Source organism: Salmonella sp. SAL04162 (assembly GCF_046551535.1).
In the GTDB taxonomy this organism is placed as follows: domain Bacteria; phylum Pseudomonadota; class Gammaproteobacteria; order Enterobacterales; family Enterobacteriaceae; genus Salmonella; species Salmonella enterica.
This window is the reverse complement of the sequence record NZ_JBGDVX010000009.1, coordinates 173,015-226,560: the sequence shown is the minus strand read 5'-3', so window position 1 is coordinate 226,560 and position 53,546 is coordinate 173,015. Positions and strand designations below refer to the sequence as shown.

General features: G+C 53.2%; 47 protein-coding genes and 1 rRNA gene (1 of these 48 cut by a window edge). 16 read left to right on the top strand and 32 right to left on the bottom strand.

Annotated elements, in window-relative coordinates:
- Window positions 1-260 (bottom strand): 16S ribosomal RNA (locus ACLJRH_RS18465); the annotation flags it as partial.
- A 368-nt stretch (window positions 261-628) separates the two neighbouring features.
- Window positions 629-1,195, bottom strand: coding sequence for a D-glycero-beta-D-manno-heptose 1,7-bisphosphate 7-phosphatase (gene gmhB, locus ACLJRH_RS18460; RefSeq protein ID WP_023137345.1), 567 nt, complete (start codon window positions 1,193-1,195; stop codon window positions 629-631).
- 189 nt (window positions 1,196-1,384) lie between these two features.
- Here gmhB and metN point away from each other — a divergent pair, with 189 nt between their 5' ends.
- The 6 genes from metN (at window position 1,385) to proS (ending at window position 6,972) form a co-directional block, all read left to right on the top strand.
- Window positions 1,385-2,416 (top strand): methionine ABC transporter ATP-binding protein MetN, encoded by a 1,032-nt coding sequence (gene metN, locus ACLJRH_RS18455; RefSeq protein ID WP_000594021.1) that lies wholly within the window; start codon window positions 1,385-1,387, stop codon window positions 2,414-2,416.
- The gene (locus ACLJRH_RS18450; protein ID WP_001287486.1) at window positions 2,409-3,062 is read left to right on the top strand and encodes a methionine ABC transporter permease MetI; all 654 of its coding nucleotides are present in this window, start codon (window positions 2,409-2,411) and stop codon (window positions 3,060-3,062) included. Before metN ends, ACLJRH_RS18450 begins: the two co-directional genes overlap by 8 nt.
- Before the next feature lie 38 nt (window positions 3,063-3,100).
- Complete coding sequence (gene metQ, locus ACLJRH_RS18445) at window positions 3,101-3,916, top strand: methionine ABC transporter substrate-binding lipoprotein MetQ (protein WP_000874215.1); 816 nt, start codon at window positions 3,101-3,103, stop codon at window positions 3,914-3,916.
- 118 nt (window positions 3,917-4,034) lie between these two features.
- Window positions 4,035-4,439: an Rcs stress response system protein RcsF gene (gene rcsF / locus ACLJRH_RS18440; RefSeq protein WP_001202315.1), complete on the top strand. Its 405-nt coding sequence runs from the start codon at window positions 4,035-4,037 to the stop codon at window positions 4,437-4,439.
- On the top strand, window positions 4,436-5,143 hold the full coding sequence (gene tsaA / locus ACLJRH_RS18435) for a tRNA (N6-threonylcarbamoyladenosine(37)-N6)-methyltransferase TrmO (RefSeq protein ID WP_000093989.1): 708 nt from the start codon (window positions 4,436-4,438) through the stop codon (window positions 5,141-5,143). The genes rcsF and tsaA overlap by 4 nt, the downstream gene beginning before the upstream one ends.
- Before the next feature lie 110 nt (window positions 5,144-5,253).
- Entirely contained in the window at window positions 5,254-6,972 is a 1,719-nt protein-coding gene (proS, locus tag ACLJRH_RS18430) for a proline--tRNA ligase (RefSeq protein WP_023137346.1), read from the top strand.
- A gap of 73 nt (window positions 6,973-7,045) precedes the next feature.
- Here the strand turns inward: proS and nlpE are convergent, their stop codons facing one another.
- From nlpE to ACLJRH_RS18415, 3 genes are read right to left on the bottom strand one after another with little or no spacing between them, the layout of a single operon-like run.
- Window positions 7,046-7,747 carry an envelope stress response activation lipoprotein NlpE gene (gene nlpE, locus ACLJRH_RS18425; RefSeq protein ID WP_000252576.1) on the bottom strand — a complete coding sequence of 234 codons (702 nt, stop codon included), beginning with the start codon at window positions 7,745-7,747 and terminating at the stop codon, window positions 7,046-7,048.
- 31 nt (window positions 7,748-7,778) lie between these two features.
- Window positions 7,779-8,201, bottom strand: a complete 423-nt coding sequence (arfB, locus tag ACLJRH_RS18420) for an alternative ribosome rescue aminoacyl-tRNA hydrolase ArfB (protein ID WP_000560527.1) — start codon at window positions 8,199-8,201, stop codon at window positions 7,779-7,781.
- Window positions 8,198-8,743, bottom strand: coding sequence for a YaeQ family protein (locus tag ACLJRH_RS18415; RefSeq protein WP_001185319.1), 546 nt, complete (start codon window positions 8,741-8,743; stop codon window positions 8,198-8,200). The genes arfB and ACLJRH_RS18415 overlap by 4 nt, the downstream gene beginning before the upstream one ends.
- A 197-nt stretch (window positions 8,744-8,940) precedes the next feature.
- Between ACLJRH_RS18415 and ACLJRH_RS18410 the strand changes: the two genes are divergently transcribed.
- Both ACLJRH_RS18410 and rof read left to right on the top strand, forming a co-directional pair.
- A complete protein-coding gene (locus ACLJRH_RS18410; protein WP_001518678.1) occupies window positions 8,941-9,141 on the top strand; it encodes a YaeP family protein in 201 nt (66 codons plus the stop codon).
- Window positions 9,128-9,388 (top strand): Rho-binding antiterminator, encoded by a 261-nt coding sequence (gene rof, locus ACLJRH_RS18405; RefSeq protein WP_000062330.1) that lies wholly within the window; start codon window positions 9,128-9,130, stop codon window positions 9,386-9,388. The genes ACLJRH_RS18410 and rof overlap by 14 nt, the downstream gene beginning before the upstream one ends.
- A gap of 83 nt (window positions 9,389-9,471) precedes the next feature.
- Here rof and tilS read toward each other — a convergent pair whose 3' ends face one another.
- The 21 genes from tilS to rpsB all read right to left on the bottom strand — a co-directional run bounded on the left by tilS (window position 9,472) and on the right by rpsB (window position 35,155).
- Window positions 9,472-10,764, bottom strand: coding sequence for a tRNA lysidine(34) synthetase TilS (tilS, locus tag ACLJRH_RS18400; protein ID WP_023137348.1), 1,293 nt, complete (start codon window positions 10,762-10,764; stop codon window positions 9,472-9,474).
- A gap of 62 nt (window positions 10,765-10,826) precedes the next feature.
- On the bottom strand, window positions 10,827-11,216 hold the full coding sequence (locus ACLJRH_RS18395; RefSeq protein WP_000901088.1) for a VOC family protein: 390 nt from the start codon (window positions 11,214-11,216) through the stop codon (window positions 10,827-10,829).
- Between the two features lie 55 nt (window positions 11,217-11,271).
- The gene (gene ldcC / locus ACLJRH_RS18390) at window positions 11,272-13,413 is read right to left on the bottom strand and encodes a lysine decarboxylase LdcC (RefSeq protein WP_001021044.1); all 2,142 of its coding nucleotides are present in this window, start codon (window positions 13,411-13,413) and stop codon (window positions 11,272-11,274) included.
- A gap of 75 nt (window positions 13,414-13,488) precedes the next feature.
- On the bottom strand, window positions 13,489-15,252 hold the full coding sequence (locus ACLJRH_RS18385; RefSeq protein ID WP_023137351.1) for a chitinase: 1,764 nt from the start codon (window positions 15,250-15,252) through the stop codon (window positions 13,489-13,491).
- Between the two features lie 178 nt (window positions 15,253-15,430).
- Entirely contained in the window at window positions 15,431-16,390 is a 960-nt protein-coding gene (accA, locus tag ACLJRH_RS18380; protein WP_000055753.1) for an acetyl-CoA carboxylase carboxyl transferase subunit alpha, read from the bottom strand.
- A gap of 12 nt (window positions 16,391-16,402) precedes the next feature.
- Window positions 16,403-19,885, bottom strand: a complete 3,483-nt coding sequence (gene dnaE / locus ACLJRH_RS18375) for a DNA polymerase III subunit alpha (RefSeq protein WP_023207369.1) — start codon at window positions 19,883-19,885, stop codon at window positions 16,403-16,405.
- A gap of 23 nt (window positions 19,886-19,908) precedes the next feature.
- A complete protein-coding gene (gene rnhB, locus ACLJRH_RS18370) occupies window positions 19,909-20,505 on the bottom strand; it encodes a ribonuclease HII (protein ID WP_000569411.1) in 597 nt (198 codons plus the stop codon).
- The gene (lpxB, locus tag ACLJRH_RS18365; RefSeq protein WP_000741216.1) at window positions 20,502-21,650 is read right to left on the bottom strand and encodes a lipid-A-disaccharide synthase; all 1,149 of its coding nucleotides are present in this window, start codon (window positions 21,648-21,650) and stop codon (window positions 20,502-20,504) included. Before lpxB ends, rnhB begins: the two co-directional genes overlap by 4 nt.
- Window positions 21,650-22,438 carry an acyl-ACP--UDP-N-acetylglucosamine O-acyltransferase gene (gene lpxA / locus ACLJRH_RS18360; protein WP_000565950.1) on the bottom strand — a complete coding sequence of 263 codons (789 nt, stop codon included), beginning with the start codon at window positions 22,436-22,438 and terminating at the stop codon, window positions 21,650-21,652. The genes lpxB and lpxA overlap by 1 nt, the downstream gene beginning before the upstream one ends.
- Before the next feature lie 3 nt (window positions 22,439-22,441).
- Entirely contained in the window at window positions 22,442-22,897 is a 456-nt protein-coding gene (gene fabZ / locus ACLJRH_RS18355; RefSeq protein WP_000210741.1) for a 3-hydroxyacyl-ACP dehydratase FabZ, read from the bottom strand.
- A gap of 105 nt (window positions 22,898-23,002) precedes the next feature.
- Window positions 23,003-24,028 (bottom strand): UDP-3-O-(3-hydroxymyristoyl)glucosamine N-acyltransferase, encoded by a 1,026-nt coding sequence (gene lpxD / locus ACLJRH_RS18350; RefSeq protein WP_001139265.1) that lies wholly within the window; start codon window positions 24,026-24,028, stop codon window positions 23,003-23,005.
- A gap of 3 nt (window positions 24,029-24,031) precedes the next feature.
- On the bottom strand, window positions 24,032-24,517 hold the full coding sequence (skp, locus tag ACLJRH_RS18345; protein ID WP_000758966.1) for a molecular chaperone Skp: 486 nt from the start codon (window positions 24,515-24,517) through the stop codon (window positions 24,032-24,034).
- Window positions 24,518-24,639: 122 nt separating this feature from the next.
- Entirely contained in the window at window positions 24,640-27,072 is a 2,433-nt protein-coding gene (bamA, locus tag ACLJRH_RS18340) for an outer membrane protein assembly factor BamA (RefSeq protein ID WP_001240936.1), read from the bottom strand.
- Window positions 27,073-27,103: 31 nt separating this feature from the next.
- Window positions 27,104-28,456: a sigma E protease regulator RseP gene (gene rseP, locus ACLJRH_RS18335; protein ID WP_000949017.1), complete on the bottom strand. Its 1,353-nt coding sequence runs from the start codon at window positions 28,454-28,456 to the stop codon at window positions 27,104-27,106.
- Between the two features lie 11 nt (window positions 28,457-28,467).
- A complete protein-coding gene (gene cdsA, locus ACLJRH_RS18330) occupies window positions 28,468-29,325 on the bottom strand; it encodes a phosphatidate cytidylyltransferase (RefSeq protein ID WP_000922425.1) in 858 nt (285 codons plus the stop codon).
- Between the two features lie 12 nt (window positions 29,326-29,337).
- On the bottom strand, window positions 29,338-30,096 hold the full coding sequence (ispU, locus tag ACLJRH_RS18325) for a (2E,6E)-farnesyl-diphosphate-specific ditrans,polycis-undecaprenyl-diphosphate synthase (RefSeq protein WP_000947413.1): 759 nt from the start codon (window positions 30,094-30,096) through the stop codon (window positions 29,338-29,340).
- A 312-nt stretch (window positions 30,097-30,408) separates the two neighbouring features.
- Complete coding sequence (ispC, locus tag ACLJRH_RS18320) at window positions 30,409-31,605, bottom strand: 1-deoxy-D-xylulose-5-phosphate reductoisomerase (protein ID WP_000811899.1); 1,197 nt, start codon at window positions 31,603-31,605, stop codon at window positions 30,409-30,411.
- Window positions 31,606-31,746: 141 nt separating this feature from the next.
- Complete coding sequence (gene frr / locus ACLJRH_RS18315) at window positions 31,747-32,304, bottom strand: ribosome recycling factor (RefSeq protein ID WP_000622423.1); 558 nt, start codon at window positions 32,302-32,304, stop codon at window positions 31,747-31,749.
- A gap of 146 nt (window positions 32,305-32,450) precedes the next feature.
- Complete coding sequence (gene pyrH, locus ACLJRH_RS18310) at window positions 32,451-33,176, bottom strand: UMP kinase (RefSeq protein WP_000224567.1); 726 nt, start codon at window positions 33,174-33,176, stop codon at window positions 32,451-32,453.
- Between the two features lie 144 nt (window positions 33,177-33,320).
- On the bottom strand, window positions 33,321-34,172 hold the full coding sequence (tsf, locus tag ACLJRH_RS18305) for a translation elongation factor Ts (RefSeq protein ID WP_000808106.1): 852 nt from the start codon (window positions 34,170-34,172) through the stop codon (window positions 33,321-33,323).
- A gap of 257 nt (window positions 34,173-34,429) precedes the next feature.
- On the bottom strand, window positions 34,430-35,155 hold the full coding sequence (gene rpsB / locus ACLJRH_RS18300; protein WP_000246886.1) for a 30S ribosomal protein S2: 726 nt from the start codon (window positions 35,153-35,155) through the stop codon (window positions 34,430-34,432).
- 450 nt (window positions 35,156-35,605) lie between these two features.
- On the opposite strand from rpsB, the gene map reads away from it, so the two are divergent.
- The 3 genes from map to dapD all read left to right on the top strand — a co-directional run bounded on the left by map (window position 35,606) and on the right by dapD (window position 40,164).
- On the top strand, window positions 35,606-36,400 hold the full coding sequence (gene map, locus ACLJRH_RS18295; RefSeq protein ID WP_001018214.1) for a type I methionyl aminopeptidase: 795 nt from the start codon (window positions 35,606-35,608) through the stop codon (window positions 36,398-36,400).
- A gap of 237 nt (window positions 36,401-36,637) precedes the next feature.
- Window positions 36,638-39,310, top strand: a complete 2,673-nt coding sequence (glnD, locus tag ACLJRH_RS18290; protein WP_023137353.1) for a bifunctional uridylyltransferase/uridylyl-removing protein GlnD — start codon at window positions 36,638-36,640, stop codon at window positions 39,308-39,310.
- A gap of 29 nt (window positions 39,311-39,339) precedes the next feature.
- On the top strand, window positions 39,340-40,164 hold the full coding sequence (dapD, locus tag ACLJRH_RS18285; protein WP_001186676.1) for a 2,3,4,5-tetrahydropyridine-2,6-dicarboxylate N-succinyltransferase: 825 nt from the start codon (window positions 39,340-39,342) through the stop codon (window positions 40,162-40,164).
- Between the two features lie 36 nt (window positions 40,165-40,200).
- Here dapD and ACLJRH_RS18280 read toward each other — a convergent pair whose 3' ends face one another.
- On the bottom strand, window positions 40,201-41,502 hold the full coding sequence (locus tag ACLJRH_RS18280) for an MFS transporter (RefSeq protein ID WP_000017175.1): 1,302 nt from the start codon (window positions 41,500-41,502) through the stop codon (window positions 40,201-40,203).
- Window positions 41,503-41,748: 246 nt separating this feature from the next.
- Here ACLJRH_RS18280 and ACLJRH_RS18275 point away from each other — a divergent pair, with 246 nt between their 5' ends.
- Window positions 41,749-42,135, top strand: a complete 387-nt coding sequence (locus tag ACLJRH_RS18275; protein WP_000272193.1) for a DUF3461 family protein — start codon at window positions 41,749-41,751, stop codon at window positions 42,133-42,135.
- A gap of 185 nt (window positions 42,136-42,320) precedes the next feature.
- Window positions 42,321-45,290, top strand: a complete 2,970-nt coding sequence (locus tag ACLJRH_RS18270; RefSeq protein WP_023137354.1) for a putative mucin/carbohydrate-binding domain-containing protein — start codon at window positions 42,321-42,323, stop codon at window positions 45,288-45,290.
- Between the two features lie 120 nt (window positions 45,291-45,410).
- Here ACLJRH_RS18270 and cdaR read toward each other — a convergent pair whose 3' ends face one another.
- From cdaR to dgt, 3 genes are all read right to left on the bottom strand, one after another.
- On the bottom strand, window positions 45,411-46,568 hold the full coding sequence (gene cdaR / locus ACLJRH_RS18265) for a DNA-binding transcriptional regulator CdaR (RefSeq protein ID WP_000929420.1): 1,158 nt from the start codon (window positions 46,566-46,568) through the stop codon (window positions 45,411-45,413).
- 152 nt (window positions 46,569-46,720) lie between these two features.
- The gene (gene degP, locus ACLJRH_RS18260) at window positions 46,721-48,148 is read right to left on the bottom strand and encodes a serine endoprotease DegP (RefSeq protein ID WP_000753958.1); all 1,428 of its coding nucleotides are present in this window, start codon (window positions 48,146-48,148) and stop codon (window positions 46,721-46,723) included.
- A gap of 129 nt (window positions 48,149-48,277) precedes the next feature.
- Window positions 48,278-49,795: a dGTPase gene (gene dgt, locus ACLJRH_RS18255; protein ID WP_000146450.1), complete on the bottom strand. Its 1,518-nt coding sequence runs from the start codon at window positions 49,793-49,795 to the stop codon at window positions 48,278-48,280.
- An 84-nt stretch (window positions 49,796-49,879) separates the two neighbouring features.
- On the opposite strand from dgt, the gene mtnN reads away from it, so the two are divergent.
- Genes mtnN through ACLJRH_RS18240 form a run of 3 tightly spaced genes read left to right on the top strand, consistent with a single transcriptional unit; the run spans window position 49,880 to window position 52,031 of the window.
- Window positions 49,880-50,578 carry a 5'-methylthioadenosine/S-adenosylhomocysteine nucleosidase gene (gene mtnN, locus ACLJRH_RS18250; protein ID WP_000689822.1) on the top strand — a complete coding sequence of 233 codons (699 nt, stop codon included), beginning with the start codon at window positions 49,880-49,882 and terminating at the stop codon, window positions 50,576-50,578.
- Complete coding sequence (btuF, locus tag ACLJRH_RS18245; RefSeq protein WP_001118843.1) at window positions 50,571-51,371, top strand: vitamin B12 ABC transporter substrate-binding protein BtuF; 801 nt, start codon at window positions 50,571-50,573, stop codon at window positions 51,369-51,371. The genes mtnN and btuF overlap by 8 nt, the downstream gene beginning before the upstream one ends.
- A gap of 36 nt (window positions 51,372-51,407) precedes the next feature.
- Window positions 51,408-52,031: a TRIC cation channel family protein gene (locus ACLJRH_RS18240; protein ID WP_000964234.1), complete on the top strand. Its 624-nt coding sequence runs from the start codon at window positions 51,408-51,410 to the stop codon at window positions 52,029-52,031.
- Between the two features lie 100 nt (window positions 52,032-52,131).
- Here the strand turns inward: ACLJRH_RS18240 and erpA are convergent, their stop codons facing one another.
- A complete protein-coding gene (gene erpA, locus ACLJRH_RS18235; RefSeq protein WP_001278668.1) occupies window positions 52,132-52,476 on the bottom strand; it encodes an iron-sulfur cluster insertion protein ErpA in 345 nt (114 codons plus the stop codon).
- Between the two features lie 81 nt (window positions 52,477-52,557).
- Window positions 52,558-53,546: the 3' portion of a H(+)/Cl(-) exchange transporter ClcA gene (gene clcA, locus ACLJRH_RS18230; protein WP_001527117.1), read on the bottom strand. Its footprint extends 433 nt past the window's final position; only the last 989 of its 1,422 coding nucleotides appear in the window; the start codon falls outside the window, past its right edge; its stop codon occupies window positions 52,558-52,560.

Genomic DNA, 53,546 nt, shown 5'->3' with positions numbered 1-53,546 from the left:
CCTCACCAACAAGCTAATCCCATCTGGGCACATCTGATGGCAAGAGGCCCGAAGGTCCCCCTCTTTGGTCTTGCGACGTTATGCGGTATTAGCCACCGTTTCCAGTAGTTATCCCCCTCCATCAGGCAGTTTCCCAGACATTACTCACCCGTCCGCCACTCGTCAGCAAAGCAGCAAGCTGCTTCCTGTTACCGTTCGACTTGCATGTGTTAGGCCTGCCGCCAGCGTTCAATCTGAGCCATGATCAAACTCTTCAATTTAAAAGTTTGATGCTCAAAGAATTAAACTTCGTAATGAATTACGTGTTCACTCTTGAGACTTGGTATTCATTTTTCGTCCGAGGACGTTAAGAATCCGTATCTTCGAGTGCCCACACAGATTGTCTGATAAATTGTTAAAGAGCAGTGCGACGCGGCTTTCGCTCACCGTCGCGAGGTGGCGTATATTACGCTTTCCTCTTTCAGAGTCAACCCTGAATTTCAGGATTTTTCTCTTCAACCGACCGGCTGTTTGTGTGAAGTGATTCACATCCGCCGTGTCGATGGAGGCGCATTATAGGGAGTCGGTTCAGGAAGACAAGCGGAAAAATGCATTTTTGTTTTAACCGCTCATCTTTTATCCATAACGCTTATTTTTGCTGCTTTTTTATCGCCGATGGCAGGTCGGCAAGGCTGTTTAACACCAAGTCCGCCGCGTTTTCTGCTTCTGCCGTGACCGGTTTGCCCGTACGCACCAGCACTTTTGTCCCGACATTTGCCGCCGCTGCCGCCTGCATATCTTCCAGCTTGTCTCCCACCATATAAGAAGCCGCCATATCGATATGCAGGAAATCACGCGCCGAGATAAGCATTCCTGGATGCGGCTTGCGGCAATCACATACCTGGCGGAACTCTTCTATACTGCCCTGCGGATGGTGAGGACAATAATAGATGCCGTCCAAATCGACATCGCGATCCGCCAACGACCAGTCCATCCATTCGGTTAAGGTTTCAAACTGCGCCTCAGTGAATTTGCCGCGCGCGATTCCGGACTGGTTCGTCACCACCACCAACGCATAGCCCATTTTTTTTAGCTCGCGCATCGCGTCAATAACACCGTCTATAAACTCAAATGCATCGATTTCATGTACGTAGCCGTGATCCACATTAATGGTGCCGTCACGGTCGAGAAAAATTGCGGGTACAGACTTTGCCACCTTTTATAGCTCCTGAGTAAAGCAAGTGGCGCTAGTATCGCATGTTTCAGCAGGCAAGAAAGTGCTCATCGTATAAAGCCTGATTGATTTAGACGTCTGGATGCCTTAACATCCATTCTGTTGACGGCGTTGACCGTATTAGACAGACGAAAATGCCACGGCTAACTTAATTACGATAATAAATAACCAATGATTAAACTTTCGAATATTACCAAAGTGTTCCAGCAGGGGACGCGCACCATTCAGGCGCTAAATAATGTCAGCCTGCACGTCCCTGCCGGGCAGATTTATGGCGTCATTGGCGCCTCCGGCGCCGGTAAAAGTACGCTTATCCGCTGCGTTAACTTACTTGAACGCCCAACCGAAGGCAGCGTTCAGGTCGGCGGTCAGGAGCTGACAACGCTTTCAGAGTCTGAGTTGACCAAAGCTCGCCGTCAAATCGGCATGATTTTCCAACATTTTAACCTGCTCTCTTCCCGTACCGTGTTTGGCAACGTCGCGTTGCCGCTGGAACTGGATAATACACCAAAGGAAGAGATCAAACGCCGTGTCACAGAGCTGCTGGATTTAGTCGGTCTTGGCGACAAGCACGACAGCTATCCGGCAAATCTTTCCGGCGGTCAGAAACAGCGTGTCGCGATTGCCCGCGCGTTAGCCAGTAATCCAAAAGTGTTGCTGTGCGATGAAGCCACCAGCGCGCTTGATCCCGCGACGACCCGTTCGATTCTGGAATTGCTGAAAGATATCAACCGTCGTCTGGGGTTGACGATTCTGCTTATCACTCATGAAATGGATGTCGTGAAACGTATCTGCGACTGTGTTGCCGTCATCAGTAATGGCGAGCTTATTGAGCAGGATACGGTCAGCGAAGTCTTCTCGCACCCTAAAACGCCGCTGGCGCAGAAGTTTATTCAGTCCACTCTGCACCTGGACATTCCGGAAGATTACCAGGCGCGTTTGAAAGCGTCGCCGGAAACTGACAGCGTGCCGATGCTGCGCATGGAGTTCACCGGGCAGTCTGTGGATGCCCCGCTGCTTTCTGAAACCGCGCGTCGTTTCAACGTGAACAATAATATTATCAGCGCGCAGATGGATTACGCGGGCGGTGTGAAGTTCGGCATTATGCTAACGGAAATGCACGGCACACAAGAAGAGACGCAAGCCGCAATTGCCTGGCTGCAGGATCACCATGTGAAAGTAGAGGTACTGGGTTATGTCTGAGGCAATGATGTGGTTACTGGTTCGTGGCGTTTGGGAAACGTTGGCGATGACCTTTGTCTCCGGTTTCTTCGGTTTCGTGATTGGCCTGCCGGTTGGCGTATTGCTGTATGTTACGCGCCCGGGGCAGATTATGGAGAACGCCAGGCTGTATCGCTCCCTCTCTGCGGTGGTCAATATTTTCCGCTCGATTCCCTTTATCATCCTGCTGGTGTGGATGATTCCTTTTACCCGAATAATTGTCGGCACCTCCATTGGTTTGCAGGCCGCGATTGTACCGCTGACCGTCGGCGCCGCGCCTTTTATCGCCCGTATGGTGGAAAATGCGTTGTTAGAGATCCCTGCCGGGCTGATTGAGGCCTCGCGAGCGATGGGCGCCACGCCGCTGCAAATTGTACGTAAAATCCTTTTACCGGAAGCGCTGCCTGGTCTGGTGAATGCGGCAACCATTACACTGATCACCCTGGTCGGTTACTCCGCAATGGGCGGCGCCGTCGGCGCAGGCGGCCTCGGTCAAATCGGCTATCAGTACGGTTATATTGGATACAATGCTACCGTGATGAATACGGTGCTGGTATTACTTGTCGTTCTGGTTTATTTAATTCAGTTATCCGGCGATCGCATCGTCAGGGCTGTCACGCATAAGTAACGTTAAACACAACACAAATACTCATTAAGGAAATAAGCATGGCGTTCAAATTCAAAACCTTTGCGGCAGTGGGTGCTCTGATTGGTTCTCTGGCACTTGCGGGTTGCGGTCAGGATGAAAAAGATCCGAACCATATTAAAGTCGGCGTAATCGTTGGCGCAGAGCAGCAAGTTGCCGAAGTCGCGCAGAAAGTCGCGAAAGAAAAATACGGCCTGGACGTGGAATTGGTGACCTTTAATGATTATGTTCTGCCTAATGAAGCGCTGAGCAAAGGCGATATCGATGCCAATGCCTTCCAGCACAAACCGTATCTGGATCAGCAAATCAAAGATCGCGGCTACAAACTGGTTTCCGTTGGTAAGACTTTTGTCTATCCCATTGCAGGATATTCCAAAAAAATCAAATCTCTGGATGAGCTCAAGGACGGTTCCCAGGTCGCTGTGCCTAACGACCCGACCAACCTTGGTCGTTCCCTGTTGCTGCTGCAAAAAGTAGGGCTGATTAAACTGAAAGACGGCGTCGGTCTGCTTCCTACCTCGCTGGATATCGTGGAAAACCCGAAAAATCTGAAAATTGTTGAGCTGGAAGCGCCGCAGTTGCCGCGTTCGCTGGATGACGCGCAGATCGCGTTAGCGGTCATCAATACGACTTACGCCAGCCAGATTGGCCTGACGCCAGCGAAAGACGGTATCTTCGTTGAAGATAAAGATTCTCCGTACGTTAACCTGATCGTGACGCGTGAAGATAACAAAGACGCCGAGAATGTGAAAAAATTCGTTCAGGCTTACCAGTCTGATGAAGTGTACGAAGCCGCAAATAAAGTTTTTAATGGCGGTGCGGTGAAAGGCTGGTAAGTTTTAGGCTGATTCCACAATCTGTAATATTATTCAGGACGGGCTATTGCCCGTCTTGTCATTTATGCAAGCTCCTGATTCAATATCTGGCAATTAGAACATTCATTGAGGAAATATTATGCGTGCTTTACCGATCTGTTTATTGGCACTCATGCTGGGCGGTTGTTCCATGCTAAGCAGATCCCCTGTTGAACCCGTTCAAAGCACCGCAACCCCGCCAAAAGCGGAGCCGGAGAAACCTAAAGCGCCGCGTGCCGCTCCCGTCAGGATTTACACCAATGCTGAAGACTTAGTCGGCAAACCTTTCCGCGATCTTGGCGAGGTTAGCGGCGAATCCTGCCAGGCGACAAATCAAGACTCTCCGCCTAACATTCCAACTGCGCGCAAGCGTATGCAGATTAATGCATCTAAAATGAAAGCCAACGCCGTCCTGCTGCACAGCTGTGAAATTACCAGCGGCACGCCAGGCTGCTATCGTCAGGCGGTTTGTATCGGGTCCGCCCTGAATATTTCGGCGAAATGAGCAGCTTTCAGTTTGAACAAATCGGCGTTATTCGCTCCCCCTATAAAGAAAAATTCGCCGTTCCGCGCCAGCCCGGTCTGGTCAAAAGCGCCTGCGGCGAACTGCATCTGATAGCGCCTTACAACCAGGCCGATGCCGTTCGCGGCCTGGAGGCGTTCAGCCATTTGTGGGTGCTTTTCGTTTTTCATCAGACGATGGACGGCGGCTGGCGGCCAACAGTTCGTCCGCCCCGTCTTGGCGGTAACGCCAGAATGGGCGTTTTTGCCACGCGCTCCACGTTCCGCCCCAATCCGATTGGCATGTCGCTCGTTGCGCTAAAAGGTATCGAGTGCCGGAAAGAGAGCGTAATTCTGAAATTAGGCAGTCTGGATCTGGTGGATGGCACGCCGGTGGTGGATATCAAACCGTATTTACCGTTTGCCGAGGCCTTACCGGACGCCGCCGCCAGCTATGCGCAACAGGCGCCGATAGCTGAAATGCCCGTGAGTTTTACCGCTGAGGTGGCTCAACAGCTTACGACGCTGGAAAGGCGTTATCCGCAGCTACGGACATTTATTTGCGATGTGCTGGCGCAAGATCCTCGCCCGGCTTATCGTAAGGGTGAAGAGACGGGCAAAACCTATGCCGTCTGGCTGCATGATTTTAACGTGCGCTGGCGTGTGGTTAGCACTGGATTTGAAGTGTTTGCGCTGGAACCACGGTAATTTCACTCCCTTCTCTTTTGACATCTCTTGCACGCTGGTAAACTAAATCACTTTTTTTGTATCAGGCTCACATTGAGCCTGTTCGATCGTTCAACTGGAACCGTAACAACATGCGTACTAGCCAATACCTGCTCTCCACTCTGAAGGAGACACCTGCCGACGCCGAGGTTATCAGCCACCAGCTGATGCTGCGCGCCGGGATGATCCGCAAGCTCGCCTCCGGGTTATATACCTGGCTGCCGACCGGCCTGCGCGTCCTGAAAAAAGTCGAAAACATCGTGCGTGAAGAGATGAACAACGCCGGTGCTATCGAGGTGTCGATGCCAGTCGTTCAGCCAGCCGACCTGTGGCAAGAGAGTGGTCGTTGGGAACAGTACGGTCCGGAACTGCTGCGTTTTGTCGACCGTGGCGAGCGTCCGTTCGTACTCGGCCCGACCCACGAAGAAGTTATCACCGATCTGGTGCGTAATGAACTCAGCTCTTATAAGCAGTTGCCGCTGAACTTCTTCCAAATCCAGACCAAATTCCGTGATGAAGTGCGTCCGCGCTTTGGCGTGATGCGTTCGCGCGAATTCCTGATGAAAGATGCTTACTCTTTCCACACCTCTCAGGAGTCGTTGCAGGAAACCTATGACGCCATGTACGCCGCGTATAGCCGTATCTTCAGCCGTATGGGGCTGGATTTCCGCGCGGTACAGGCCGATACCGGTTCTATCGGCGGCAACGCCTCGCATGAATTCCAGGTGCTGGCGCAAAGCGGCGAAGACGATATCGTTTTCTCTGATGTTTCTGATTACGCGGCTAACATTGAACTGGCAGAAGCTATCGCGCCGCAAACGCCGCGCGCAGCGGCGACGCAGGAAATGACTCTGGTCGATACGCCAAATGCCAAAACCATCGTGGAGCTGGTGGAACAGTTCAACCTGCCAATTGAAAAAACGGTAAAAACGCTGCTGGTGAAAGCGGCGAAAGACAGCAAGTCTCCGCTGGTGGCTCTGCTGGTTCGCGGCGATCATGAACTGAATGAAGTTAAAGCGGAAAAACTGCCGCACGTTGCCAGCCCGCTGACCTTCGCTACCGAAGAAGAGATTCGCGCCGTAATTAATGCCGGCCCTGGCTCCCTCGGCCCGGTCAATATGCCGATTCCGGTCATCATCGATCGTACCGTTGCCGCCATGAGCGATTTTGCCGCTGGCGCCAACATCGACGGTAAACACTACTTTGGTATTAACTGGGATCGCGATGTGGCGACGCCTGTTGTTGCCGACATCCGTAACGTAGTCGCCGGCGATCCGAGTCCGGATGGTCAGGGAACGTTGCTTATCAAACGCGGTATCGAAGTGGGTCACATCTTCCAGTTAGGTACCAAGTACTCAGAAGCGCTGAAAGCCTCCGTTCAGGGTGAAGATGGCCGTAACCAGATCCTGACAATGGGCTGCTATGGTATCGGCGTAACACGTGTCGTTGCCGCGGCTATCGAGCAGAACTTTGACGAGCGCGGCATTGTATGGCCTGACGCCATTGCGCCTTTCCAGGTCGCTATTCTGCCGATGAATATGCACAAATCCTTCCGTGTGCAGGAGCTGGCGGAAAAGCTGTACAGCGAATTGCGCGCGCAGGGCATTGAAGTGCTGATGGACGACCGTAAAGAGCGCCCGGGCGTGATGTTTGCCGATATGGAGCTGATTGGTATTCCACATACTATCGTGATTGGCGATCGCAACCTGGATAACGACGATATTGAGTATAAATACCGTCGCAGCGGTGAAAAATCGCTGATTAAAACCGGCGATATCGTTGATTATCTGGTCAAGGCGATTAAAGGCTAAACGACATTTTGTTGGGATTGCCCGGCGCCACCCGGCAGATATGTAAAGGCCTCGCATCCTGCGAGGCCTTTTATTAGTGAGTGCAATCTTTACCCGGCGCAAACTTCGCGTTTTTATCGGCTATTAGCATTTTTACCGGCTCGCCCGTGTCCGGGTTCGCGGCAAACACAAAATGCCCTTCTACCGTCAGCAGCACCGGTTTTTCCGCTTCACCTTTCGCCGTCAGATAGCCGCGCTCAAGCTGGGCGTTACTGGCGACCGGCAGCCGTTTTCCGGTCGCACAATCGGTAAAGGTCGCCGCATCGGCCCTGTATACATACATACCACGCAACGGCATTGGCGTTACCGGCAGGCTGGCGGTAACAGGCACAAGAGTATAATTAAGCTGCGAAGCCACCGGATTGCCTTCTCTGTCGAGCATCTCCAGCGCATTGCCTTTCGCGCGATAATACGATTTCTCGCCATTGCTGTCGGTTAACACCAGTTTATCCGCCGTCCGCGCCCAGGTACCGTATGACGCAAAAGAGGAAGGTTCTTCGCGCACGCCCTGATAGCGCTCGTTCATCACCCATGTGCCGTCTTTTTCCAGAAACAGTGACGTTTCAATACCTTCACAATCCGCACAGGGCAGCACGCCGCGCCAGCTTTGCTGCATGGGTTTTAATTCCGCCGCCTGCGCAGGTTGCAGGGCGTCAACTTCCGCACGGTTATTACACCCTATCAATGCAAATAGCGTACAGGCTGCCGCTACTGACAATATTGCTGTTCTCACCATAAAATCCTTATGAAATTGCTATTCCTGCCCGTCAATCCAGTGGACGACGAACTTTGCCGCGAAGCGCCTTTACAGAAGATTTTTGCGCCTTTGAGGACAAGCGGCGCTCTTTCGAGGCACGCGTCGGACGGGTTGCGCGACGGCTTTTCTGCTCCGCGGTTAATTCTTTTATGACGGCAACCAGCCTGGCGATAGCCGCTTCCCGGTTGAGCTCCTGGCTCCGGAACTCCTGCGCCTTAATGATAATGACGCCATCATCACTTATCAGATGGTGGCTGGCCGTCAGCAAACGCTGTTTATAATACTCTGGCAGGCCAGAGGCCCGAATGTCAAAGCGCAAATGAATCGCGCTAGAGGTCTTATTTACGTGCTGACCACCCGCGCCCTGCGCGCGAATGGCCGTAATTTCCAGCTCATTATCGGCTATGGAGACCGTCCGGGAGATGGCAATCATGAGGGCTGTTGCCAGGCGGTTAGCTGTATTTCCAGATTATTCCGAGCATCAGAAAGCCAGATTGCGCCGTCCTGAATCGTCGCCTGTAGCGTCATGGTACGATCGGCAAATTCACTGAGTTGCGCCAGTTGCCCGTCATCCAGATACCAGACGGACAGGTTAGCGAACTGCGCGCACTTGCTTTGATGCTGCTGCCACCAGATTTGCGCCGCCCGGGAGTTATAAGCAAAGAGCGCGACGTCGCTCGCCTGAGTACAGGCTTTCTTAATACGGCGCTCATCCGGCAGCCCCAGCTCTATCCAGAGATCGATGCCCAGATGATCGTTGCGCAGCCAGGCCTCCGGCTCATCTTCCGCGCTGAGCCCGCGTGTAAACTGCAACCGTTCATCAGCATATTTTATCCATGCCAACAGGCGCAGCATCATGCGCTCCTGCGTTTCAGAAGGGTGACGCGCCAGCGTCAATGCCGCATCCAGAAACCGGTTGCGATCAAGGTCAGCCACATTGACGACGGCTTTATAAATTGTCGCTTTAAGCGCCATGAGAAAACTCCTTTCGAATCAGGCGCCCATTGTAGCGAAAACCGCGCTAAAAGGCTGTTAACGAATCTTTTACCCACTCGCGTCAGGCGCTGATATTGCGCAAATGAGTATGGTATAGTCACCTTGCTAAACAAGATTTAACTTCGTAGGCTTAGACTTGCATCCACGGTTAAGTCAGAATGCTGACAGGAGGGCATGTGGAAAAATATTGTGAGTTAGTACGCAAGCGGTATGCGGAAATCGCCAGCGGAGACTTAGGGTATGTCCCGGATGCGCTGGGTTGTGTATTGAAAGTGCTTAATGAAGTGGCGGCAGATAGCGCCCTTTCAGAGTCGGTCAGGGAAAAGGCAGCTTATGCTGCCGCGAACTTACTGGTGAGCGATTATGTCAATGAATGAAACGTATCAACCCATTAATTGCGATGACTACGATAGTCTTGAGCTTGCCTGCATGCATCATTTAATACTGACGCTAACGTTAAAAGATGGCGAGGTTTTGCAGGCAAAAGCGAACGATTTGATCTTACGTAAAAACGTAGAGTATCTGCTTGCCGAGGTTTCCGGCGAGTCTTGTGAACTTCGTCTCGATAAAATCGCCAGTTTCAGCCACCCGGAAATTGGTACCGTGGTAGTTAGCGAATCCTGAGTATTTTGTTGCCGGATGGTGGTGCAAGCACCTTATCCGGCCTACGTTCCATGCGATACGTAGGCCTGATAAGCGCAGCGCCATCAGGCATGCCAAACCAGACTCACCCCTTCTTTATCTTCTGCTGCTCCCTCACGCGTCACAAAAACACCCGCAGCCGCAATCAGCGTTTCGCCGTAAAACAACAGCGGCGTGGTGTCTCGTCGCCAGGGCGGGATCCCCTGCTCCTGCCAGATTTTCTTTAATTTACGTCCACCGTGACGTCCCACAATGTGTAGCAACCCTGGCGCCTTAAACCGAATGCTGACGGATTCTTCCTCTCGCGGTCGGCGCAGTTCGCCGCCAGGAACGAGCTGTACCGTCCCTAAGCCGGCAGGCAGCGCCAGCGGTGTTTGCCAAAAGGGCCAGGCGACCGTCGTTTCGTGTTGTCCGGCCACGGATTTAATCCACCACAGTTGCGACTGATAACGGCGAATCTCGTGATCGCCAAAGCGTAAACAGGGAGAGGCATCGTCGCGCGCCAGCGCCACCTCCTGCCAGATACGTTCCAGCGCGTCGCGAGAGGGCATCGGCGCATTACGCATCGCCAGCCAGCGACGCAAAATCGCCGCCCGCCGGACATCGCTCATCGACATTAATGGAGAGAGCCGCAATGTTCCCTCCGCCGTGATACAGTCCGTAAGATCGCCGGCCAGAAGTTCGTCCAGCAGCCTTTCTTGCTCGGCGCAGAGCGTCGCGCTACGGGCTACCGCCGCAGGAAAATGCGGCCAGCGCTGCTGCAACAGCGGAAGCGCGCGCAGGCGTAAAAAATTGCGATCGTAGGCGTCATCCTGATTGCTTTCATCTTCGATCCAGCATAAGCCATGCCGCACAGCCCACTGTTCCAGCGTCTTCCGCGTTTCTCTCAACAGCGGGCGAAGAAGCAGAGTTCCGGCAAAAGGCGAGCGTTCTCCCATCGCGGAAAGTCCGGCCGGACCGCTGCCGCGCTTTAACGCCAGCAGGAATGTTTCACATTGATCGTCAAGGTGCTGCGCGGTTGCCAGCACTTCGCCAGGCAATAGCGTCTGTGCGAACGCCCGGTAGCGCGCTTCACGCGCATGGGCCTCGATACCCAGGCCATTATCCGCCAGCGTCACCCGCTCCACTACCAGCGGAACCTGCCAGCGTTCGCATACGGTTTCGCAATGCCGCACCCAGCTATCAGCATGAGGGCTTAAACCGTGATGAATATGGATAGCACGCAGCGTGACGTGAGGATGGCGTTCTCGCCACAACACCAGTTGATGCAGAAGCACCGTAGAATCCAGGCCGCCGCTAAAGGCAGCCAGAATACGGCGAGAAGAGAGTAACGAGGTATTCAACGTGAGAGTGGTCATGATCCATGCTTATAGTGACTTAGCCCGGCAACGTTACCTGGCGAGCGTCTTAATGACAAGCCTTACTGCTCATACAGCTCAAGCGGTAAACCGTCCGGATCGTTGAAAAAAGTAAAGCGCTTCCCGGTATACGGATCGATGCGTATCGGTTCGCACTTAACCTGATGCTTTTCCAGATGCGCAACGGCGTTTTCCACATTTTCCACGCTGAAAGCCAGATGGCGCAGGCCGCAGGCTTCAGGTCGGCTTGGACGCGCCGGAGGGAAGGGAAAAGAGAAAAGCTCAATTACATACTGCCCGTTTAGCGCCAAATCGCCCTTCCACGAGTCACGCTCTTCCCGCCAGACTTCGCTTAGCAGATCGAACCCCAGAATATCGCAGTAAAACGCCTTGCTCACCGCATAGTCTGTCGCAATGATCGCGATGTGATGAACCTGTTTTAATCCCAGCATAGCGTCTCCTTTATTGATTATCAGTACGTTACTCGTCACATTCCCGTCAGGCAAGCTAACAGGCGTGTTTTAAGACTCGTACCTGGTACACCCCGTCTTCATTCCGTTTCGCGCCGTGAATATCCGTTTCAAAACCGGGATAATGCTGGCCAATCGAGCAGAGCATCAGCAGAAAATCGAGCACGGCCCGACTCTGTTGCGTGATCCTCTCGCCGGGCATCAACAGCGGAACGCCTGGCGGATAAGGCAGGATCATATTCGCGGAAACGCGCCCTGGCAGTTGATCGAGCGCCACGGTTTCCACCTCGCCTTTGATCTGACGCTGCCAGGCCTGGTGCGGGGTCATGATCATCTCCGGTAAAACCTCGAACGCCCGCAGCATCAGCCCCGGAAGATCGTGCTGGCGGATCAGTTTATGGATCCCCTGCGCCAGATCCTGAATGCGCATATTGCGATAAAAATCCGGATCTTCCGCATACAGATCCGGCAACATATTTTTAACGCGCAGGTTAAGATCGTAGGCCCGTTTAAATTCCGTCAGCCCGCGCAGCAGCCCCATCGCACGGGTCTTATCAATCCCTATGCTGAACAAAAACAGCAGATTATACGGCCCGGTTTTTTCCACCACTACGCCTCGCTCATCGAGGAACTTCGCCACCAGCGCGGCGGGTATCCCCTCTTCGCTCATGTTGCCCTGTTCATCCATCCCCGGCGTCAGGATTGTCACCTTAACCGGATCGAGAAACATATGATCGTCATCAGCATCGGTGAAGCCATGCCAGGTTTCTCCCGGCGTGACCGGCCAGCATTCGGCCTCATCAACCTCTTCCGGCTGCCAGATATCAAAGAACCAGCTATCGGACTCTTCACGTAACCGCTGTACCTCTTTACGAAAATGGAGCGCCCGCTCCACCGAACGATTAATCAATCTTTTCCCTGGATTGCCGCGCAGCATCGCCGCCGCGGTCTCGATAGAGGCGACAATGGGATAGCTCGGCGATGTGGAAGTGTGCATCATAAACGCTTCGTTAAACGTCTCTTCGTCATATTCCCCTTTGATATGAATAAGCGACGCCTGCGAAAAAGCCGCCAGCATTTTATGGGTGGATTGCGTTTCGAAAATCACTTTTCCGGGCACCCGATCGCCGCTCATCCCGCTTTTCCCCTGGTAGATCGGATGGAAATGGGTATAGGGTACCCAGGCGGAATCAAAATGGATCGAGGGAACGTCCAGCATCTGCTTGATCCAGTTAGTGTTATACAGCAGACCATCGTAAGTAGAATTGGTGATAACCGCATGAACCGGCCATTGCGCCTGCGCGGTTTCCGCCACCTTACGCGCAATGCTGTCGCGGGTAAATTCACGCTTAGGAATACCGCCGAGAATACCGAGCGCATTGCGCGTCGGCTTCAACCAGAGAGGCACCACATCGCTCATCATCAGCAAATGCGCCAGCGATTTATGGCAATTACGATCAATAAGTAGCGTACTTCCCGCAGGCGCGGCATACATACCGACAATTTTATTCGAGGTCGACGTACCGTTCGTCACCATATAACTCTGCTCGGCGCCAAAAGTACGGGCGATATACTCTTCCGCTTCCAGATGCGGCCCGGTGTGATCCAGCAGCGATCCCAGTTCAGTCACCGAAATCGACACATCGGCCTTTAAGGTATTGCCGCCAAAAAAGTCATAAAACAGACAGCCTGGCGGGCTTTTCTGATACGCCGTTCCCGCCATATGACCCGGCGTACAAAAGGTATATTTTCCTTCTTTGGCGTAGGTAAACAGCGCTTTGGTAAACGGCGGCGTAATATTATCGAGATATTCGTTTGTATATTGATGAATGCGTGTCGCGATATCTTCAGCCAGCCCCAATGCATACTCAAAAAACCACAGCGCCATGCGCATATCGTGAACGCTAACGTCCAGCGTGGAGTTGGTATTGATAAAGGCGTAGAGAGGAAGGTATTCATTTAGCTGGTTGATTTCGCTACAAAGGTCGAGACTGTATTCATCCCAGTCAAAAATAACGCCGCAGATGCGCGGGTTATGTTCAATAAACTTCAACAAGTCAACGCTATTTTGCGGCCAGATAATTTGAAATCCCAGGGATTGTAATGCACGCTCAAGCTCCTTGATGGGTTCATCTTTATAATAAACCCCGTGCGGCCCCATAATGGCGATGATGTTCATGCTTTCTCCTGAAAAAACCTGAGATAAGCATAGTAACAATCCTGCCGATGCAAAGCACCGACAGGATTTATCTTATTACAATGCGTTCCATGCATCGGCCCAGGCAATCCCTACGCCGGGCTCATAGTAGGCAGGCGCAACATTACACCATGAGCCTTCCGGGAACGGTTTGCACTGGTACAATGCGCCATTATTGTTGACGATGTCGCCCGGATTCCATTTCTGGCTGCTGCTCCAGGCAGGGTAGCTGGTGGTCTTATCTTCGTCATCCGCAGCGGCGGCCTTCGCTTTCACATTCAGCGTATAAACCGCAGTGCTGGAGAGCGTACCGTCGCTAACAGTCAGATTCACCACATACTGGGTGTTCTGAGTGACATCCGGCGCGTTGAAAATCACAACGGCTTTATCCTGGCCGCTCAGCGTTTTGCCATCCTGCGACATCCAGGTATAGGTGAGCTTGTCGCCATTCGCGTCGGTCGATCCTTCCGCGCTGAGTGAAACCGGGCTACCAGCTTCCACCGCCCCGACCGGCCCGGCAATGCGCGCGACGGGCGCCACGTTTTCATCCGTCACTGGCGCCGGAGTTGGCGTGACATCCGGTTCAGTGGTTCCGTTATCATCGACGACATTAACGTTGAAATAATGCTGTACACATTTCGTGTAGTCGCCCTCTTTAAAGGCGGTATACGGCGTCTGATATCCCACTAACTGGCAGGAATAGGTTTTACCGTCCGCAGTATCGGCGCTCCAGCCCCAGTCTTGTTCCCAATAGATCGGTAACGCGCCAGCGCCGCCTTCATCGAACTGCTTCATCTTTTTACAGCCCAACACTTCGTCCGCCGGCACCGGCACTTTCAGGTAGTTGGCAAACTCTTTGTAGTAGGCGATACGGTTAAGCGACTGCGCATTCTCATCTGCGCCGCCGCACTCCACGCCGCCATTGATGATTTGAATGGTGACGCCGAAACCTGATACCAGGCCGTTTGCTTTATCGCGATCGTTTGGCTGCCAGGTACCGTCAATCACATGTAGCATAGACGGCTTCGGCGGCTGCGGATACACAAAGAAGAAGACGGCGCTCGCCAGGTTCATCCAGGTATCCGCCACCAGCTCGGGTTTATCCAGCAGAGGGCGAACGTCGCCATACATCGCGTCAGAGAAAGGCCCATAGTTGTAGTTATAAGAAAGCTGTTTTGCCCCGCGACCAAAATAGCTGAGGAAATCGCCGTCCTTATCTTTACCGCACGGCCAGGTCTGGCCCTGCCATACATCCGGGTTACATTCGCCGTTGTAGCCGCCTTTCTGCCCTTCTGTCCAGCCGACTTCGCGCAGATAGACCAGCGCCTGACGCCATTCCGGAATGTCACGCCAGCTTTCGTGACCGCCCGTCTCCTGGGCAAAATGCGCAAACATAGTAGCCAGGGTTTTACGGCAGATAGCGTCGCTATCGCGTCCATCGGTGTAGGTACCACAAACCGCCGGGAATTTACCTATCGCTTTCAGTAAGTTAGAGTAAGTGTATTCCGGCGCGCGCATCGGGAACAGATAATCCCAGTCGGCCTCTTTCAGAATACTTTCAACGCGTTTTACGTTTGCCGGATTAGCGGCGCGCCCCGGTTCGATTTGTTCGACCGCGCTGTTATCCAACGTCTGGATAGAGGATTTCACTGCCTCCATTAACGGAAAATCCGTCAGCGCTTTCTCTTTCGCCGCCAGATCGCTGGCGTTGATGGTCATTGGCTCACTACTGCTAAGCAGCGGCGCGGCCTGCGCACCGGATAAGCTCAACATGATTCCTGCCGCCACGGCGCTGAGCGCCAGTGTTTTTTGCAATCCCATAATTTTCTCCTTGAAGGGTAGTTCACTGCCTGCCCTGGCCACACGCCTGGCAGTTGCTACAGTGTCAGGGAGAACATGCTGTTGCGTTTAATCACATCAACTCATCGGCGTCTCATTTTTCCTCGTCCAAAAAAAAGAGGCCGGATTATCCGGCCTCCTGGGAAAATGAGGTAAATGATTAGGCGTAACCGTAGCTCATCAAACGCTGGTAACGACGGTTTTTTAAATCATCGGTGCTTAACACATCGAGATCGGCTAAATCTTCCAGCAGCTGCGCTTTTAGCGACGCCGCCATCGCTTCCGGATTACGGTGCGCGCCGCCCAGCGGCTCCGGAATGATGGAATCGATTAGCTTCAGCTCTTTCAGACGCGGCGCGATGATACCCATCGCTTCAGCAGCCAATGGCGCTTTGTCGGCGCTCTTCCACAAAATAGAGGCGCAACCTTCCGGGGAGATAACGGAATAGGTGCTGTATTGCAGCATATTCACTTTATCACCCACGCCAATCGCCAATGCGCCGCCGGAGCCGCCTTCGCCAATCACGGTGCAGATGACCGGTACGTTCAGACGAGACATCTCACGCAGGTTGCGGGCGATAGCTTCAGACTGACCACGCTCTTCCGCGCCCACGCCAGGGTAAGCGCCCGGGGTGTCGATGAAGGTGATAATCGGCATGTTGAAGCGTTCAGCCATTTCCATCAGGCGCAGCGCTTTGCGGTAGCCTTCCGGCGCAGGCATGCCAAAGTTACGACGAATTTTTTCTTTGGTTTCACGACCCTTCTGATGACCAATGATCATCACCGGTCGCCCTTCCAGACGCGCGATACCGCCGACGATGGCTTTGTCATCCGCATAGGCGCGATCGCCCGCCAGCTCATCAAACTCATCAAACGCCAGACGGACATAATCCAGGGTGTACGGACGCTGCGGATGGCGCGCCAGTTGGGCTACCTGCCATGCGCCGAGATCGGCGAAGATTTTGCGCGTCAGTTCTACGCTTTTTTCGCGCAGGCGATGGACTTCTTCATCGATATTAATATCCAGTTTCTCATCCTGGCGGCTTACCGCAGTCAGAGAATCGATTTTCGCTTCCAGCTCTGCTATCGGCTGTTCAAAATCAAGGAAATTCAGACTCATAGTATTCCTGTATTAGTCAAACTCCAGTTCCACCTGCTCCGAACCAATGAGGCCACGCAGATCGTTAAGTAAACGATCGCTCGGAGAGACACGCCACGTTGCGCCAAAACGCAGCCGCGCACGCGCATCCGCCCTCTGATAGTAGAGATGTACTGGAATGGTCCCCGAGCGGTGGGGTTCCAGAGACTGACGGAGTCGGTTTAAAAGCTGGTCATCAATTTGCCTGTCCGTCAGCGAGATAGCAAGCCCGCGAGCGTATTTTTCGCGAGCTTCGTCAATATCCATCACTTCGCGGGCGGTCATTTTAAGCCCCCCGCTGAAGTCATCAAAGCTGACCTGTCCGCTGACGATAAGTATGCGGTCTTTTTCCAGCAACTGCTGGTATTTATCCAGCGCGTCGGTAAATAACATCACTTCCAGACGCCCGGAACGGTCATCCAGCGTACAGATGCCGATACGATTGCCGCGCTTGGTGACCATAACCCTTGCGGCAATCACGAGCCCCGCAGCCGTGGTGACTTTACCACGTTCTGTCGGATGCATGTCTTTGAGCCTTACCCCGCCGACATAGCGCTCAATTTCTTTTAAATACTGATTGATAGGGTGGCCCGTCAGGTACAGCCCCAACGTTTCACGTTCCCCATCTAACACCACCTGCTCCGGCCACGGCTGGCAGCTGGCATAGGATTGCTCGATTTGCTCCGGCTCTTCCGCCAGTACGCCGAACATATCCGCCTGACCGATAGCTTCCGCTTTGGCGTGCTGGTCGGCGGCTTTCAGCGCATCGCCCAATGAGTTCATCAGCGCGGCGCGGTGCGGCCCCAGGCGGTCGAACGCCCCGGACATGATCAGCTTTTCCAGCACCCGGCGGTTGAGCTTTTTGGTGTCGGTCCGCGCGCACAGATCAAACAGTTCGCGGAAATAGCCGCCCTGATTACGCGCGTCGATGATCGCTTCGATCGGCCCTTCGCCGACGCCTTTGATCGCGCCGATGCCGTAGACGATCTCGCCCTCATCGTTAACGTGGAAATGGTACAATCCGGAGTTAATATCCGGCGGCAGAATTTTCAGTCCCATCCGCCAGCACTCGTCCACCAGGCCGACGACCTTCTCGGTGTTGTCCATATCGGCAGTCATCACCGCCGCCATAAATTCAGCCGGATAGTGCGCCTTTAGCCATAGCGTCTGATAAGAAACCAGCGCATAAGCGGCGGAGTGCGATTTGTTAAACCCGTAACCGGCGAATTTCTCCACCAGGTCAAAGATTTTCATCGCCAGTTCGCCGTCGATACCGTTCTTTTTCGCGCCCTCTTCAAAAACGGAACGCTGTTTGGCCATCTCTTCCGGCTTTTTCTTACCCATCGCACGACGCAGCATATCCGCGCCGCCGAGAGTATACCCGGAAAGTACCTGGGCAATCTGCATCACCTGTTCCTGATACAGAATGATGCCGTAAGTCGGCTCCAGTACCGGCTTCAGGCTTTCATGCTGCCACTGAACGTCCGGGTAAGAGAGTTCTTCACGACCGTGCTTACGGTCGATAAAGTTATCTACCATCCCTGACTGCAACGGGCCGGGACGGAACAGGGCCACCAGTGCGATCATATCTTCAAAGCAGTCCGGCTGCAGACGTTTGATCAGATCTTTCATGCCGCGCGATTCAAGCTGGAAGACCGCCGTGGTTTCCGAGCGCTGCAGCATGTCGAAGCTTTTTTTATCGTCCAGCGGAATGGCGGCGATATCCAGCGGCGGCTCGCCATTCTTCGCCCGCCGCTTGTTGATCATCTCCAGCGCCCAGTTGATGATAGTCAGCGTACGCAAGCCGAGGAAGTCGAACTTCACCAGCCCGGCATATTCCACGTCGCTTTTATCAAACTGGGTAACCGGATGCTTGCCCTCTTCATCGCAGTACAGCGGCGCAAAGTCGGTAATTTTGGTCGGCGCGATGACCACGCCGCCAGCGTGTTTACCGGCGTTACGCGTGACGCCTTCAAGCTTACGCGCCATATCGATCAGCGCTCTGACCTCTTCATCCGCCTCGTAAATTTCCGGCAGTTGCGGTTCCGCTTCAAAGGCTTTTGCCAGCGTCATGCCCGGATCGGGCGGCACCAGCTTCGAGATACGATCGACAAAACCGTACGGATGCCCCAGCACTCGGCCCACATCGCGGATAACGGCTTTCGCCGCCATCGTACCGAAGGTGATAATTTGCGATACCGCATCACGCCCGTACATGTCTGCGACGTGCTCAATCACCTGGTCGCGTTTCTCCATACAGAAGTCAACGTCGAAGTCAGGCATCGAGACACGTTCCGGGTTCAGGAAACGTTCGAACAGCAGGTCAAATTCCAGCGGATCAAGGTCGGTAATTTTCAGCGCGTAGGCCACCAGCGAACCGGCCCCGGAGCCACGTCCCGGCCCTACCGGCACGCCGTTATCTTTTGACCACTGGATAAACTCCATCACGATGAGGAAGTAGCCAGGGAACCCCATCTGGTTGATAACTTGTAGTTCAATATCCAGACGCTCGTCATATTCCGGGCGACGCTTTTTGCGCTCTTCTTCGTCCGGAAACAGGAAAGCCAGACGTTCTTCGAGCCCCTCTTTCGATTTTTTGACCAGATAATCTTCGGTGGTCATATCGCCGGTCGGGAACTGCGGCAGGAAATATTCACCCAGACGCACCGTTACGTTGCAGCGTTTGGCAATCTCCACCGTATTTTCCAGCGCCTCCGGAATATCGGCGAACAGTTCGCACATCTCATCGATGCTGCGCATATATTGCTGCGGCGAGTAATTGCGCGGACGCTTAGGATCGTCAAGCGTGAAACCGTCGTGGATCGCGACACGAATTTCATGGGCGTCAAAATCATCGCTTTCAAGAAAACGGACATCGTTTGTCGCGACAACCGGCAAACCACGTGCCTCAGCCAATTCAACCGCAGCATGGAGATAGGTCTCTTCATCCTGTCTGCCGGTACGGATCAGTTCCAGAAAGTAGCGATCGGGAAAATGCGCTTCATAGAAAGCAACGCACTCCTCCACCAGCGCCTGGTTGCCGCGTAGCAGACAGCGGCCTACGTCGCCCATGCGCCCGCCGGAAAGCAGGATCAAACCTTCTTTAAGCTCTACCAGCCAGTCGCGCTCGATAATCGGGCCTGCCGCGCCGTAGCCGCGCTGATACGCTTTCGAGATCAGCAACGTCAGGTTCTGGTATCCCGTATTATTCGCCGCCAGTACCGTCAGATGAGTCAGCTCATCTCCCAGCAGTTCGTTGTGAACGTTAAAGTCCGCCCCGACGATGGGTTTAATGCCCGCGCCATGACCCGCTCCGTAGAACTTCACCAGACCGCAGAGGTTGGTAAAATCGGTGATCGCCAGCGCAGGCATACCTAATGAGGCCGCCTTTTTCACCAGCGGCCCGGTCTTCGCCAGCCCATCGATCATAGAGTAGTCGCTGTGCACCCGCAGGTGAACGAAACGTGGTTCAGACATCTTCAGATTTCTCGATACAAGAATCAGGACACAAGTCCCAGAGCGCGTTTAACAGGCGCAAAACTGCGTCGGTGGTGCGCCGTCGCGCCATACTGTGCCAACTTTTCCAGATGAAAAGCGGTTGGATAGCCTTTGTGCTGCGCAAAGCCATACTGAGGAAAAACGATATCCAGCGCCGCCATTTCTGCGTCGCGGGTGACTTTCGCCAGAATAGACGCCGCGCTAATCTCCGCCACGCGGCTGTCTCCTTTCACCACGGCCATTGACGGCACAGGCAGCGCCGGACAGCGATTGCCGTCGATCAGCACATATTCTGGCGCAATATGCAGACCAGCGACAGCGCGCTGCATGGCGAGCATGGTAGCGTGCAAAATATTCAGCTCATCAATTTCATGCGCTTCCGCGCGTCCCAGACTCCAGCTTAACGCCTTTTCTTTAATCTCGTCATACAATGACAGACGACGCTTTTCAGACAATTTTTTGGAATCATTCAGACCGACGATCGGACGAGCCGGATCGAGGATCACGGCGGCGGTCACTACGGCGCCCACCAGCGGGCCACGGCCCACTTCATCCACACCCGCCACTAAATGGGTGTGTGGATAAACAAATTCGATCATTGTGCTAACTCCAGGACGGCATCTGCCGCCTGCTCATCGGCATTACAGCGGATCTGCTGATGCAGTTCACGGAAGGTGTCGTGCATCGCATGGCTGGTTTTACCGTTCGCCAGTAGCGGCAACAGCGCTTCGGCGAGTTTTTGCGGTTCGCACTCTTCCTGCAACAGCTCTTTGACTAATTCTCTTCCCGCCAGCAGGTTAGGCAAAGACACATACTCCGTTTTCACCAGACGTTTCGCCAGCCAGAAAGTGAAGGGCTTCATACGATATCCCACTACCATCGGGCATTTTGCCAGCATACACTCCAGCGCCGCCGTGCCTGAGGCCAGCAGAGCCGCGTCGCTGGCGATCATCGCCTCGCGCGCCATGCCGTCCAGCAAATGAACGGCGAGATCCGGCGCAACCTCCGCTTTAATTTTTTCAAACTGCTCGCGGCGTTTCGCGTTCACCAGCGGCACTACCACTTCCAGATCGGGATAGCGCTGTCGCAGCAATTGTGCGGTTTTCAGGAAGTCTGCGCTGAGCATTTCCACTTCCGCGCCACGGCTGCCAGGCAGTAGCGCCAGACAATGGGCGTCATGCGGGATACCCAGCACGTCGCGCGCCGCATTTTTATCCGGGTCCAGCGGCATGGCATCCGCCATGGTGTGACCGATAAAGCGGCACGGGACGTTAAATTTATCGTAAAACGCTTTTTCGAAAGGCAGAAAAGCCAACACCATATGGGTGGATCTGCCTATTTTGAAAACGCGTTTCTGTCGCCAGGCCCAAACAGACGGGCTGACATAATGAATGGTCTTAATCCCTTGTTTTTTCAGATTACCTTCGAGGGTAATGTTGAAATCAGGGGCATCAATCCCGACAAAGACATCGGGCTTGAGTTCGGTAAAACGACGGGTCAGATCGGCGCGGATATGCAACAAACGGCGTAAACGACCGAGCACTTCAACAATGCCCATGACCGCCAGCTCTTCCATTTCGTACCAGGCTTCACACCCTTCGGCCTGCATACGCGGCCCCGCAACGCCCACAAAGCGGGCGTTGGGTACGCGCGCTTTCAGCGCACGAATTAAGCCTGCGCCAAGAATATCGCCGGACGTTTCACCGGCGACCAGGGCAATCGTTAAAGGACGCTGTGCCGCCATTAACGAATCGGACCGCGCGTTGAACGCTCAAAGAACTCGGTAAACGCCTTCACTTCCGGATGCTTTTCAGCAAGTTCAGCGATTTCCAGCTTCGCTTCGTCGAGCGTTTTACCACTGCGGTACAACAGTTTGTAGGCATTACGAATCGCCACCAGCCCTTCACGGCTAAAGCCGCGACGCTTCAGCCCTTCGATATTTACCCCGAACGGCGTCGCATGGTTACCCTGCGCAATCACATACGGAGGGACATCCTGCGCCACGCCGGAGCAGCCGCCGACCATCACATGCGCACCGATAATGCAGAATTGATGAACTGCCGTCATACCGCCGATGATCGCAAAATCATCGACTGATACGTGCCCCGCCAGCGTGGCGTTGTTGGCGAGGATACAGCGATTACCTACCGTACAATCATGTGCGACATGCGCATTGATCATCAGCAGGTTATCGCTACCCACCTTCGTCAACCCACCGCCCTGCACTGTACCACGATGAATGGTGACGCTTTCGCGGATGCGGTTACGATCGCCAATTTCCACACGGGTCGGCTCACCCGCATATTTCAGATCCTGGTTCACTTCACCGATAGAGGCAAACTGATAAATCTCGTTGTCGCGGCCGATTTTGGTTTGACCATTCACGACCACATGAGACTTCAGTACGGTTCCCTCACCAATTTCGACCTGCGGCCCAACAATACAAAAGGGACCAATGTGGGCATTAGCGCCAATTACAGCGCCGTCTTCCACAATGGCGGTAGGATGAATAAAGGCGGATTTATCAATCACGAATCAGGCCTCCCGGCTACGAGCACACATCATGGTTGCTTCGCACACAACTTTACCGTCGACCAGCGCAACCCCTTTAAAGCGGGTCAGGCCACGGCGCGTTTTCTCGAAAGTGACTTCCATGATCATCTGATCGCCTGGCACCACCGGACGCTTAAAGCGCGCTTCATCAATACCCGCGAAATAATACAGTTCGCCAGGTTCCAGTTTACCAACGCTTTTAAACGCCAGAATACCGGTTGCCTGCGCCATCGCTTCCAGAATCAACACGCCTGGCAAAATCGGTTTGCCCGGGAAATGCCCCTGGAAAAACGGCTCGTTGACGGAGACATTTTTCACCGCACGCAGAAAACGACCTTCTTCAAAGTCCAGCACGCGATCGACCAGTAAAAACGGAAAACGGTGCGGCAGAAGCTCTAAAATCTCTTCAATCTGCAGAGTATGAGTGTTAGTAGTCAAAATACTCTTCCTGTCCAAATATACAAAAAGGCAATAATAACACGGCCTGCCGCAATCGTATGAATGTGACAGGCCGGAAAAGAATGGCAACTACAAGGCGGAACGTTAGTCTTGTTGATTAACCTTGCGCTCAATCGCTTTGAGACGCTTGCTCATATCATCAATGTTCATCACCAGTGCAGCAGTTTTACGCCATACTTTGTTGGGTTGCAGCGGAATGCCTGAGGAGTAGACGCCCGGTTCCGTGATGGGACGCATCACCATACCCATGCCAGTTACCGTGACTTTGTCGCATATTTCCATATGCCCATTGATCACGCTGGCGCCGCCAATCATGCAGTAACGGCCAATCTTCAGGCTACCCGCCATAATGACGCCACCGGCAACTGCCGTATTGTCGCCAATCACGACGTTATGTGCAATCTGGCACTGATTATCAATAATCACGCCATTGCCAATAACAGTATCATCCAACGCGCCACGGTCAATGGTGGTACAGGCGCCGATCTCGACACGATCGCCAATAATGACCCGGCCCAGTTGTGGGATCTTCACCCAGTTGCCACGATCGTTAGCGTAGCCAAAACCGTCCGCGCCGATCACCGTACTGGACTGGATCAGGCAATTCTCACCGATCTGAATGTCGTGGTAAATCGTTACGTTCGCCCACAAGCGTGAACCCGCCCCGATTTTGCTATTTTTTCCGACGAAACAGCCTGCGCCGATAACCACGTTATCGCCCAGTTGTACGCCAGATTCAATCACCGCATTCGCGCCGACTGAAACATTGCTACCCAGCGTTGCCGTCGCATCAATCACGGCGCTTGGCGCGATATTCTGCGCGGGCTGCGGCGTAGTATCTAAAATTTGCGCCATGCGCGCGTAGGTCAGGTAGGGATTTTTAACTACCAGCGCCGCGCTCTTAGCAAAAGGAAGATCGTCCTGCGTCATGACAACCGCAGAAGCCTGGCATAAACCTAAGTGTTCACGGTACTTAGGATTTACCATAAACGTAATGTGGCCTGTTGTTGCAGATTGCATGGACGCAACGCCGGTGATGACGATATCGCCATCACCGTGTAATTCTGCATCCAACTGTTCTGCTAAGTCAGCCAGTCGAATTGAAGGCATTACTTATTTAACCTGTTTCAGTACGTCAGCGGTGATGTCTTTCACATCGCTGCTGTTGTAAGCAACGGTGTTTGCGTCTACCACCAGATCTATACTCTGGTCGTTAGCCACTTTTTTCACTGCAGTCTGGATACGAGTCACCAGTTTGTTGCGTTCTTCGTTGGAACGACGAGCGCGATCTTTCTCAAAAGCCTGCGCTTTTTGCGCGAAAGTCTGGCGCTGAGACATCACGTCTTTTTCCAGCTTAGTACGATCGCTACCTGCTTTCATGGATTGCAGACGCTGCATTTTAGATTGCAGATCAGTTTCCATTTTTTGCAGTTCAGCCGCACGGCCTTTAAATTCGTTTTCCAGTGTATTGGATACACCCGTCTTCTGCGCAACCTGTTGGAACAGATTACCCATGTTGACGATTGCAATTTTGTCAGCAGCCTGTGCGGACGTTACCATCGCCAAACCAAGACCTGCAGCTAATAACCACTTTTTCACAATAAACTCCTTACCATCCCATTTGCACCCGAAGGTACAGCTCTTTGCGTGGCCTGGCGATCCCTGGGGGCATCGCCAAAAGTCATCGCTACACTACCAATGCATTCCTTTGCAGTGAACAATTACCAGGTTTTACCAATGTTAAACTGGAACTGCTCGGCTTTGTCTCCATCGTACTTTTTAAACGGCTGGGCGTAGGAGAAGACCAACGGCCCCAATGGGGACATCCATTGTAATGCGATACCCGCGGACATACGGATGTTGCTCGGATCGCTGTAGTCCGGATAACCAGAATACTGGCTGGAATCCCAGTTAGTATCCCAGACGGTCCCCATATCCCAGAAGAAAGAAGTACGGACCGAATTAGCATATTTCTCGCTGATAAACGGCGTCGGCGTGATAAATTCCAGGCTGGCGACCGCCATCGCGTTCCCCCCTACCGCATCATCCGACTTACACATATCTTTTGCGCCGTCCTGCGTCGCGCAATCGTAGTCTTCATCAGCATCGTAATTTTTAGGGTTATAGGGATAATAGACCGCCTTAGGACCAATGGTATTGGACTGGAAGCCACGAACGGTACTGGAACCACCGGCATAGAAGTTCTCATAGAACGGCATTTCTTTACCGCCTAAACCATCGCCATAACCAAAGCGGGTACGGCCCAGAATGACCCACTTATGATCGTTATCGATCGGTACATAGGTCGCGGTATCCAACGTCGCTTTATAGTATTCGTTATCCGATCCCGGAATCGTCACCTTACCCGTCAGGTTGATACGCGTACCTTCCGTCGGGAAGTAACCACGGTCTAGTTTGTTGTAGGTCCAGCCGTAGTTAAAGGTGAAGTCATCAGTGCTAAAACTATTATCCTGATCATTAGTACTCGGATACTGACCCATTGATGCCAGATAACGCCACATTGCAACCTGCGGTTCCATATTGGACAGGGAGTTATGCACATACCCTAAACCAGCACGCAACGTGTTGTACTCGTTGATGGGGAAGCCAAGCGTCACATCCGTACCGTAACTCTTGTTGGTATAGTCGGATAGATCCGCATCGTCCGCCTGGAAGTCGTTATAGAAGATACGACCACCGAGGCTCACGCCGTCAACGGTAAAGTATGGGTTAGTAACGGACAGTTCGCTGTAGGTCTGGTAGTCGTTTTTGGTGCCGTTAATCCCCACGGAATAACCGGTACCTAACCAGTTGTCCTGCTGAACGCCGGCCTGGAAGCTCACGCCGCTTTCTGTACCGTAACCGATACCGAAGTTGAAGCTACCGGTATTACGCTCTTTCACCTTGTACACCACATCAACCTGATCCGGGCTACCCGGAACGCGCTGCGTGTCGGTGTCGACGGTTTCAAAGAAGCCGAGACGGTTCAGACGCTCTTTACCCTGGTCAACCAGGTCGCTGCCCAGCCACGCCCCTTCCATCTGGCGCATTTCACGGCGCAGAACGGAATCTTTTGAGGTATCGTTGCCTTCAAAGCGGATCTTACGCACGTAGAAACGGTTGCCCGCATCGACGTTCACGCGCAGTTTTACGGTTTTGTCAGCATCGTTAATTTCAGGCTGTGACTGCACGCGCGGATAGGCGTAACCATAGCGACCCAGAAGCTTTTTGATGTCATCTTCCATTTTGGTCACTTTGGTGCCGTTATAGAGCTCGCCCGGTTCAATTTTCGTCAGGTTCTCAATTTCAGCGGAATGTCCGGCCAGGTTACCGCTTACCTGAACCCCGGAAAGCTTGTACTGATCGCCTTCGGTGATATTGACGGTGATGTAGATCCCTTTCTTATCCGGCGTCAGACTCACTTGCGTGGAGTCAATATTGAAACGCGCGTAGCCGCGATCCAGATAGTAGCTGCGCAAGGTTTCAAGGTCGCCCGCCAGCTTCTGTTTCTGGTATTTACGATCGCCGACGACGTTCCACCACGGCACTTCGTCACGCAACTGGAAATGAGAAATGAGTTCTTCGGTGCTAAAGGCATGGTTACCGACGATGTTGATCTGTTGGATCTTCGCCGATACGCCCTCCTGGAACACCAGTTTAAGATCAACACGGTTGCGCGGCAGCGGCGTGACGACCGCCTTAACGCTGGCGCTGTATTTACCTACGCTATAGTAAAAGTCTTCCAGACCTTTTTCGATATCAGACAGCGTGGTGCGATCCAGAGACTCGCCAACACGTACGCCAGACGCTTCGAGGTTTTGCTTGAGCATGTCATCTTTCACCGACTTGTTCCCGGAGAAAGTGATGCTGGCAATGGTCGGACGTTCTTTTACCTGAACCAGAAGGGTATTACCATCGCGCAGGACGCGGACGTCCTCAAAGTTGCCGGTGGCGAACAGAGCGCGAATGGTGTTACTGATATCTTCATCATTAACCGTGTCGCCTGTGCGCACCGGCATACTGAGGAGAGCCGCACCAACGGCGACTCGCTGCAGGCCTTCGAAATGAATGTCCTTCACTACGAACCCTTCAGCACCGTATACGGTGGCGCTGCTGAACAGCAGCGACGCTATGAGCAACTTTTTCATCGCCATCGTTATTATGCGTTCTTCCTAACTAACTCTCTTACAACCGAGAGAAATCATTGAAAAGTGCAAGCCCCATTAACAACACCAGCAAAATCGAGCCAATGCGATAACTAAAGTCTTGAACCCGCTCGGATACCGGCCCGCCCTTAAGCTTTTCAATCGCCAGGAACAGCAGATGACCCCCGTCAAGAACGGGCAGCGGAAACAGGTTGATTATCCCTAAGTTCACGCTGATTAGCGCAAGGAACATCAGGTAATAAATCACCCCGAACTCCGCTGACATCCCAGCCCCCTGAGCGATAGAAATCGGCCCACTGAGGTTGTTCAGTTTCACATCACCGGTTATCAATTTACCCAGCATACTGACCGTCAGCTTCATCAACTGCCACGTCTTATCCGTGGCTTCGAGGATGGCGCTAAAAGGCCCATACTGGCGTATAGTCTTGTACTCTTCCGGCAGAGGAATAATTTTAGGCACCACGCCTGCAAACCCTTCCGCCTTTCCGTTAACCGATTTCGTATCCGGCGTTAACGTCAACGACAAGGCGCTCCCCTGCCTTTCAATCTCTAACGCTAACGGCTTACCGGGATTATCGCGTACAAACGTCACGAATTTCATCCACTGCGTTAACGGCTGACCATCGACTTTAACGATCCTGTCGCCCGCTTGCAAACCCGCTTTACTGGCTGCGGAATTCGCCTGCACTTCTGACAGTACCGGTTCAATCTGTGGCCCGCGGGGCCGAATCCCTAAAGAAGATACAGGATCTTGCTTATCAGGCTCAAATGCCCAGTGACGTAAATCAAGCGTTTTGTCCTGCCGCTGGTCGCTGCCAAACGGCGCGACGCTCACCGTCGTCTGCTGATCGCCAATTTTGGACACCAGTTGTAAACGCACGGCATCCCAATCAGGGGTTTCGATACCATCAACAGCTTTAAGTTCCGTACCAGGCGCAATTTGCGCCTGCGCAGCAATCGAGTTGGGCGTTATTTCGCCAATGACCGGACGAACGCCAGGGACGCCGATGATAAAGACCAGCCAGTAAGCAAAGATAGCAAAAATGAAGTTCGCAACCGGACCTGCGGCAATAATTGCGGCGCGCTGGCCCACCGTTTTGTTGTTGAAGGCGTGACGACGCAATTCCGGCGCTACCGGTTCGGCGCGTTCATCCAGCATTTTGACGTAGCCGCCCAGCGGGATCAGGGCGATGACATACTCGGTGCCGTACCGATCGGTACGACGCCAGAGCGCTTTGCCAAAACCGATGGAAAAGCGCTCAACTCGCACACCGCAGCGCCGGGCAACCCAGAAATGACCAAATTCATGCACAGTGATCAGCACGCCCAGTGCGATGATGAATGCAGCCAGATTCCAGAGAATACTCAGCATAAAACCTTCCGTTAGAGCGTCCTGAACACCAGTAACAACAGGCAAGCAAAGACCGGTACGGCAGCCGTCAGGCTGTCAATTCGGTCCAGAATGCCGCCATGGCCTGGAATCAAGTGGCCGCTATCCTTAATTCCTGCTTCGCGCTTAAACATACTCTCGGTGAGGTCGCCCAGTACAGAAGCCAGAGCCGCCACCACAGAGCAAATCAGCAAGATAACAGGCGCAACATTCAGATTCGCCCACATACCGTAACCCCATGAGATCACGGCAGCCGTAGCAAGCCCGCCGATAAACCCTTGCCAGGTTTTACCCGGGGAAACCTTCGGCGCCAGCTTATGTTTGCCAAATAATTTACCAAACATATACGCGCCAGAGTCCGCTCCCCAGACCAGGATCATGACATAGAGTAGCCATATTGCGCCACTGTAATGATTCTCGTCATAGTGCCAGGCGCGCAGCGCCAGCATGCCCCAGAAAAATGGCACGATAGTTAACAAACCGAAAATGAGACGCAATGTTTTTGAGTTGCGCCAGATTGTCGCCGAACCGGGATAAAATAGCACCAGCAGTAGCGCGACAACCCACCATCCTAACGATGCCCAAAGCGACATCTCAACCAGCGGTTGACGAATGTTATGATGATACTCAGGCAACAAAAATAGCATCAGCGCCAATAACAGACCACACAGCACCGCCAGCCAAACCCGCTGTGAACGCGCGGCGAAACCGCTTAACTGTCCCCATTCCCACGCGGCCAGCATACAGACAACCAGCGTAATAATGGCGAACCCCACCGGCGGCAATAAAAAAAGCGCAGCGATGACCGCGGGTATTAACACAAAAGCAGAAATCAGGCGATACTTCAGCAAAAGCAACCCCCATCAGGCTTTGTCATCACCAGGCTCGGTACCGCCGAAACGACGCTCTCGATTAGCAAAGGCATGCAGCGCACCTTCAAAGTCTTGTTCATCGAAATCGGGCCAAAGAACATCCGTAAAGTAAAGTTCGGCATAGGCAATTTGCCAAAGCAAAAAGTTACTAATGCGATGCTCTCCCCCAGTCCTAATTACTAAATCCACAGGCGCCAGCTCATGCATACAGATTTGCTGGCCTAGTCTCTCTTCATCAATCTGATCGGGGCGCAGCACTCCAGCCTGCACCTGTTCCGCCAGTTGTCGGACTCCCTGGACAATATCCCAACGTCCGCCGTAATTCGCAGCGATATTCAGCGTTAGACCCGTATTATGGGCGGTAAGCGCTTCTGATTTGCGAATACGTTCTTGTAAACGTGAGTTGAATCGGCTGATATCGCCGATAATACGCAGGCGAACGTTATGGCGGTGCAGGCTTTTGACTTCGCTATCCAGCGCCCACACAAACAGCTCCATTAACGCGCTCACTTCCTGCGCCGGTCGGTTCCAGTTTTCACTACTAAAGGCATACAGCGTTAACGCATCAATACCGTTATTGGCAGCAAAAGAGACCGCTCGCCGGACGGACTTCGCCCCGGCTTTATGCCCAAAGGCCCGGATCTTCCCTTGCTTTTTCGCCCAGCGACCATTGCCATCCATAATTATTGCAACATGACGGCAGCCATGCGCTGGCAAATTTTCGCTTACTGGTTGAGTTGCAGACAACATAACGCGTTTTTTGTCCCTGAAAGGATTTAGCGGTACTCAGGAATACTGAAGCCTTTATACACATTCTCTTCGGTCCGCTTCGCGGATGGCTGCGCGTCATCGCCCCTGTCGTGCGCTGTCTGCGCACGCCGGGAACGTATTCGCCTGCCGTCCCGATGCGTCCTGAATGATTTTGTGTATCCACAAAAAAGCCGTGTAAAACCACGGCTAACCTGACCGAAAAAAGCCAAAAACCTGCGATCAGGTGGCGCAGACTATATCACCGAAGCCCAACGCTAACAAATAGCACGATCTTCTGTCGCGGGATAATCGTCAGCGTGAGAGCCGTATCACTTGTTTTCTGGCTACTTCACGCGCGATGGCGTCAACCTGCAATACGTCCTCAACGCTTGCCGGTTCCTGTAAATCCATCCTCTCCAGCACCGCTAAATTGAGCCCGGCGATATCGGTAAAACGAATCTGTTGCGCCAGAAACGCGGCAACGGTGATTTCGTTTGCCGCATTGAGCGCCGTCGTTGCCGCCTGACCTTGCTCAAACGCCTCCATCGCCAGCTTCAGGCATGGATAACGCTGATAATCTGGCGCGCTAAACGTCAGCGCGCTGAGTTTGCAAAAATCGAGCGGCTGCGCGCCGGACGCGACGCGATTCGGCCATGCCATCGTATGCGCAATAGGCGTACGCATGTCAGGTTCTCCAAGCTGCGCCAGGACGCTGCCGTCCTGATAACGCACCATCGAATGAATGACCGATTGCGGATGGATCAACACTTCCATCTGACGTGCGCTGGCATTAAATAACCAACGCGCTTCAATGTATTCCAGACCTTTATTCATCATGGTGGCGGAGTCGACGGAGATTTTTCGCCCCATCGACCAGTTCGGATGACGACATGCCTGATCCGGCGTCATCGCTGCCAGATCGCACATTGGCGTTTCACGAAACGGGCCACCAGACCCGGTAAGCAAAATCGACGTTACGCCATTTTGCTCAAGGTCAGCGTATCCCAGATTATGCTGAATAGATTGCGGCAAACTCTGAAAAATCGCGTTATGTTCGCTATCGACGGGTAAAAGCCGGGCGTTGCTGCGTTTTACTTCGTCCATAAACAGCCGCCCGCAGGTCACCAGCGATTCTTTATTCGCCAGCAGAATCGTCTTCCCTGCGCGGATCGCCGCCAGGGTCGGCAGTAAACCAGCCGCGCCCACAATGGCCGCCATCACATGCCCGACCTCATCAAGCGCCGCCATCTCACAGGCAGCCTGCTGACCGCTCAGAACCTCGGTGCGGCTGCCATGCTGCTGAAGCATTATTTTGAGCTGTTCTGCGCTCGACGTATCGTCCATCACGGCATAACGCGGCGAGAACTCCAGGCACTGCTCCGCCATGCGGGCGACATTTTTACCCGCCACCAGCGCGATAACGCGGAAGCTATCAGGATTATGGCGCACCACGTCCAGTGTGCTGCAACCAATAGAGCCGGTCGAGCCCAGAATGGTTAATTGCTTCATGAAACGTCCAGAAGTGTTGAAACGGAATAAAAAGCAAAACGCCGCACAGGAGACCTGATAATGTCTTCTGCGCGGCGCTTTGTACACCACTCATCCGCCAGGTTTAGCGGTGGAATGAGTTTATATCTGCGTACAGATCAATCAGAACTGCATCAGTTCTGCTTCTTTATCTGCCAACGCCGCATCCACTTTCTTAATTGCCGCGTCGGTCATTTTCTGTACTTCTTCCTGAGAGCGACGATCGTCATCTTCACTGATCGCTTTATCTTTCAGCAGAGCTTTTACTTTATCGTTCGCATCACGGCGGACGTTACGAACGGCGACACGCGCCTGCTCCGCTTCGCCACGGACAATTTTCGTCAGATCTTTACGACGTTCTTCGGTCAGCGGCGGCAGCGGAACGCGAATGTCGGTGCCCGCAGAGCTTGGATTCAAACCGAGGTCTGACGCCATGATCGCTTTTTCAACGGCTGGCCCCATAGAACGGTCAAACACGTTAATTTTTAAGGTACGGGAGTCTTCTACCGTTACGCTTGCCAACTGGCGCAGCGGGGTCGGAGTGCCATAGTATTCTACGACAATACCATCCAGCAGGCTGGGAGAAGCACGACCCGTGCGCACTTTGCTGATTTGGGTTTTGAACGCTTCAACGCATTTTTCCATGCGTACTTCAGCATCTTTTCTGATATCGCTAATCACGTTACGAATCCTTGAAAACTAGTCTCAGTCAGACCAGACGGTCACACAATACAAAGATGTGCTAAGTATAGTCTCGTTTAATTTCTGCCAGGTAATAAGACCCGTCAATAGAACAGAATCTTACCCGTATTTGGCGCTCACGGGAATTATTCCGTGATTAACGTCCCTTCTTTTTCGCCCATCACCACACGACGCAGCGCGCCCGGTTTGTTCATGTTGAAAACACGAATCGGCAGTTTGTGGTCACGAGCCAGCGTGAACGCCGCCAGATCCATCACTTTCAGCTCTTTATCCAGCACTTCGCTGTAGGTCAGCTGATCGTACATGGTCGCGGAAGGATCTTTTGCCGGATCGGCAGTGAATACGCCATCCACTTTGGTCGCTTTCAGTACGACATCCGCTTCAATTTCGATCCCGCGCAGACAGGCCGCAGAGTCGGTAGTGAAGAACGGGTTACCCGTACCTGCAGACAGAATCACAACACGGTTATTACGCAGCAGGCTAATAGCCTCGGCCCAACTGTAGTTGTCGCATACGCCGTTTAAAGGAATTGCCGACATCAGGCGGGCGTTCACATAGGCGCGGTGAAGCGCATCACGCATTGCCAGGCCGTTCATGACGGTGGCCAACATGCCCATGTGGTCGCCCACAACGCGGTTCATCCCCGCTTTTGCCAGACCTGCGCCACGGAACAGGTTACCACCGCCAATCACCACACCAACCTGAATACCCAGTTCAACCAGTTCTTTGATCTCCTGAGCCATACGATCCAGTATGCTTGCATCAATACCGAAGCCTTCCGTACCCTGCAGAGCTTCGCCGCTTAATTTAAGCAGAATGCGTTTATAGACGGGTTTTGCATTGGTAGCCATGTTTCTTTCCTGAGACTGTCAACGATTGATATGAGTTAATTCCGGCGACATTGTACGTCGCATTTCAGCGCAGACGCCAGGCGTCGGCTGATTTTACAAGAGAGGCGCAAAAAGAAGCCGCCCTCAGGCGGCTCCTCAGGAAAATCAGGACTGCTTAGACATCGCAGCAACTTCTGCTGCAAAGTCAGTCTCGACTTTCTCAATGCCTTCGCCCACTTCAAAGCGGATGAAGCCAGTCACGTCAGCGTTGTGCTCTTTCAGCAGTTGGCCAACAGATTTGCTCGGTTCCATGACGAAAGGCTGACCAGTCAGAGAAACTTCGCCGGTGAATTTCTTCATGCGGCCTTCAACCATTTTCTCTGCGATTTCTTTCGGCTTACCGGACTGCATCGCGATGTCCAGCTGTACCTGGTACTCTTTCTCTACCACGTCAGCAGACACGTCTTCCGGCTTAACGAATTCCGGCTTGCTTGCCGCAACGTGCATCGCCAGCTGTTTAACCAGCTCTTCGTCAGCGCCTTTAGCGGCAACCAGAACGCCGATGCGCGCACCGTGCTGGTAAGAACCCAGAACGTCGCCTTCCAGGGAAGCTACGCGACGAATGTTGATGTTCTCGCCAATTTTCGCTACCAGAGCAACGCGCTCTTCTTCGAACTGCGCTTTCAGGACTTCTACGTCAGTGATTTTGCCAGCAACAGCGGCGTCCAGCACTTTGTCAGCAAATGCCTGGAAGCCAGCATCTTTAGCCACGAAGTCAGTCTGGCAGTTAACTTCCAGAATGAAAGCGACGTTACCGTCGATTTTGGTTTTGATTACGCCGTCAGCAGCCACGTTGCCTGCTTTTTTCGCCGCTTTGATAGCGCCGGACTTACGCATGTTTTCGATTGCCAGCTCAATGTCGCCATTCGCTTCAGTCAGCGCTTTTTTGCAATCCATCATGCCTGCGCCAGTACGCTCACGCAGCTCTTTTACCAGGGATGCGGTAATTTCAGCCATTCTAAAATCCTCGAAAGATTTGATCTGCCCGGCATCAAACCGCACAGATATAAAAGTGAAAAAGGGGGCCATATACAGGCCCCCTAACCAAACGTGATACTACCTGGTCTATAAGGGCTCTCCCCTTCATATTTCGAGCCGCAGGTGCGTTGCCTTCACTCGCTCATCCCGGTCACTTACTGATGTAAGCTCCCGGGAATTCTCGAGCTTGCCGCCTTCCTGCAACTCGAACTATTTTAGGGAGTTATCAAGCCTTATTACTCGGCTTCTACGAAGCTTTCTTCCGCCTGGGAAGCCAGATCCTGAGAACGGCCTTCACGAACGGTTGCAGCGACAGCGCCCAGGTACAGGCTAACAGCACGGATTGCGTCATCGTTACCCGGGATAACGAAGTCAACGCCGTCCGGATCAGAGTTGGTATCAACGATAGCAAATACCGGGATACCCAGGTTGTTCGCTTCTTTGATAGCAATGTGCTCGTGGTCAGCATCGATAACGAACAGAGCGTCCGGCAGACCGCCCATGTCTTTGATACCGCCCAGGCTGTTTTCCAGTTTCTCAAGCTCACGAGTACGCATCAGCGCTTCTTTCTTGGTCAGCTTTTCGAAAGTACCGTCCTGAGACTGAGTTTCCAGGTCTTTCAGACGTTTGATGGACTGACGAACTGTTTTCCAGTTAGTCAGCATACCGCCCAGCCAGCGATGGTTCACGAAGAACTGGTCGCAGCTGTTAGCAGCTTCTTTCACCGCTTCGCTTGCAGCGCGTTTAGTACCAACGAAAAGGATTTTACCTTTACGAGCAGAGATCTTGTTCAGTTCAGCCAGAGCTTCGTTGAACATCGGTACAGTTTTCTCAAGGTTGATGATGTGAACTTTGTTACGCGCGCCGAAGATGAAAGGCTTCATTTTCGGGTTCCAGTAACGGGTCTGGTGACCAAAGTGAACACCAGCCTTGAGCATGTCGCGCATGGAAACAGTTGCCATGATTTAAAACCTCTATAGATTAAGTTGGGGTTATGCCTCCACGTATCCCATATTACCGACCCCAAAGGGCACCCCGGAATATGTGCCGATACGTGTGTGTTGTTACACAAAGTGAGATTTGTCGCTCCCGTCCATCGTGTGTAGTCTTCGAATGGATCGGAAGTCCGGCGCGCTTTATACCACAAATACGCCACCGACACCAATAATTGTTGGCACTCAATGCTGAATTGAACGATGAATTTCGTGTTACAAGCAGGCGGCAAATTTTTGCATCCCCTGGAGCTTACGGCTAATAAGTGACTGGGGTGAAAAAATGTCGCCAACGCACCTGTGGCACGAAAGGCGAAGTTCAGAATGATTCTCAATTTGGCAGGGTACACCCCTGACTGATACCATTGTCAGCACTTACACAATTATTGCCGAAATCATCGGCACTGATGGACAGAATTCATGGCTATCTCTATCAAGACATCTGAAGACATCGAAAAAATGCGCGTCGCGGGCCGTCTGGCAGCCGAAGTGCTGGAAATGATCGAACCGTATATCAAACCGGGCGTCACCACTGGCGAACTGGACCGTATCTGTAACGATTACATCGTTAACGAACAACACGCGATCTCCGCCTGCCTCGGCTACCACGGCTATCCGAAATCCGTCTGTATCTCTATTAATGAAGTGGTGTGCCACGGCATTCCGGATGACGCTAAACATTTGAAAGATGGTGATATCGTCAACATCGACGTGACCGTGATTAAAGATGAATTCCACGGCGATACCTCGAAGATGTTTATCGTCGGCAAACCGACCATTCTGGGCGAGCGTCTGTGCCGCGTCACGCAAGAGAGCCTGTATCTGGGCATCAAAATGGTGAAACCGGGCATTCGCCTGCGCACCATTGGTGCCGCCATCCAGAAATATGCCGAAGGCGAAGGTTTCTCCGTGGTACGTGAATACTGCGGACACGGTATTGGTCGCGGCTTCCATGAAGAACCGCAGGTGCTGCATTATGATGCAGACGATGGCGGCGTCGTGTTGCAGCCTGGCATGACCTTTACCATTGAACCGATGCTGAACGCCGGGGATTACCGTATCCGCACCATGAAAGATGGCTGGACGGTAAAAACCAAAGACCGCAGCTTGTCTGCTCAGTACGAGCATACTATTGTGGTAACGGAAAACGGCTGTGAAATTCTGACGCTGCGTAAAGATGACACCATCCCGGCGATCATCACACACGACGAATAATGTTTTGCCTGATGGCGATGCCTTCGCATCTTATCAGGCCTACAAATTACACCTTTACTCAAAATCATTCGAGTTGCCTCAAGGCGGCAAGAGAGTGAATCTTCAGGAGCGTACATAAGTACGTGACTGGAGTGAACGAGCGCAGCCAACGTAGAAGCAACTTGAAGGATGAAGAGTAAATACGTAGGCCGGATAAGGCGTTCACGCCATTATCCGGCTTTTTAATGGGTGGCGCATATGAATACTCTTCCTGAACAGCACGCGAATACCGCACTCCCCACCCTCCCGGACCAGCCGCAAAACCCTGGCGTCTGGCCGCGCGCTGAACTGACCGTCGCTGGTATCAAAGCCCGCATCGACATCTTTCAACACTGGCTGGGCGAGGCATTTGACAGCGGCATTTGTGCTGAACAGCTTATTGAAGCCCGAACCGAATTTATCGACCAGTTGTTGCAACGCCTGTGGATTGAGGCCGGTTTCGGTCAGATTGCCGATCTGGCGCTGGTCGCCGTCGGCGGCTATGGACGCGGCGAACTGCATCCGCTTTCCGATATTGATCTGCTCATTTTAAGCCGCAAAAAGCTGCCCGATGAACAGGCACAAAAGGTCGGCGAACTGCTGACTTTATTATGGGACGTCAAGCTGGATGTCGGGCATAGTGTACGTACGCTGGAAGAGTGTCTGCTGGAAGGTCTGTCTGATTTAACCGTTGCGACAAACCTCATCGAAACGCGCCTGCTGATCGGTGATGTTGCTCTGTTTCTGGCACTGCAAAAACATATTTTCAGCGAAGGTTTTTGGCCGTCCGACAAATTTTACGCCGCCAAAGTAGAAGAGCAGAACCAGCGCCACCAGCGCTATCACGGCACCAGCTATAATCTGGAGCCGGATATTAAAAGCAGCCCCGGCGGCCTGCGCGATATCCATACATTGCAGTGGGTCGCCCGACGTCACTTCGGCGCTACCTCGCTCGATGAGATGGTGGGATTCGGCTTTTTAACCCCCGCAGAGCGCGCGGAGCTCAACGAGTGCCTGCATATCCTGTGGCGCATTCGCTTTGCGCTACATCTGGTGGTCAGCCGCTACGATAACCGCCTGCTGTTCGACCGCCAGTTAAGCGTCGCTCAACGCCTTAACTACAGCGGCGAGGGTAATGATCCGGTTGAGCGGATGATGAAAGACTACTTCCGGGTTACGCGCCGGGTGAGCGAACTTAATCAGATGCTGCTTCAGCTATTTGACGAGGCGATTCTGGCGCTGCCTGCGGATGAAAAACCACGTCCTGTTGACGATGAGTTTCAACTGCGCGGCACGCTCATTGATCTGCGTGACGACACGCTGTTTATCCGCGAACCGCAAGCGATCCTGCGCATGTTTTATATGATGGTGCGCAATAGCGCGATCACCGGCATCTACTCTACGACGTTACGCCACTTGCGCCACGCCCGCCGTCACCTGAGCCAACCGCTGTGTTACATCCCGGAGGCGCGCACTCTGTTTCTGAGTATGCTGCGCCATCCCGGCGCGGTCAGCCGCGGCCTGCTGCCTATGCATCGCCACAGCGTACTGTGGGCTTATATGCCGCAGTGGTCGCACATCGTCGGACAAATGCAGTTTGACCTGTTCCACGCATACACGGTGGATGAACACACCATCCGCGTAATGCTCAAACTGGAGAGCTTCGCGAAAGAAGAGACGCGCCAGCGCCATCCGCTATGCGTCGATCTCTGGCCGCGGCTTCCCCATCCGGAACTGATCCTGATCGCCGCGCTGTTCCACGATATTGCGAAAGGACGCGGCGGCGACCATTCGGTACTGGGCGCGCAGGATGTACTCACCTTCGCCGAACTGCACGGTTTGAACTCACGCGAAACGCAACTGGTCGCCTGGCTGGTGCGCCAACACCTGCTGATGTCAGTCACCGCCCAGCGCCGCGACATCCAGGATCCGGAAGTCATCAAGCAGTTCGCCGAAGAGGTGCAAACCGAAACACGGCTGCGTTTTCTGGTCTGCCTGACCGTCGCGGACATCTGCGCGACCAACGAAACCTTGTGGAATAGCTGGAAACAGAGCCTGCTGCGCGAGCTGTACTTCGCCACTGAAAAACAGCTCAGACGTGGAATGCAAAATACGCCGGATATGCGTGAGCGCGTGCGTCACCATCAGCTTCAGGCGCTGGCGCTGCTGCGAATGGACAATATTGATGAAGCCGCGCTGCACAAAATCTGGACCCGCTGTCGCGCTAACTATTTTGTTCGTCATAGTCCAAATCAGCTCGCCTGGCACGCACGCCATTTATTGCAGCACGATCTGAGCCAACCGTTAGTGTTGCTCAGTCCGCAAGCCACGCGCGGCGGAACCGAAATTTTTATCTGGAGTCCGGACAGACCCTATCTGTTTGCCGCCGTCTGCGCCGAGCTGGACAGGCGTAATTTAAGCGTCCATGACGCGCAGATCTTTACCACTCGCGACGGCATGGCAATGGATACGTTTATCGTTCTGGAACCAGACGGCAGCCCGCTGGCGGCGGATCGCCATGACGTTATTCGCACCGGTCTTGAACAGACCATTATGCAGCGTAGCTGGCAGCCGCCGCAGCCGCGTCGGCAACCGGCAAAGTTACGGCACTTTACGGTCGAAACGGAAGTCAATTTTTTGCCCACCCATACTGACAGAAAATCATTCATGGAATTGATCGCGCTCGATCAACCTGGTCTGCTGGCCAGGGTCGGACAAATTTTTGCCGATCTGGGAATTTCGCTTCATGGCGCCCGAATTACAACCATTGGTGAACGAGTAGAAGATTTATTCATAATCGCCACAGCGGATCGGCGCGCGCTTAATAATGTGCTGCAACTTGAGGTGCAACAACGGTTGACAGCGGCCCTCAATCCAAACGATAAAGGGTAGTGTGTTTATTTATATGAAAGAGTTTAACAATGCAGCAGTTACAGAACGTTATTGAGACCGCTTTTGAGCGCCGCGCCGATATTACGCCGGTTAATGTAGATACCGTGACCCGAGAGGCGGTAAACCAGGTCATTTCTCTACTTGATTCCGGCGCGCTGCGTGTCGCAGAAAAAATCGACGGTCAGTGGGTCACTCACCAGTGGTTGAAGAAAGCGGTTCTGCTCTCTTTCCGTATTAACGATAACCAGGTTATCGACGGTGCGGAAAGCCGCTACTTCGATAAAGTCCCGATGAAATTCGCTGATTACGACGAAGCGCGTTTTCAGAAAGAAGGCTTCCGCGTCGTTCCGCCTGCAGCCGTTCGTCAGGGCGCATTTATCGCCCGCAACACCGTGCTGATGCCGTCTTACGTTAACATCGGCGCCTACGTTGACGAAGGCACCATGGTTGATACCTGGGCGACGGTGGGTTCCTGCGCGCAGATTGGTAAAAATGTTCACCTTTCCGGCGGCGTGGGTATCGGCGGCGTACTGGAGCCTCTGCAGGCTAACCCGACCATCATTGAAGACAACTGCTTTATTGGCGCGCGTTCTGAAGTCGTGGAAGGCGTCATTGTCGAAGAAGGTTCCGTCATTTCCATGGGGGTATACCTCGGCCAGAGCACCAAAATCTACGATCGCGAAACCGGTGAAGTTCACTATGGCCGCGTACCGGCGGGCTCCGTGGTCGTTTCCGGCAACCTGCCGTCAAAAGACGGTAAGTACAGTTTGTACTGCGCGGTGATCGTGAAAAAAGTCGACGCCAAAACGCGTGGCAAAGTGGGCATTAACGAATTATTGCGCACTATTGATTAAGCGAGTGAAAAGCGGGGGCGACAGCCCCCCTTTGCATTACGGCGAATGCGGTAACACGGTTTCCGGCGCAATCTTTGCCGCAAATGCCGAAGCCAACGCAGTCAAAACGACATAACCGGCAACCAAAGTCCAACTGTTATCATAGACTGCGCTTAACGCTTTAGCGATAAACGGCGTGAATCCCCCTGCCACAACCGCCCCCAACTGAGCGCCAATTGATGAACCGCTGTAGCGTACAGGCGGATGAAACAGTCCGGCGAAAAAAGAAGGTTGCACGGCATTCAGTGAATTATGACCAATGTTAATAAGCAGAACGTAGCCCATTGTCATCAGTATGAGCGAACGGCTTTCCAGCAGCCAGAAAAAGGGAAAAGCCATTGCCGCGACAAAAAGCGCGCCGAAAATATACACCTGACGGCAGCCACGCCGATCCGACATGATGCCAAATAGCACGTGCATGGGATACGCCAGCAGACAGGTGAACATTACAATGTACAGAATAGTCAGGCTGGCAATCCCAAGCTGCGTCGTCGCCCAGGAAACCGCGAAGACGGTGGCAAGAAAAAAGGGAACGCTTTCCGCAAAACGTAGAATTATAATCAGCAAAATGCTGCGCCATTGTTCTCGTACCACTTTGACCACCGGCCTTTCTTCTTTTTGCTGCATATGCTTAATGGCCTGCTGCTTTTTAAACGCACGGAAGACAGGCGTCTCATCCAGACGATGACGCATATATAATCCAGGCAGCACCAAAAGCGCACTGAGCAGAAAAGGAATACGCCATCCCCACAATAACAACGCATCCTTCGGTAATTGGGTCACGACTATAAATGCGCCTGTCGCCAATAATTGTCCCGTGAGTCCTCCTGTTTGCGATAGCGCGCTTAACCGCCCCCGGTGCTTTCCAGCAGCATATTCCACGACCATTAACATGGCGCCTCCCCATTCGCCTCCAACCATAAATCCCTGCAGAAAACGCAGAATAACCAGTAAGGCAGGCGCCAGCGCGCCAATACTGGCGTAAGAAGGCAGGCAACCGATGAGAAACGTGACCGCGCCCATCCCACCTAACGTGATTAATAACGTGTTTTTACGCCCAAGCGTATCTCCCCTGTTGCCAAAAAATAGCGCGCCCAGCGGCCGGGAAATAAATCCCACGCCGAAACTGGCAAAAGAAGATAACGTTGCAGTCAATGGGCTGGCGCCAGGGAAAAAAAGCGGGCCAAATACCAGCGCGCTTGCCAGGCCGTATAATAGAAAATCATAATATTCAATGGAGTTTCCTATCCAGGCGGAAATCACCACCCGGCGAATAGTAGCATTATACGTTCCGGACATAGACTCCGCCTCTCAAGGTTATCGACCACTACCTCCGGTCAATTTTCCACACTGACCTCAAACGCTTTCTCTATAAACGGAATATCGCGTTGAATTACTTAAACTATCAATAACCACCGCCCTTTTACTCATGACGTTGCCGAGACGTCTTCTGCGATCAACCGCGCTTTTTTTGTATCCATTGGTGGCGAAAAACCAACTTTTCGTTAATTATTCAAAAGTTATAGTGTGATGAAGGATACCGCTATGTATGACAATCTAAAAAGTCTGGGCATTACCAATCCTGAGGAAATCGATCGTTACAGCCTGCGGCAAGAAGCCAATAACGATATCCTGAAAATCTATTTTCAAAAGGATAGAGGTGAATTCTTTGCTAAAAGCGTGAAGTTTAAGTATCCACGCCAGCGCAAAACGGTGGTCGCCGATGGCATCGGTCAGGGTTATAAAGAAGTACAGGAGATTAGCCCTAACCTACGCTATGTGATTGACGAGCTGGACCAAATCTGCCAGCGCGACCGCTCAGAACTCGATCTCAAACGTAAGATCCTCGACGACTTGCGCCACCTGGAAAGCGTCGTCGCGAATAAGATCAGTGAAATCGAAGCCGATCTGGACAAGCTTACCCGCAAATAAAAAAGCTGCCGGGGCTTCATTTCGGGCCCCTCTCACTCTGCTGCTCCCTCTCATCCGCCTCACGGCTACCACCATTTTTCATCACTATGCCTCACAGCGGCTCAATACATATCATTTCGTTATCCTGCTGTATTTATTAATAAAAATAAAAAGCTATGTTCATCCTCCCTATTTATGGAGGTTATATGACTCAGGAAATCACGCTAACATGTTATTCGCTGCCAGCGGCCCCCGGACTGGATAACATCAAATTTGAAAAGGGGCGCGAGCACGACCGCCAGGCGCTGGGATTTATTCTGCCAGCGAATACGCAGCTGCAAATCCGCCAGCCAAATAACAACGCCGGTAACGCCAGACTCCGTCTGCTGTGCAATGACTCAGCGTGTGAGAAATCGCTTACGCTGAACGGCAACTGGCAAACGATCAGCACAACGGTCGATTCCGTTCCCTTTATTGATACCCTCTTTTTTGCGCAGGGCGGCGAGTTTTCGGTGATCTACCGACAGCCAACCAGCAATAAAAATTTGCCACACTGGCGTAAGGGGCAATCCGAAGACGCTTTTTTCCAGACCTGGGAAGAACAGGCGTCGCCTTTTGCCCTGCTGGAACTGGACCGCGTGCGTTTTCTGCTGCCCTGGGCGGATCGCGCTAATGTCATCAACGCCGGTATCACCGCGCTGGATGCATACTATACGCGAGTGATCGACGCCTATAATGACTGGACTGGTCTCAGCGATAGCCCTGCTTCGCCGCTTAATCAAAATGTCGCTAACCGCTATTTTATTAAAGCGGATAAACACGGCGTCGGCGCGGCTTATTATCTCCCCTGGTGGTGCGCGCAAACGGCAGCAACATTAAGCCAGGGGTGGATCGATAATGTCGCCACGCAGTGGACGATTCTGCATGAAATCGGTCACGGCTATCAGGGCGTCTTTATGAATGACGTCGACCTGCCAGTCGGTGAGGTGTGGAACAACATTTACGCCGCTTTTTTCCAGCAGCTTAACCTGAACCAGGGGAACCATCTTTATACCGACGGCTGGCTCTATGATTACGGGCGGCAGCCTGAGCAGGAGTTGCAATTCATTACCCATCTGCGGAATCGCACGCCGATTAGCGCCTGGGGCGTCCGACCCCGTCTGCAATTTCTGATGCTGATGTTATTTAAAGGCGGAACAGAAGCCTTCCGGGCGTTTAACCAGAACTACCGCGCGCTGGGTGCTGGCGAAAACTTTTTGCCCTGCGAGCATCGCCTGACCGATCTGCTGGCGGACGCCATCGCCACAGCCTCAGGTTATGACGTCGCGCCGTTTATTCAGCTGTGCGGCTTACCGGTCAATGCGTTCACCCGCGAGCAGATCGCCGCACAGGCGGTAAAACCCGTCTGGCCGCTTTACGATCTGCTGCCGGAGCGCGAATGGGAAAGCGCGCGCCAGCAGTTGGGACTGGACTCTTTTGTCTGGCTGGTTGAAAACGCCGAGCTGGCGGCGCTGAACAAAACGGGAACGCTCACGCTAACGCTGAATATCGATCAGCCGGAGCAACTTTATGGACGCGCCTTAACGCTACACGACAACGCCGGCAACACGTATACATTGCCCGTCAACGACAGTACGCTCACGTTAACTCCCCTGCCCATTGGCATTTACCATCTCACCCTGCCCAAAGGGCGATCGCAGAAATACCGCCCAGACACGGACTATGTGGTTATCCGCGAAGGGGAAAACGCGCTTACCGTTAATTTCACCGCCTTGCAGGACAGCGCCGCGCATAATGAGCAGTTGATTTTCCTCGGCTACGGCGACATGCCCTTCGCCCGTTTAGCCGTGGATCATGAGGCCAGACAATTAGTTCTGGACATCACGAAAGCCACGCCGCACAGCTACTTCGCGAATACCTTATACGCCAGCATAACGGTGTTAACCGCCAGCGGCGAAAAGGTTTTTGAACGTAAGATGAACGGAACAAACTGCGCCACCGGAAAAATTGTGGTGCCGTTTAGCGACCACTACCATCTTTATCTTTATCATGCCGAGCCTGGCCGCCTGAAAGCCTCGCCGGGCTATCTGACATTGGTCTCGTCGACGAAATATCAGTTACTGCGTCTTGATAGCGAAGGGCTTTATCATTTTTCGCTCAACAACGATCCTGCCGCAGATCTCCAGGCTATGTTTATCCATCGCGCAGATGCTATCCGCGCCTGCCCTTCATTGATGGCGCAACCTTATGCCGCTTGCAAAAACGATCTCTGGCTGATGCTCTCCCACATTGAAGAGCCGACCCGTAGCGCGTTAATGCGCGACAGCGTTGATGTGCTGCCGACGGATAACAGCGAGCCGGGCGAAGGCATCGGTAAAGGCGTGACGTTGCAGTTACGCGGACAAGGCGACAGAACGTTTTGCCAGCTTGCTTACGATAATCGGCAACAGCGTATGACAATAGAAACACTGGCCGGGCAGCCTCATCCCTACTATACCGCGACATACAGCACGCTCACGGTGAAGGAGGAGTCCGGCGAGGTTATCTATAGCCGTCATTATGATGGCATCACCCACTATTCAGCCGATAGCGATACGGTTGTTTTGCAAGCGGGAATGTACATTGAGCTCTTCCATGACGAACCTTACCGTTGCAGCGCCATCAATGAAACGACCGGGCAAAACGTCACGCTGAAAAAACACAACCGCTGGCGCGTGGTGAGCGATGGGCTGGAGGTCGACTCACCGGAACAAACGGAAGAGAAAAATACCTCCGATGCTGCCGCATTATATGGCGATAAATTCAGCTGGCAGCTTATTGGCAAGGAAGAAAATGGTTTTGCCAGTATGGAAATAGACATCCGTGCGCAACAATTTATCTTTACCGCATACCCAATTGTGCCGCATAGCGACTTCGCAACGGAATATGCGGCAGTGACGATTTATAATACGCGCGGTACGGTGGTTTACCGTCAGTCGATAAAAGGTTCGGTGCAGCTTGGCGGCTATACTGACGTCTGCGGGCTGGGTGAGGATTATACGATTGAGGTCTTTCATGCCGAGGGCGCAGACCAGTCGGTTATCCGCAACCCGCTCAATGGCGAAAGCTGGCCGCAGCCGCAACACGTGATCTGGCAGGTCACGGCGCGGGGATTGCAGCGCCTGACCACGAATTAACCCCCCCCATCACAGCGTCTTCGGGCGCTGTGAGATTACGTTGTCAAATGGCGGTTTTGCCTAATCCGGCCTACTACTTCGCCCAAGTTCCCTGCTCTGGTCAGCGAAGCGCCGCCGGACTTAACGCTGTTCATCCAGTTGTAGCGCCACATACAGCAACAGCCGATCGTCAAAATTTCCCAAATCCAGCCCGGTCAGTTCCGAAATACGATTTAGCCGATATTCCAGCGTGTTACGATGAATAAACAGCGCCTTAGAGGTCGCCAGCGGCTGGACATTATGGCGAAACCACGCCGTCAGCGTCCGACGTAATAATCCGTTGTTATCCATCGCTTTGAGTTTTACCAGCGGGCGCGCCAGCTCATTGGCCTGCCAGCCGCCACGCAGGCTATCTAACAGAACCGGCAGCATCAAATCCTGATAAAAATAGCTGCGGCTTTCTGGCATCCGCTGTTTGCCGACCATCATCGTGGTGCGCGCCGTGCGGTATGAGCGTGCAATACTGCCCGGCCCGGTAAAGTAATTGCCCAGCGCCACGCGAAAACGTAGCTGACCATTCTCTTTCATTCGCGAGATAAGCTGCTCTACGCGCTTACGATGATCTTCAGCATCCCAGCGACCAAACGAGTTTAAGGCGGGTTTGAGCACCACCATCTCGGTGAGAGACACAATGGCTATCAGGTTGTTACGCTCCGGCGTGGTAAGCGCATTCTGCAACTGCTGAAGTTCCGCCATTGCGCTATCGACGCCAAGCTGGCCGCTGTCGACTTCCACCACCGCCGCCACACGTGGCTGGTTCAAATCGATCCCCAAACGCTGCGCCCATTCCACCAGCGCCGGCGTATTTTCTTCGGCCTGAATCAGGTTCATCACCAGCTCTTCGCGCAAACGGCTATCCTGCGCCAAAAGGTGCATTAACCGCGACTGCTCCAGCATCATTTCGGCAGTCATACACACCAGTTCGCCATATTTACGCAGATGCTCTGGTTCGCCGGTGAGACCGATCACGCCGACAATTTCGCCCTCAAGGCGTAAGGGAAGATTAATCCCCTGACGTACCCCGTGCAGGTGTCGCGCCACGGCGTCGTCGATATCCACAACCCGGCCCTGCGACAGCACTAACAGCGCGCCTTCGTGCAATTCACCAATACGTTCCCGATCGCCGCTGCCGATAATACGCCCGCGGGCATCCATTACGTTGATATTGGTATCGATGATGCGCATAGTGCGCGCCACGATATCCTGCGCCATTTTGGTATCAAGATGCCAGCCAGCCATAAATCCCTCCTGTGAGCAGAGCACAAGCATAAGGAAGATGACAAGTCTCGACATTGTGCAAATGCACAAAACGGTGCAAATAAGTATGGTGTTGTGGGGGGTTTCACAGAAAAGTGTTGCCCCCTTCCATGGCGGAAGGGGGACAAAGGTGATTACTGCATCAGCAAATAAATAGAACTATCACCACGCTGAATATTCAGCGCCAGCACCGACGGCTTGCTGTCGAGAATTTTACGCAGCTCAGCGATATTTTTCACCGGCTGCTGGTTAGCGCCGATAATGACATCGCCTTTTTTGAGGCCAATTTGCGCGGCGGGTGAATTCGCTTTCACGCTGCTCACCACAACGCCTTTATCCTGGCCTTTATTGCTCATTTCAGCGCCTTCAATCCCGCTGAAGATGGTGCTGGAATCAACCTGACTCTGGCTGCTCTGCTGCAGTTCCAGATTAACCGTAATCGCTTTACCTTCACGCAGCAGACCGAGGCTGATTTTGCTGCCGACCGGCATAGTGCCGACCTGAGCGCGCAGCGCCGCAAAGCTGCTGATCGGTTTACCGTTCAGCGAGGTAATGACATCCCCGGCTTTGATACCCGCTTTCGCCGCGGACGAATTCGGCATCACCTGGCTGACGAACGCGCCACGCTGGGCGTCGACTTTCATCGCTTTCGCCAATTCGGAATTCAGCTCAGTCCCCATGATCCCCAGTTCGCCGCGTTTCACCTGGCCGTATTCCACCATCTGCGACGTCAGGTTTTTCACCATGTTACTGGGGATAGCGAAGCCGATACCGATGTTGCCGCCGTCCGGCGCCAGAATCGCGGTGTTAATACCGATCAGCTCACCGTTCAGGTTCACCAGCGCGCCGCCGGAGTTACCGCGGTTAATCGCGGCGTCGGTCTGAATAAAGTTCTCGTAATTTTCTACGTTCAGGCCGCTACGCCCCAGCGCCGAAACGATACCTGACGTCACCGTTTCGCCCAGACCAAACGGGTTACCAATAGCGACGGTATAATCCCCCACGCGCAGCGCGTCGGAGTCCGCCAGCTTAATCGCCGTCAGGTTCTTCGGATTCTGAATTTGAATCAGCGCGATATCAGAACGTGGATCTTTGCCCACCACTTTAGCATCGAATTTACGTCCATCGCTAAGCTGTACTTTAATCACGCTGGCGTTATCAACCACGTGGTTGTTGGTAACGACGTAGCCCTTCGCGGCGTCAATAATTACGCCGGAGCCCAGCGCCATGAATTTCTGTTGTTGACCGCCGTTGCCGCCGTTACCGCCGCCCTGGCAGAACGGAGAATTCTGGAACGGAGAACCGTCCTGGCAGAACGGGGAGTCATCGCCAAAGAACTGCTGGAAATTACGCGGCATACGCGGCGTATTCACCGTGGTGCTACCTTCTACATTAATACTGACCACCGATGGCATCACTTTTTCGAGCATCGGTGCCAGGCTTGGCATCTGCTGGGCAGTCATTGCTGAAGAGGACGTTTCAGCCGCCGTGGCAGACAGAGGCGACAATGCCAAACCTAAACTCAGAGCCAGTGCACTCATTGCTAATGTGGTTTTTTTCATGTGTTTCAATCTCGATTAACAGGTAACGCAAAATTGCTGTGTACGTCAGATTCATTTTATAACGCGAAGTTCCGGAACAAAGTTTCTGGAAAAAGTAAAAATTTATTGTCCATCTTTACAAAAGTCCATTTACTGTTCGACCGCCATCAAACGCCGATATTCATCCCATGCGTAAAGGTCAGTCATCCCGCTGATATAATCCTGAATCAACCGACAGCGATAATAATATTCCAGTACCGGGTACTCCGCCGAATCCGTAGGTAATTTACTGACGACTTCCACGTAGGCCAAACGATGGCGCGTAGAAAGTTTCTGAAATAAGCGCGATTCTATGGGGAAGCGTTTCAACCGTTCTTTTTCCACCAGCTCGCGAAAGTCGTTAAGCGACAAACTTAATAGCGGCTGATAGATATCTAATAACCCGCTGATCACCCGGTATCCCTGTAGTTCAAGCTGTTCTACATCCGGATGGCTAAACACATGTTCAACCGCCACATTCTTATAGAGTTCAAGCAGGCGGCTAAAACCGCTGGCATCTTCCAGTAACGCCTGATTGAAGGTACCGGCAAAAATCTGCGGCAAATTATCAATAAAACGCTGAGCGGCATAGGGCACCAGTTTATTTAATGTATTTACCCGTAAATACATAAAAAACTGATCTTCGGTACTGCGGCTTAATGTATTGGCGCGTGATTTTTCCCACGCATTTCCTACCACCAGCTCAAACAGCGAATCCTTCTCATGGTGGCCCCACGCGTGATATAAATGGTGGTAAAGCTGCTCAACGCTAAAGATTCTTTTCTCTACCGCATCTTCAAGATCGGCGACACAATAAGAAATATCATCTGCGGCTTCCATAATCCACGTTAATGGAAAGCGACTGTAAGGCGCTAACTGCAGTTCTTTACGTAACCTCGCAATATACTTCTCTTCAGAAAGATAATAGCCCGGTTTCTTCATTAAATAGCGATGGGAATCCGGCACCGGCCCTCGCCACCATGCCGGACGGGTATATTTTAAAATTCCGCCAACCTGCGCCCAGGTAAGATTCATCCGCATGAGCGTATGTACCAGACGAATTCCCTGTGCATTGCCTTCAAAATGGCAGATATCCTGACGTACCTTGCGGCGAATATCGTTCAGATTTTCTTCGCCTTCCTGTAACCGTAGCGAGGAAACCACACAGCGATCATGCGTGAGCGGCTGACTTTCCGCATCTTCCGGATGCAGCCGCTGACGAAACCAGTCATTGATCGCCGCCTCGCCAAAATGACCGAACGGCGGATTACCGATGTCGTGCATCAGGCAGGCCATTTCCACAATACTTTCAAAGGGACCGGTCAGCGCGTCCAGGCCGTACTCCTCCAGTCGGTTTTGCTCTTTCAGGCGGCTTAAAATCTCTTTCGCGATATAACGCCCCACCTGCTGCACCTCCATCGAATGCGTCAGGCGAGTACGTACTGCGGCATTGCGCTCCAGCGGGAAAACCTGCGTTTTTTGCTGCAAACGGCGTATAGCCGGAGAGTTGATAATCCGCCCGCGATCGCTTTCAAAAATCCGCAGGATCTCATGTTCCGTCTTTACGCCCTGCGGTGAACGATAACGACGATGCCAGTTAATTTTATTTCGGAAATCGATCGATGCCATATTCTCTCCCCGCCTGAGAAATGCGCTTCCCCATAAGCGCATGATAAACTATGCCCTCAAAACTGACTTATCGCGAGTAAATCTATGAAAATCGGCATCATTGGCGCAATGGAAGAAGAAGTTACGCTGCTGCGTGACAAAATTGACAACCGTCAGACGATTACGCTGGGCGGCTGCGAAATTTACACCGGCCAGTTGAACGGCACCGAAGTGGCGTTGCTGAAATCTGGTATCGGTAAAGTCGCGGCGGCGCTGGGCGCAACGTTGCTTCTGGAGCACTGCAAACCGGACGTGATCATCAATACCGGTTCCGCAGGCGGTCTGGCGTCCACGCTGAAGGTCGGCGATATCGTCGTCTCTGACGAAGCGCGTTACCACGACGCTGATGTGACCGCTTTCGGCTATGAATACGGGCAATTACCGGGCTGTCCGGCCGGATTTAAGGCCGATGATAAACTGATCGCCGCCGCAGAATCCTGCATCAGAGAGCTGAATCTGAACGCGGTACGCGGCCTTATTGTTAGCGGCGACGCGTTTATTAACGGCTCCGTCGGGCTGGCAAAAATTCGGCATAACTTCCCCGACGCGGTCGCCGTAGAGATGGAAGCCACCGCTATCGCACACGTCTGCTATAACTTCAACGTGCCGTTCGTGGTGGTACGCGCTATTTCTGACGTGGCCGATCAGCAATCGCACCTCAGCTTTGACGAATTCCTCGCGGTGGCGGCGAAACAGTCGACTCTGATGGTCGAGACGCTGGTACAGAAACTGGCGCATGGCTAAGCAAATGTTCAGGGCGCTGGTCGCCCTGCTGCTTACGCTCCCGGTGTGGCTTTACGCTGCGCCGCGCGTCATTACCCTCTCTCCCGCCAATACGGAGCTCGCTTTTGCCGCCGGGATTACGCCCGTTGGCGTCAGCAGCTATTCCGACTACCCGCCCGAAGCGCAAAAAATAGAACAGGTCTCTACCTGGCAGGGAATGAATCTGGAACGCATTGTGGCGCTGAAGCCGGATCTGGTCGTCGCCTGGCGCGGCGGTAATGCGGAACGCCAGGTAAACCAACTGACGTCATTAGGTATTAAGGTCATGTGGGTGGACGCGGTAACCATCGAACAGATCGCCGACACGCTCCGTCAACTGGCCGCCTGGAGCCCGCAGCCGGAAAAGGCTCAGCAGGCAGCGCAGACATTGCTAAACGAGTACGCCGCTCTCAACGCCGAGTATGCCGGTAAAGCTAAAAAGCGCGTCTTTCTTCAGTTTGGCATGAATCCTCTGTTTACCAGTGGTAAAGGGTCTATTCAACATCAGGTTTTGACGACCTGCGGCGGAGAAAACGTCTTTGCTGACAGCCGCGTGCCGTGGCCGCAAGTCAGCCGTGAGCAGGTGCTGGCAAGGCATCCCCAGGCCATTATCGTGGCCGGAAAAGCGGGCGAAATTCTCAAAATTGAACAATACTGGGGAAACCTGTTAAAAATTCCGGTTATTCCGCTTAACAGCGACTGGTTTGAACGCGCAAGCCCGCGTATTATCCTCGCCGCAAAACAACTCTGTAATGCGCTTTCACAGGTGAATTAGAGCCTGTCTTACCAGGCTCCCAGTGGGGATTCGACAATGCTCGTCTATTGGCTGGATATTGTAGGCACGGCTGTATTTGCTATCTCTGGCGTGTTGCTGGCCGGGAAATTACGTATGGACCCGTTCGGCGTCCTGGTGCTCGGCGTCGTTACTGCCGTCGGCGGCGGGACAATCCGCGATATGGCGCTGGATAACGGCCCGGTATTCTGGGTTAAAGATCCTACCGATTTGGTCGTCGCCATGGTCACCAGTATGCTGACCATCCTGCTGGTTCGCCAGCCAAGACGTCTGCCGAAATGGATGTTGCCGGTACTGGATGCGGTCGGGCTGGCGGTGTTTGTCGGCATTGGGGTGAATAAAGCCTTCCTCGCTGAAACGGGGCCATTAGTGGCAGTCTGTATGGGCGTGATTACCGGCGTCGGCGGCGGGATTATTCGCGATGTTCTGGCACGCGAGATTCCCATGATCCTACGCACCGAAATCTATGCCACGGCCTGTATTATCGGCGGGATTGTTCACGCCACCGCGTTTTATACGTTTTCAGTACCGCTGGAAAGCGCCAGCATGATGGGTATGGTCGTCACGCTGTTCATTCGGCTGGCGGCCATTCGTTGGCATTTGAAATTGCCGACGTTTGCACTGGATGAAAACGGACGTTGATATTGTTTTGCCCGATGGCGCTACGCTTATCGGGCCTACAGGAAAGATGTTGTAGGCCGGATAAGACGCTCGCGTCGCCATCCGGCACAACGAACAGCAATCAAATGCTGAAGGAAGAGCCACACCCGCAGGTACTTTTCGCATTCGGGTTGGTTACAATGAAGCGGGAACCTTCCAGGCCTTCGGTATAATCCACCGAACCACCCACCAGATACTGCAAACTCATCGGGTCAACCACCAGGCCAACGCCCTGTTTTTCGATGGTCATATCCCCTTCGTTAACCTGATCGTCAAAGGTAAAACCATACTGGAAGCCGCTGCAACCACCGCCGGTGATATACACGCGCAGTTTCAGATTCGGGTTATCTTCGTCAGCGATAAGACTTTTTACTTTATTCGCTGCTGCGTCGGTAAACTGCAGCGGCAGCGCTACGTCATCACTCATATTTTGCTCCAAACGACATCGGTAATTGGATAAATTTTCACCCAATATTGGCAGTCATTATCTAATACCCTGGTAATTCGTTCAAGTATTCTCGCCCGCGGGCGCATTCTGGTTTTTCGCCGCCTGTTCCGCATCCTGCTTCGCCAGAGTGCGCGCCAGGATGGTTGAGTATAACGGTTTCCCGCCCAAAAACTGGGCTAATAGTGTCGCGCCAAGACAGGTGATAATCATTGGCAAAATGAGCTGGTAGTTATCGGTCATCTCCAGCACCAGCACAATCCCCGTCAGCGGGGCGCGCACCGACGCCGCCATCAGCGCCCCCATCCCGGCAATCGCAAAGGTACCGGCCTCCAGGTGATACTGCGGAAAAAGCACTGCCGCCGCCATACCGAAGGCCGTACCAAGCAGCGTTCCCAGCGCCAGCATCGGGGCGAAAATGCCCCCCGGCGCGCCGGAAGAAAAGCAAAGCAGCGTCGTGACCACCCGGGTAATAAAGATGAACAGCAGTAGCCCGACGCTAAAATTACCTGCCGCGGCGATAGGAATAAGGTTAAATCCGCCGCCTGCCGCTTCCGGCTCAATCAACCCCAGAATACCGCACAGGCCGCCGATCGCGCCGCCCATTAGCACCCATTTTTTAATTTCGCCGCCATGAAAGCGCTGAAACATATCCTGGGTACGCAGCACCAACGAATTAAATACCGGCCCGACGCAGCCAAAAATAATACCGAGGATAAGGTATAACCACAGCGTGTTAACCGGCGCATCAGACAGTTTGCCGACTTCAATAATCGGCGCTTCGCCGTTAAATATGCGGAACACAATGCTCGACATGATGACGCCGGTAAACACCGCTTTAATCGAAATCAGGTTGTAGCGAAACTGCGGGCGCATCTCTTCAATAATAAACAGGATACCCGCCAGCGGCGCGTTAAACGCCGCAGAGAGCCCCGCCGCCGCGCCGGTCGCCAGCAACGTATGCCGCGCTTCGGCGCTGCGCATACGAAAAACATCCAGCACCATGCGCCCCAGGTTGCCCCCGATTTGCACCGTTGGCCCTTCGCGCCCTA

Excerpts from the sequence above, each read along its gene's own strand:
- rpsB (WP_000246886.1), bottom strand. The coding sequence starts at position 35,155 with ATGGCAACTGTTTCCATGCGCGACATGCTCAAGGCTGGTGTTCACTTT.
- dgt (WP_000146450.1), bottom strand. The coding sequence starts at position 49,795 with ATGGCATCGATCGATTTCCGAAATAAAATTAACTGGCATCGTCGTTAT.
- ACLJRH_RS18280 (WP_000017175.1), bottom strand. The coding sequence starts at position 41,502 with ATGTCCGGAACGTATAATGCTACTATTCGCCGGGTGGTGATTTCCGCC.
- ispC (WP_000811899.1), bottom strand. The coding sequence starts at position 31,605 with ATGAAGCAATTAACCATTCTGGGCTCGACCGGCTCTATTGGTTGCAGC.
- ispU (WP_000947413.1), bottom strand. The coding sequence starts at position 30,096 with ATGTTGTCTGCAACTCAACCAGTAAGCGAAAATTTGCCAGCGCATGGC.
- metQ (WP_000874215.1), top strand. The coding sequence starts at position 3,101 with ATGGCGTTCAAATTCAAAACCTTTGCGGCAGTGGGTGCTCTGATTGGT.
- degP (WP_000753958.1), bottom strand. The coding sequence starts at position 48,148 with ATGAAAAAAACCACATTAGCAATGAGTGCACTGGCTCTGAGTTTAGGT.
- rof (WP_000062330.1), top strand. The coding sequence starts at position 9,128 with ATGTCAATGAATGAAACGTATCAACCCATTAATTGCGATGACTACGAT.
- pyrH (WP_000224567.1), bottom strand. The coding sequence starts at position 33,176 with ATGGCTACCAATGCAAAACCCGTCTATAAACGCATTCTGCTTAAATTA.
- erpA (WP_001278668.1), bottom strand. The coding sequence starts at position 52,476 with ATGAGTGATGACGTAGCGCTGCCGCTGCAGTTTACCGACGCAGCAGCG.
- tilS (WP_023137348.1), bottom strand. The coding sequence starts at position 10,764 with ATGACCACTCTCACGTTGAATACCTCGTTACTCTCTTCTCGCCGTATT.
- btuF (WP_001118843.1), top strand. The coding sequence starts at position 50,571 with ATGGCTAAGCAAATGTTCAGGGCGCTGGTCGCCCTGCTGCTTACGCTC.
- ACLJRH_RS18395 (WP_000901088.1), bottom strand. The coding sequence starts at position 11,216 with ATGCTGGGATTAAAACAGGTTCATCACATCGCGATCATTGCGACAGAC.
- lpxB (WP_000741216.1), bottom strand. The coding sequence starts at position 21,650 with ATGGCGGCACAGCGTCCTTTAACGATTGCCCTGGTCGCCGGTGAAACG.
- ACLJRH_RS18275 (WP_000272193.1), top strand. The coding sequence starts at position 41,749 with ATGTATGACAATCTAAAAAGTCTGGGCATTACCAATCCTGAGGAAATC.
- ACLJRH_RS18385 (WP_023137351.1), bottom strand. The coding sequence starts at position 15,252 with ATGGGATTGCAAAAAACACTGGCGCTCAGCGCCGTGGCGGCAGGAATC.
- ACLJRH_RS18450 (WP_001287486.1), top strand. The coding sequence starts at position 2,409 with ATGTCTGAGGCAATGATGTGGTTACTGGTTCGTGGCGTTTGGGAAACG.
- tsaA (WP_000093989.1), top strand. The coding sequence starts at position 4,436 with ATGAGCAGCTTTCAGTTTGAACAAATCGGCGTTATTCGCTCCCCCTAT.
- metN (WP_000594021.1), top strand. The coding sequence starts at position 1,385 with ATGATTAAACTTTCGAATATTACCAAAGTGTTCCAGCAGGGGACGCGC.
- ldcC (WP_001021044.1), bottom strand. The coding sequence starts at position 13,413 with ATGAACATCATCGCCATTATGGGGCCGCACGGGGTTTATTATAAAGAT.
- mtnN (WP_000689822.1), top strand. The coding sequence starts at position 49,880 with ATGAAAATCGGCATCATTGGCGCAATGGAAGAAGAAGTTACGCTGCTG.
- tsf (WP_000808106.1), bottom strand. The coding sequence starts at position 34,172 with ATGGCTGAAATTACCGCATCCCTGGTAAAAGAGCTGCGTGAGCGTACT.
- proS (WP_023137346.1), top strand. The coding sequence starts at position 5,254 with ATGCGTACTAGCCAATACCTGCTCTCCACTCTGAAGGAGACACCTGCC.
- arfB (WP_000560527.1), bottom strand. The coding sequence starts at position 8,201 with ATGATTGCCATCTCCCGGACGGTCTCCATAGCCGATAATGAGCTGGAA.
- ACLJRH_RS18240 (WP_000964234.1), top strand. The coding sequence starts at position 51,408 with ATGCTCGTCTATTGGCTGGATATTGTAGGCACGGCTGTATTTGCTATC.
- bamA (WP_001240936.1), bottom strand. The coding sequence starts at position 27,072 with ATGGCGATGAAAAAGTTGCTCATAGCGTCGCTGCTGTTCAGCAGCGCC.
- ACLJRH_RS18415 (WP_001185319.1), bottom strand. The coding sequence starts at position 8,743 with ATGGCGCTTAAAGCGACAATTTATAAAGCCGTCGTCAATGTGGCTGAC.
- rnhB (WP_000569411.1), bottom strand. The coding sequence starts at position 20,505 with ATGATCGAATTTGTTTATCCACACACCCATTTAGTGGCGGGTGTGGAT.
- accA (WP_000055753.1), bottom strand. The coding sequence starts at position 16,390 with ATGAGTCTGAATTTCCTTGATTTTGAACAGCCGATAGCAGAGCTGGAA.
- rcsF (WP_001202315.1), top strand. The coding sequence starts at position 4,035 with ATGCGTGCTTTACCGATCTGTTTATTGGCACTCATGCTGGGCGGTTGT.
- map (WP_001018214.1), top strand. The coding sequence starts at position 35,606 with ATGGCTATCTCTATCAAGACATCTGAAGACATCGAAAAAATGCGCGTC.
- cdaR (WP_000929420.1), bottom strand. The coding sequence starts at position 46,568 with ATGGCTGGCTGGCATCTTGATACCAAAATGGCGCAGGATATCGTGGCG.
- dapD (WP_001186676.1), top strand. The coding sequence starts at position 39,340 with ATGCAGCAGTTACAGAACGTTATTGAGACCGCTTTTGAGCGCCGCGCC.
- rseP (WP_000949017.1), bottom strand. The coding sequence starts at position 28,456 with ATGCTGAGTATTCTCTGGAATCTGGCTGCATTCATCATCGCACTGGGC.
- dnaE (WP_023207369.1), bottom strand. The coding sequence starts at position 19,885 with ATGTCTGAACCACGTTTCGTTCACCTGCGGGTGCACAGCGACTACTCT.
- ACLJRH_RS18270 (WP_023137354.1), top strand. The coding sequence starts at position 42,321 with ATGACTCAGGAAATCACGCTAACATGTTATTCGCTGCCAGCGGCCCCC.
- glnD (WP_023137353.1), top strand. The coding sequence starts at position 36,638 with ATGAATACTCTTCCTGAACAGCACGCGAATACCGCACTCCCCACCCTC.
- lpxD (WP_001139265.1), bottom strand. The coding sequence starts at position 24,028 with ATGCCTTCAATTCGACTGGCTGACTTAGCAGAACAGTTGGATGCAGAA.
- nlpE (WP_000252576.1), bottom strand. The coding sequence starts at position 7,747 with ATGGTGAGAACAGCAATATTGTCAGTAGCGGCAGCCTGTACGCTATTT.